The organism is Bradyrhizobium sp. CCBAU 11361, from assembly GCF_028128935.1.
GTDB lineage: Bacteria > Pseudomonadota > Alphaproteobacteria > Rhizobiales > Xanthobacteraceae > Bradyrhizobium > Bradyrhizobium niftali.
In genome coordinates this window covers 1-55475 of sequence record NZ_LBJZ01000190.1, presented here as the reverse complement: position 1 = coordinate 55475, position 55475 = coordinate 1, and the positions used below count along the sequence as shown (strand labels likewise).

The window sequence follows — 55475 nt, the reverse complement described above, 5'->3', positions numbered from 1 at the left end:
CGGCCTTGGCGCCCAACAAAGCCTGCTTGATGGTCTTCAGAGGCACGGCGCCGTACATCGAATATTCCGTCATCGGGAAGGCTTCGACATAGAGCGGCTGCGCGCCCGCCAGCACCATCCCGTAGTGATGCGATTTGTGGCAATTGCGATCGACGATGGCGATATCGCCCGGCGCGAGCAGCGCCTGCACCGCCATCTTGTTCGACGTCGAGGTGCCGTTGGTCACGAAGAACACGCGATCGGCGCCAAGCGCACGTGCGGCCTTGTCCTGCGCCTTCTTGATGTTGCCGGTCGGCTCCAGCAGGCTGTCCAGGCCGCCAGTGGTCGCGCTGCTTTCGGCCAGGAACAGGTTCAGGCCGTAGAACTCGCCCATGTCGCGGATCCAGTCCGACTTGAAGACGGACTTGCCGCGCGCGATCGGCAACGCGTGGAACGTTCCGATCGGACGTTGTGCATATTTCTTGAGATTGTCGAAGAACGGCGTGTCGTAGCGATCCTGCACCCCTTCAAGGATCGAGAGATGCAGCTCGAGCAGCTCCTCGACCGAATAGAAGATCCGGCGGATGACATCGGCCTCGGGATTTCCGGCCATCTCCTCGACGTCGCGATTGGACATCAGGTAGAGGTCGAGCTCGGGGCGGACCCGCTTGATGATATGGGCGAGCCGCAGCGCCGAGGCATCGGACTCGTTGTTCAATCCGGCCGACGCTGTCATCGAGCGGAGCACGGGCGCGTCATGGCGCGAGCGTAGCGCAAAGCCTTCGTTGATGACGACCGCTGCAAGATTGGGGTTCAGCATAGCGGCGCAAAAAGCGTCTTCGAGGCTGCCGACGATAACCGGCTCATAGACGAACTGATCGACCGGACGCCGCAGCTTGCGCCATTCGCCGGCGAGCGCAGGCCAATGGCTGGACGAGAGTCCGGTGACGATCAACGTCTCGAAATAGGGACGGCGCGCCGCATGCTGAGCGAACATCTGCGGCACCAGATCGGGCGCCTCGCCGTTGCCTTCGTCATTCGTATTCCAGTCACCCGCATGCTGACGGAAGGATCTCGTCGTCAGCGCCTGCGCCAACCGCGTCGCGAGCGCGAGCGAGGTTGCCGCATCGCCGGCCGCGGCCGCCTCCCGCAAGGCTGCCATCAGCTGCGGGCCAGGATAGCCGTGAAATTCCTCCGTCACGGAGAGATCGGCCAGCGCAGCATCATACTTCGCACGATCTCCGCCGCGGGACCATGCTTTGGCCGCCTCAACCAGATCGCGCCAATTGTCTGCCCGTCCGCCGGGCCCGGAGAAGAACTGATCGATGCGCTGCTGCGCAGGCTTGGCGTCCTTGGGCATGTCTTTCCCCATCCTTGGAGGCTCTTGAGGCGAAGGTGATGACGGATCGTGGGTATCGCGGGAGCGGGCTCCATTGATCCAAGTCAACGGTCCGTATGAAATCAGCCGGCCTGCGAGGGGCCTGCACGCTTCGCGATGCAACACGGACGCGCAACTGAACGAAAGTCGCACCGGAGATCGGCAAATGTCCCGGACACTACCTGGCCTGGTTGTCGCCGAGCACGCTGTCGAGCGACCGCAACCATTGCCCGCTGTCGGTCCTCTCGGCGAGCCCCTCGGCGCGCAGCAAATCGCGCAATTGCGCATGCGCGCCGACGATGCAGAACGCGACATGGCGTGAGGCAAGTTCGTCGTAGAGATTCCGCAGCATATGCGCGCCGGCCAGATCGATGTAAGGCGACGCCGAGAGGTCGCAGGCAACGAGCCTGACGTCCGACGACCTCTGGAGCGCATTCAGCACGGCCTCCAGGATCGTCTCGGCATTGATATAGAGCAGCGAGGCTTCGGGGCGGAACGCGATGATCCCGACCAGCGGCTCCACGTTCTCATGCCTGGCCCTGTCGGAATACCGGCCGCTGCCCGGGAGCTTGCCGAGGAACGCCACATTCGGCTGTGACGCGCGCGCCAGCAGCAGGAAGATGGAGGCGATCGACGCCAGCAGGACACCCTGCAGGATTCCGAGCAGCAGGACGGATACCAATGCAATGGCCGCCGCGTAGAAATCGATGCGGCTGACGCGCCACATCCGCACCAACGTGCGGATGTCGACGAGCCGGTAGACGGCGGCAAAAACGATGGCGGCCAGCACCGCCTTGGGCAGGTTGGTCAATAGCCCTGTGAAGAACAACAGGCACAGCGCCAGCGTCACCGAGCAAATGACCAGCGCCAACGGCGTGCGAGCGCCCGCGCTGTCGTTGACGGCGGATTGCGACAATCCGCCTGCCACGGGATAGCCGTGACCGAAGGCCGCGGCGAGATTGGCCGCACCGAGGCCCAGGAACTCCTGCCTGACGTCAAGGCTGTCACCATGCTTGGCGGCGAAGCTCCGAGCCGCCGAAACACCCTCTATGTAGGCGAGCAGCACGCATCCGGCGGCAAGCGGAAAGAGATCGTCGAACTCCAGCAGGCCGAACGTGGGCAAGCCAGGCACCGGCAGCCCCTGGGGGATCTTTCCCGTCACAAGCACGCCGAGGGCCGGCAGGCCGAGCGCGGTTGCCACCACGACCGCCAGCGCCACAACCGCGATCCCGACCGGCCTACCGGGGAGGAGCCGCTCGCCGGTCAGCAGAAGCAGGAGTGCCACCAGACCGACGACGAGGATCAGCGGATTCACGTCGCCGAGCTGCCCGGCAAGCTTGATGCCGCGTTCGAAGAAGTTGTGGCCGCCACCGGCAACACCGAACAGGCTTGGCAACTGGCTCATGATGATGGTGAGCCCGGCGCCAGCCTTGAAGCCGACGAGAATGCTGTCGCTGACCAGACGCACGAGGACGCTGAGCTTGCACAGCCAGGCGATGAGGCACAACACTGCGACCGCGCAGGCAGCAAGACTTGCAATTTGCCCGTAGCGCACCGGATCGCCGGCGGCGAGCGGCCCGACCGTGCCCGCGATCATCAGCGAGATTGCCGACGTCGGGCCGACCGCGAGCTGGCGCGACGAGCCCAGCAAGGCGTAACCGATGCCGCCGAGCATGTAGCCGTAGATCCCCACCTGCGGCGGCAGCCCGGCCAAAGCGGCGTAGGCCAGCGATACTGGAATTGCGTAAGCGGCAAGCGTGACGCCGGCAACCGCATCCGATGGCAGCCACGACCTGCGATAGGTCGCAAGCCAGCTCGCCGGCGGAAAGAACCGCAACCAGCTCCCCAGCGGCCCGGACGGAGCGTTCATGCGCGGGCCTCGCTGCGCTTCACCTCGCAGCGCAGCAACACGATCAGCAAGGTGATCACGGGTATGCCGAGCGCCAGGTTCGGGAAGGACTTCGTCGCGAAGGCCCCGACGGCCGCTCCCACGCCGAACATGACGCACAACGCTGCAAACATGCCCGAGCGGCGAAGCGGCCCCGGCTGACCCCCGCCGACGACCGCTGCAAACGCCCCCTCGATCGCTTGACGCATGTTGCCGGTGATCATCACCGAACTGTAGACCACGCCTTCGACCTTGGTGAAAACTGCGGCCTGCATCGCCGCGACGAAGGAAATGCCCAGCGTGCCCGCAAGATCGGGCAGCCGGTTGTGCAGAATTCCGATTGCGATCAGAAGCACGATCTCGACCAGCGTGCTGATGACGCTGGCCCGATCGCCCGTCGCGTGGCGCAGCCATGCCGCAACCAGGACACCAATCGCAAATGACAGGATCGGCGGCACGAAATGAAGCGCCGCGGCCCAATTGCCCACCGAACCATAGACCCAGAGCAGGACCAGATTGGCGGTCTGGGCGTTCGCCATGACGCCATGGATCATCCAGGTGTAGGCGTCGAGATAGCCGCCGGCGAAGGCGAGCAGCAACGCGACCTCAAGCGTCTCATCGCGCCGCAACGATGCGCTCGCAGCTAGATCCAGAGTGCTCATGGTGCGGATTTCGGATGTCGCAGACGCTGCATCATGCAAAAGACGCCGCAGCGATGACCGCTTGGGATTGATCTAAATCAAGCAGTTGCCCGGTTCCCGGGAGCGAATTCGACGTCAATCATTGCGCCCGGGGATTTGCGATCATGGACACTGTCAGGTGGATCATTTCCACCGCTCCGGAGATCTTCCTGCTGCTCGCGGTTGCCATCGGCACCTTGCTTGGGCGCCTCAAGATCCACGGCTTCGCGATCGGCACCACAGCCTGCATCCTGATCGCGTCCGTCCTGATCGGACAACTCGGCACCTTTACGTTCCCCGCGCTGCTGAGGATCGTGCTGTTCAGTCTTTTCGTATTCACGATCGGTTACAAGTCCGGACCAGAGTTCTTCGCCTCGTTGAGTGTTCGCACCCTGGCCCAGGTTGCCATGGCGCTCGTGCTCGGCGGGACCGGTCTCGTGATCGTGCTGGCCTTTGCGTTCGCCTTCAAGCTCGATCCCGGCACGGCATCCGGGCTTGCGGCTGGCGCGCTGACGCAGTCCTCCGTGATCGGCACGGCATCGGGCGCGCTGGCTCAGCTTGGATTGCCGAAGACCGTGCTGGAGCAACAGGAAGCGAATATCGCAGCGGGATATGCCGTCACCTACGTGCTCGGCTACATTCTGACATTGCTCTTCGTCCCCTTCGCGGCGCCGAAACTGATGGGGGTCAATCTCAAGGACGAGGCGAAAAAGCTGGAGACCGAGCTTTCAGGCGGCGCGCCGCCGAAGACCGAGAACCTATCTTATCGCAAGTTCCAGGCTCGCGCCTACCGCGTCGCGGCTGCGGCCGGCCGAACCGTCAAGGCGATCGAGGAGGATATCGGCAGCCGCACGGTGATCGAGCGAATCGTGCGCCAGGGCGCCGATATCGAGCCGCGCCTGGACACCGTGCTCGAGGCCGGCGACGACATCGTCATCGCCGGTCGAACTGCTGCCATTGTCGCCGCCAAGCCGATCATCGGCACCGAGATCGATGCCGACGAGATCCTGAAGGCGATCCCCGGCAATGTGCTTGATGTGCTGGTCGACAACCGCAACCTCCACGGCCGATCCATCCGGGATGTGGCCGATCGCATCGGCGGCGATGCACGCGGTGTGTTTTTGCGCGCCCTGACGCGGCATGGGCGCGAAGCACCGCTGAGCGCGGATACGCGCATCTATGTCGGCGACGTCATGACGCTGGTCGGCAGCACCCACAACATCGAGCGCGCGGCGAAACAGGTCGGGCAGATCGTGCGCTCCGGCGACCGTACTGACATTGCCTTCCTTGCGGCGGGCATTGCCGCCGGGCTGCTGGCCGGGCTCGTCAGCTTCAAGGTTGGCGGCATCGCGCTGACGCTCGGCGGCGGCGGCGGCGCACTGATCGCGGGCCTCCTCTGTGGCTGGCTGCGCTCGCGCCGGCCGACGATGGGCGCAATGCCGCCGGCCGCGCAGCAGACGCTGAGCGATCTCGGCCTCGGTGGATTCATCGCGGCGATCGGCCTCGCCAACGGTCACGCCGCCTGGGTCGCGATCCAGGCGCACGGCCTGTTGCTGGTCGGCATGGGCCTCGCGGTCACACTGGTGCCGCTGATCGTCGCGACGCTGTTTGCCTATCACGTCCTGCGCATGAACCCGGTCATCACCTGTGGAGCCCTCGCCGGCGCCATGACGGTCGATGCGGCCGTGACCGGGGCTTGCGAGATCGCCGAGAGCCAGACGCCGGTGCTCGGCGTCGCCGTGCCTTACGCCGTCGGCAATGTGGTTCTGACCGTGCTCGGGCCGATCATCGTGGCCTGCACCTTCGTAGGTTGAGGGAGGAAGGAATGCGGCCCCGGGCATGGATCCAGCGGCTACTGGTGGTCGTGCAGCTGCTTGCGTCTTGCTTGATTGCACCGTCACTGGCCGACGATCAGACCTCCGCGCGCCGCATCCAGGAGGAAGTCTGGGCGTTGCCGCTGGCGTTGCCGATGTTCGCCTATGTGGTCCGGCCCCTTGGCGATGGCCCGTTCCCGCTCGCAATCATGAACCACGGCGTGTCGCTCGACCCGACACAGCGCAGCTTCTTTCCACTCGTCGAGTTCCGCGACGCGGCGAAATGGTTCGCAAGGCGCGGCTACTTCGTGGTCGCGCCTGTCGGCACCGGTTACGGCGCCTCCGCCATCGATATTCCCGAGCGTGGGCTCTATGGACCGTTCTTTTCCAAGGTCGGCAAGTGCTCCAATCCCAATTTCCGTGACGCCGGCCTCGCGGTGGCACAGGTCGACCTCTGGATCATCGATTTCCTGGCCGCCGAAAAACGCATCACGCCGAAGGATGTCGTCGTTGTCGGTCAGTCTGCGGGCGCCTGGGCATCCATCGCGCTTTCCAGTCTGAACCCGCCGCAGGTCGGAGCGATCATCGTCTTCGCCGGCGGCCGCGGTGGGCGTGTCGGCGGCAAGCCGAACAACAATTGCGCCCCGGACAAACTGGTCGAGGCGACGATGGATTTCGGTCGCACCTCGCGGGTGCCGATGCTGTGGATCTATATCGAAAATGACACGTTCTTCGGCCCCGCGCTGTCGAAGCGGATGCATGAGGCCTTCACCTCGGCCGGGGGCAAGGCGGAATACCATCTGGTACCGCCGTTTGGCGATGAAGGGCATTTCTTCATCGGCTCGCCGGATGCCGTTCCGATCTGGTCCCCGCTCGTGAGCAGATTTCTCGACGAACTCAAATAGACGACGCAATCGATTTCTGGAGGCGACACAATGGCACGCCCACATCGCCAATCCATCCGGGTAACGAGCAATCACGCGACCGCACTTTTCGCGCTTCTGCTGCTCGTCGCCACCGCCACCAGGCCGGCCCCCGCCGAGATTTCACCGCGGGGGCAGCGCATGGCGAGCGACATCAAATATGGCGACTGGCGAAAACTGTGCTTCAAGCCGGGCGGCGCCAAGGCCGTGTGCCGGACGTCGATCACCGGCACGTTCGACACGGGGCAGACGGCAGTTCGGCTGGACTTGATCGAACGTGAGGGCGACCACACGGCACGGCTGCAGATGTTCGTTCCGGTCGGCATGTTTGTCCAGGTGCCCGTCAAACTCAGGGTCGACCAAGGCAACACCTATGCCGTGCCGTACACATGGTGCCTGAACAACGCCTGCATTGCGGCCGATGTGGCAAAACCCGGCCTGATAAGGGAGATGGAAGCGGGCAAGACGCTCGCGCTGGAGGTTGTCGACCCCAATCTGCTGTCGGTTACCGCCTCAGTGCCGCTTGCTCAGTTCGCCCTTGCTCACAAGGGGCCGCCGGCCCAAACGTTCGACCAGCAAATCGACGAATAGCCCGCAACCAATTTGTCCAACCTAGCGACCACGGGCTCTTTCCACACTCTCAATGAGCGAGGCCGCGGCAAAGGGCTTGGTCAAATAGGCGATGCATCCCGATGCGATCGCTGCCGCGCGGCTTTCATGATTGTCGTTGCCGGTGACAAAGACAACCGGCACCTGGACCTTCTGCTCCGCAAGCCGGCGTCGCAGATCAATTCCAGATTCACCGTCCAGATCGATATCCAGGATGATGCACAATGCCTGCTGAAAGTTGCCATGATTTAGCAGCGCATCGGCGGATTCGAACAGCTTTGCCTCGAAACCATGCTCCTGCAGCAGCCGCTTCATGCTCCTGCGCATGGACGGGTCATCATCCACAACGAAGATGGACTTGCGGTGCGACAAGTGGCCCAACTCCATACACGGAAAGCTCGGCAGAACACGATGGACTTGCGTGAACGCGTCGGGCGCTTCGAGGTTTCTTCGTCTGCCGGTGCGTCAAACACTTCGGCTTGTTGAAATACCCCTCTCGGGAGGATTTCCATTGACCTTTGGTGCAAGTCACAGAGGGGAACCTGGAATTAATCATCGCCTAGCCGTGTGAGCCGCTCTCTGGATCCAGCATACCAAGCAGCTGCGCTGTAGAAACCAGTTCCGCGAGCGAGCTCACCTGCATCTTCTCCATCACCTGGTGTCGGTGTGCTTTGACCGTGCGTTCGGTCGTTCCCAATTCATACGCGATCTGCTTGTTGATCTTCCCGCGTACGATCAGGTCAAACACCTGCCGTTCGCGCGGCGTCAGCGACGCGACAAGAGCGCGACGCGAATCGAGCCGACTACGCTGCCCACGCGCGATCTGCTGTTGTGACAAGGCGCGCTCGATCGCCTCAATCAGCTGCGCCGACGAAACCGGCTTGGTCAAGAAATCCTCGGCACCGGCCTTGATGGTCCGCACCGTCGTCGCGGTATCGGCATGCCCGGTCAGAAACACGATCGGCACGGTCGATCCAAGCTCAAAAAGACGCGTCTGTAGATCCGGTCCGCTCAGGCCCGGCATCTGCACGTCGAGGAGGATGCAGCTCGGCAGCTCTCCGCGGGGCAGACGATCGAGCAGGTCCTGCGAGGAGGCATAGGTCGCGACGTCGTAGCCCGCAAGTTTAAGCCGACGCTCGATCGCCGTTCGGAACGAGGCATCGTCGTCGACTACGTGAACAAGGCCAGGCAATGGGCCCTCTCTGTCTCTTGCAACTGCTTTAACGGCTTACCTAGCACAGGGATGGGCCAGAGCGATCTAGCGATCCCGTTAATGCAGAAGTTTTCGCAAGTCAGAGTTTGTGACGCGAAGCTCGATCGGACGCAGGAGCCGCTCTTCTCGTTCCGCGCACCATCCTACCGACCTGTCCCTTGGTACAATGAACCATGTGACAATGGTGAAGAATACGGCGTTAGTCGTAAATCGACCCCGAGCGGGATTGCGACGTCGGCGGCACATTTCCCGTGGCGAAATATCAGTCTAGCAGACCAATTCAGCGATCAGTTGAGGAGTTGGCCTATGTTTGTCCGCATCACGACAGAGGTGTCTCCCCGCCCCAATTCGCTCAAAGACCTCGGCATGGCGAGCGAGTCAAATCCAATCGTCAGTTTAAACGAATTTACATATAAAAAGGGCACGGAGATCTACGGCGAGAAGGAACCCGCGGATTACGTCTATCAGGTCAGGTCTGGTGCAGTGCGAAGCTATAAACTCCTGTCGGACGGTCGCCGCCAGATTGGCGCTTTCCACCTCGCCGGAGACATTTTCGGACTTGAAAACGGCAAGGAGCATCGGTTCACCGCCGAGGCGATCGTGGATACCACCGTCCGGCTGATCAAGTGGCAAAGCCTGGAGCTGGTGGCGGAGAGCGACGCGATGGTCGCGCGCAACCTGCTCAGCATGACGACGACCAACTTGCAGCACGCCGAGGATCACATGCTCCTGCTCGGCCGGAAGACGTCGCTGGAGCGCGTCGCCGCTTTCCTGCTCGAAATGGACAAGCGGCTCTCCGGGGTCGATGTCATGGCACTTCCGATGTCCCGGCGCGATATCGCCGATTACCTCGGCTTGACGCTGGAGACCGTCTCGCGGGCGATATCGCACCTTCATGATCTCGGTGTCCTCGGCTTCATCGGCAATACCCAGCGCCAGATCGTGCTGCTGGACCGGCAGCAGCTCGCCAGTCTCGACCTGCAAAACTGAGCGCGACTGCCATTCGTCAACGTGAGATCACCTGGCGTCCGGCAGTTTGGTCACTCCGAGATCGTCGAGCGTCTTGCGCAAAACCTCGAACAGGACCGCGGTCGACCAGCCGAACATCAAGATGCCGTTCATCGCGGTCATCGGACCCGTCAGCCGCCATGCCTGTATGGGCGTGATGTCGCCGTAACCCAGCGTGGTGTAGTTGACGAAGGCGAAATAGATCAGGTCGCTGCCGGCAGGCGCGGCACCGACCATGGCATAGGCCAGCGCCCAGACCAGAACCTCCATCGTGTGCGCCACCATCAGCGCCGACGCTGTTGCGACCATGACGGCCATCAGATGCAACCGCGGCCACGCGGCATGTCCCAGCCCGGCGGTGCGGGCGATGCCGATGGCTCCCACTGTCACCAGGGCGTGGATCATGATGTTGATGACGCTGACGATCGCGCCGACAAGGAATTGACCCGCCATTGTGCTCGCATGGGCATGGCGCAAGGCTGTTCATCGCCTCACGCCGGGTTTCAGGCCATTCAGTTTTTGGGCGTGAACGCGCCCGTCGCCGCCTTCATCGCCGACTCGCCCATGCTCCTGGCCTGATCGGTCAAGGCCTGCATCTGCCCCTGAAAGAATTCAGATTGAAGCTGGAGCGCATCCTGAACGTCCTTGGCCTGAACGAGTTTGTCGCCAAAGTCGAACGTCGCGCTGGCGTTGCGCTGCATGAAACTGCAAAACTGCTTGGCCTGGTCCGCGATCGGTAGCGGCGAGGAACTGAGCCCCCTCTCCAGCAGCTCAAAATACTCCGCATTGGCCTTTCGCAACCGCGCAAGCGCTTCGGTGAGCATTCCGCGGATGTTCTCGGCGGATGGATTGATCTCTGCCATGACAATACTCCCTGTGATTATGCCGCGAGCCCCCCGAACCAGGCGCCGAAATAGCCGGCGTAGAGGGCCGGCACTTCCAGGTTCATCGAATGTCCGATGTTTGGGACGACCACGAGCCGGCAATCCGGCATCGCCTCGGCCATGGCGCGCAGGTCGGTAGGCGGGATCCAACCATCCCGTTCGCCCCACAGCACCAGATGCGGATGCCGGATCTCCGACATGCGGCGCTCCAATTCCCTGCTCTCCCGCTCCCGGGTGAGATTGACCGGCGTTCCGATCCAGATACCTTCGGAGACGCCAAAGGTCTGCTCGATGATCCGGTCGAACAGCGCCTGGATTTCGCCGAGCCCTTCACGGAACCGCGGGATCGCGTTCGCGGCCATGCTGTCCGGCTCGAACAGCGAGGACGCGGCGGTCGCCATCACGGTCCGCGTCAACTCCTTGCTCGCCATCATCGCCCGGAAGAGACCGATCTGGTCGGCATTGAAGGACATGCCAAGCGGCGTCACCGGATCGAGCGCGAACACCCGCCCGAACCGTTGCGGCTGCATCAAGAGCATACGGGCGGCGATGATGCCACCGGTCGAGTGGGTTGCCAGATGGCAAAATCCGATGTCCAGCGCATCGAGCGCCGTCAGCATGTCGTGCGCATGCTGCTGCATCGAATAGTTGGAATAGTCGGCGGCGGGCTTTGGCCGGTCGCTTTCGCCGCAGCCGCGCCAGTCGATCCCGATCACCCGCAGCCCGCTCGGAAACATTGGTGCGGCGAGCTCGATCCAGTCCTTGCTGGCGAGATTGCCGTGGATGAAGACGACGGTGACGTCGCCTCGTCCCCACTGCCGCCAGCCCAGCTCGATCTCACCTGCCCGCACCCTCGGCATGAACTCACCCTATTTGTTGAGGCCAGCTGTCGGCGCCGCACCTGGCGGCGTCGGGGCGACCGGGATCGCCGATGCCACGGCGCCCTTGATCATGCGATCGGTGCCGAGAGGCGATGAGGTGTCGACCGTTCCCTTGGTGACGAAGTCCACGACGTCAGCGGAGTATTCCACCGGATTGTCCGTATGGATGAAGTGTCCGGTCTCCGGATAGATCTTGAGCATGGGCCGGTTGCCGGCGTTGGTCATACGCGTCATGAACGGCGTGATGACGTCGCGTCCGAGATCCGTCAGCCCGTTGAATGCGGGCGTCGGGATAAACGGCTCCTTGTCGCCGAACGCAAGGAAGATCGGCTGCTTGATCTCGGTGAGCCGCTCGTAAAGGTTCTTTGGATCGTCCTGCTGCAACTCCGCTCCGATTGTGTAGATATCGTAGATAAAGACGTTGCACCACTGCTCCAGCTCCTTCGGATTGCCCTTGGTGAGCCCGACGCGCTGCTCGGTGTGGAAGCGGGCGTACTCGCTGTCGCTGAAGAAATAGCCGCTCTTGGCCGCCGACACCGCACCGGTCTCCGGGTCACGCTTCTTGAAGTAGAAGAAATCGCGGATGTTCTGCTCATCACGCGACTTCTCGGCGGCCAGGATTCCGGTCTGGTCCCAGGTCAGCTTCCACTTGTCGAAATCGTGGCCGAAGGCTTCATCGAACAGACGCACCTTCTTGTCCTTGGCGATCGTGATATCGCGCGGATACTCCTCGAGACCGGACGGCGCTTCAAGCGCGAGGGCCTGCACCGCATCCGGCCAGGTCAGGGCATAGCCCGTCACAAACTGGCCGCCGAGCGAGTGGCCGAGATAGACCGCCTTCTTGACGTCGAGCTGGTTCACCACGAGGTCATAGATGGCCTCGCGCATGTCCTGCATGGTCCGCGCCGGGGTCTTGTTGAGATTGCCGGGCCCGGACATACCGTAGTGCGGCAGATCAGGCACGATCACGCGCAAGCCGCTGCGCAAGGCATATTGCATGATATTGCCATAGTGACCGCCGAACGCGCCCTTGCCATGGATGATGACAAGCACCTTCGGATTCCTGTCCGTGCCGGCATATTCGTCCATATAGCCGATCTGCCAGGACATGCCGCTCTTGTCCTTCGTGGTCGCGTATTTGACCGGATAGGGATACGTCACGGCGTCCTTCCAGAAGGATTTGTTCGGATCGATTTTTTCTGCAACGCCAGGCACGCGATAGTTCTTGTCGACGAATTTTTGCGCACGATCGAGCGCCGCGACGTCGTCCATGAAGGCGACGAACTTCGGATCGTTCTTGCGCTGGTTGATGATCGGGAACACCCCGTAGTGCGCGACCGGACTCTCCTGGGCGATCAGGTCCGCGCCGGGCACGCGATCGACCGCCTTCTGGGCCAGCTTGAAGTTCAGCCAGAGATCGTTGGTGATGTGCATCACCAGCGTGCGCGCCTGGATGCGGCCGAGGTAGGGATTGATGTTGTGGGTCTCGCCGACCCGGTTGCGCCAGACGAGGTCGACGGCGTCATAGAGCTTGGCGCGATTGGTGACGTTCAAACCGGCCTTCTCGTTCGGGGAATCCCAGTAGAAGATCTCAGGCTGCACTGCGGCCCAGTTCTGGGTCGTGCGATAGGAAAAGTCGTAGCCCGTCATGCCCAGAATCGACCAGCCGAAGGCAACGCCCGGCACCGGATGCTTCTCCTTGGGCTGCTTGTAGTAGTCGCCCTTGGTCGCCTGCCAGACGGGATCGGACTCGATCGCGGCCGTCATCATCTGGAACGTCCAGTTGCCGACGGGGTCATCGCCGTCCGACTGCGTGGTGCCGCCGATCGGCATCAAGGCGCTCACATATTCCGGATGCATCACGCCCCAGACATAGGTCTGCGTTCCGCCCATGGAGACGCCGGCGACAAGTGCCACACGCGCAACCTTCAGCCCGTCGCGCAGCAGGCGGTAGTTGGCCTGGACCATGTCGTAGTAGCTGTACTGCGGAAACTTGATGCCGAGGCCGTCCGACGGCTTGCTGGCACCCCAAGTGCCCAGCGGATCGACCATGATGACGTAGTACTTGTCGGTATCGATTGGCCGGCTCGGACCGATGATCGGCACGCTGCCGGACAGCGGAGCACCGACGACCCACTGCTCGTACATGTCGGTGGAATCACCAGAATAGTAGGAATTGATCACGACGGCGTTGGTGATCTCGCCGGCGGCGTTGCGCCGCGCATTGCCGATCGCGATATAGGCGGTACGCAGCTTGCCGGCACCGAGCGATTCCAGGGTGACCCCGCCCTCCCCGCCATTCTCCCATTTGGAGGGATTGTCGAGGTCGTACTTGCCGCCGAGACGGAAGTTGGCGATCTCGTACGTCTTTTTCAACTCGTCATGCTTCACTTGCGAGGAGCGGCGAGTGAAGGGTTGTGCAACTGCGAGAGCCGTGCCGACCAGCAATACGATCAGGCTGACGAAGCAACGCTTCAAGATCTCGGTCCCGATCATGACGAACTCCTCCCTGGGCAATTCTAGAAAACGCTAGAAAGGAGGACACCGGGAGCATTGATCTAACTCAATGGAATCCGATCGCCGAGGTTGAGGATCGCAGGCATCAGAACGCCGGTAGTTTTGCGCGATGCCTTTCCTCAGCCACGGCTCATATCGGATGCGCTATGAGCTCGACGGGCCCGCTGGTGCGCCGGTCTATGTGCTGGTCAACGGGCTCACGCAATATGCCGAGCTTTGGAATGCCTATCGTGAGGCCTTGGTGGCGCGCCGCTTCCGCGTCGCGACATTCGATCTGCTCGGCCAGGGCGCCTCCGACAAGCCGGCCCTTTTCATCAGCCAGGACGACCAGGTAACCGCGCTCCACCTGTTGATCGCCGAGCTGGGCGACGGTCCCATTTTCCTCAGCGGCATCAGCTTTGGCGGGCTGATCGCACTGCGCTATGCCATCGAACATGGCGATCGCATCTCCGGCCTCGTGCCAATGAGCTGCTTCGCCGAGCTGACGCCGCAGCTCCTTCTGCTCGGCAATGCGCTCCGGACCGGGCTGATCCTCGGCGGCACCGGCTATCTTCAGGATCTCCTGCTGCCGATGAACCTGTCCGATCACTGGCTGAAGCCGCTGCTCGACAAGCTCGACAGCGTCAAGCGGCAGGGCTGGCTGGTCAACGACCTGTACGCGCTTCAGAACCTGATGGAATCGTTCCTCGATTTCCAGCCCCTCACCCCGCGCCTGTCCGCGATCTCCGTCCCGACGATGATCCTCAACGGCGAGTTCGACTTCCTGACTCCGCGTCATCTGCACGAAACCCTGCGCGTCGAAATCCCCAACAGCTCGCTCGTGATCGTTCCGAACGCCTATCATGCCTTCACGCTCGAGAAGGGCCCGCTCACCGCCGACCTGCTGGCGCGCTTTGCGGACGACGTGCTGGCCGGACGCTGGCAAGGCAACAAAGCCGTCTGGATCGCGCCGGAGGAAGCCGGCGGCGAGCTCACGCCATTTCCCGCCGGCTATGATCATTTGCGGGCCATCCCCGTTCGGGCAGCGCCGCCATGAGCAGATTTCTCGGACCGCTCGATTCCGAAGGCCGCGTGCCGCCGCACCAGCAGACACGCGTAGCTGCGTTCCTGATCTCGGCGCACGGCGCCTTGGCGCGGCAATTCGCAATGGCCTTGCCCCTGCGTATCGAGGCTGCCTGGCAGACCGAGTTGAACGCGCAATTCTATCGGGAGTCCGAGATCGTCTCGCTCTTGCAGCGCACGGCCTCCTGGGTGCCCGACATGGCCTTGGGCTACATGGCGGCCTCCTGGGAAACGGCCTGGTTTCCCAAGCCGATCGAGGGGATAACCAATCTACCCTTGGCCCTGCCGATCGATCTTGCGACGCTGGCCCACGCCGTTCACGCCGGAATCCGCCCGGCGGCCCTGCTGCCGCTAGGCGCGAATGCCAACGATCCCTTCGTGTTCGCATTGCGCCGTATTGAATTCGAGAGCGGCCGGCTCTTGCAGGCGCAAATTCTCTTCCTGAAAGGCGAGAGCCTCGTGCCGTTTCGCGACACCGTCAACGCGGCGCTTGAGCAGCGCCACGCGGAAGTCCGAAGACTATGGGCGGAAGCCCTTGAGAGCGCCGGCGTCACCACGTGACGTGGGATTGATGACAAGCCTTGACGCAGATCAAAGGAGTGCGCCGACCGCTCGCCAACATCGTCTCATCGTCGCCTTTCTTTGATCGCCTCTGCTGACTGGAGTTCCCATCATGAGGGCCGTTTCCGTCGAAGAAGCCGTTGCGATGATCCCGTCCGGTGCGAGCATCATGGTCGGCGGTTTCATGGGCGTCGGAACGCCGGAGCGCCTGCTCGACGAAGTCGTACGACAAAACAAGACCGGTCTCTCGGTCATCAGCAACGACGCGGCGACGCCCGGAAAAGGTGTCGGCAAGTTGTTCGATGCCGCCCTCGTCTCGCGCCTCACTGCGACCCATATCGGCCTCAATCCGAAGGCCCAGCAGCAAATGCTGGCCAACCTGATCGCCGTCGATCTCATACCGCAGGGCACCTTCGCCGAGCGCATTCGCGCCGGCGGGTGCGGTCTCGGCGGCGTGCTCACACCGACAGGTGTGGGCACCCTGGTCGCCGAAGGCAAGCGCCAGATCGAGATCGACGGCAGGCCATTCCTGCTCGAGACCGCGCTGCGGGCGGAGTTCGCCCTGGTCCACGCCTTTCTCGCCGACTATCTCGGCAACCTCTCCTATGCGCTCACCGCACGCAACTTCAATCCGGTCATGGCGATGGCGGCCGACACCGTGATCGTGACAGCGGAGCACATCGTGCCCGTCGGCGTCATCGCGCCAGACCACGTGCTGACACCGGCGCCGCTCGTCGACTATCTCATTACGAACCCGAACGGGTGATACATGGACGCACAGGAGATCATCGCCCGGCGTGTCGCGCAGGAACTTCATTCCGGCGACCTCGTGAATCTTGGGATCGGCATCCCGACGCTGGTCGCCAATTACGTTTCGTCTGACCTCAAGGTATTCTTTCAGTCGGAAAACGGTTTGATCGGCACCGGACCGATCCCCGAGCAGGGGTTGAGCCATCCGCTGCTGACGGACGCGGGTGGACGCCCGATCAGCGCGCTGCCTGGTGCCAGCACGTTCGACAGTGCGATGTCGTTCGGGTTGATCCGCGGCGGCCATGTCGACGTCACCGTCCTTGGCGGCCTGCAAGTCGATGCGCAGGGCCATCTCGCCAACTGGATGATCCCCGGCAAGATGGTGCCGGGCATGGGCGGGGCCATGGATCTCGTCAGCGGGGCCAGGCGGGTCATCGTCGCCATGCAGCACGCGGCGAAGGGAAAATCCAAGATCGTCGCCAAATGCTCTCTGCCCCTGACATCGGCGCGACCGGTGCATCTGGTCGTGACCGACATGGCGGTGATCGCATTTCCCGACGGCAGGGCCACCCTGCTGGAGACCGCGCCCGGCATCAGTGTCGGCGAGGTCATGGCGGTGACGGACGCCGAACTCGTCGTTCCCGACAACGTCCCGGAAATGAAGATCTGAGCAGGTGACCGACATGCGGACATTCAGCGACTTCGGCGAAATCAAATCCGCCGTGGGCACCGAGATCGGCGTCAGCGACTGGGTCGAGGTGACGCAGGATCGTATCAACCAGTTTGCCGAGGCGACCTGCGACCAGCAGTGGATCCATGTCGATCAGGAGCGCGCCAGGAAGGAATCGCCCGGCGGCACCACCATCGCCCACGGCCTGTTGTCGCTTGCACTTGCACCGCTCTTCATTCGATCGGTGATGGGTCTTAAGGGCTTGCGCAACACCCTGAACTACGGCGCGGACAGGATACGATACCTGGCGCCCGTGCCGGCGGGCTCGAAGCTGCGCGGCCGTGTCACCGTCGCCGAGGCGGAGGACGTGCCGCCCGACGGCTTGCGCGTGAACTACCATCTCGTGATCGAGATCGAAGGTGGCAAGAAGCCGGCCTGCGTCGCCGAGTTGATCGCGCTCCACTATCGCTGAGCGGCGCGGAAGACGCGCGCCGGTCTCGTTCAGTCGATGATGTGATAGCCACCGTCGATATAGAGAACGCCGCCGGTGATCAGCTTGGCTCCGTCGAGCGCCAGAAACGCCGTGGCATTGCCGACATCGTCGATGCTGACGAGGCTGCGCGCCGGCGCCTTCGATTGCGCCTTGTCCATCAGCTCGTCGAACTCCGGGATACCCGACGCCGCGCGCGTGGCGAGCGGCCCCGGCGAGATCGCATGCACGCGGATGCCCTTCGGACCCAGCTCAGCGGCAGCGTAGCGGACGGCTGCTTCAAGCGCTGCTTTTGCCACGCCCATGATGTTGTAGTTCTCCACGACCATCTGGCTGCCATAGTACGTCATGGTGAACATCGTCCCGCCGTTCTTCATCAGCGGCTCGGCGAGATGGGCCATGCGAAGGAACGACCAGCAGGAGACGTCCATCGTCTTCAGGAAGCCGTCGCGGCCGACGTCCACGACGCGTCCGTGCAGCGCCTCTTTCGGCGAGAAGGCGATCGAGTGCAGCAGAAAATCGAGCTGCCCCCATTCCTTCGCGATCCGCTCGAACACCGTTTCGGTTTGCCCCTCCACCATGACGTCGAGCGGCATGAAGATCGGCGCCTCCAGCGCCTGCGCCAGCGGCTCGACATGCTTCTTTGCACGGTCGTTCAGGTAGGTGACCGCGAGCTCGGCGCCGAGCGCGCGAAACGCCCTTGCGCATCCCCAGGCGATGGACTGGTCGTTGGCGATGCCGACGACCAGGCCCTTTTTCCCCTTCAGGGCAACCTTGGTATCGGGAAATACGGGAATCATGGCACCCTCTCTTGTCTGGGGTTGGTCGATGGCGTGTTGACCAGCAGCGCCAGCGTGTGCTGGGCGATCATCAGTTCCTCGTCGGTCGGCACGACGTAGACGGGGATCAGACTCTCGGAACGCGATATCAGCTGCGAATTGCGGGAATTCTCGGCCGGGTCGAGGCTGACACCGAGCCATCCGAGCTGCCCGACCACGCGCGCGCGAATGGTCGCGGAGTTCTCGCCGATGCCGGCCGTGAAGACGAAGGCGTCGAGGCCCTGCAAGGCGGCCGCGAGCATGCCGGCATTGAGGCCGATCCGGTACACGAAATAGTCGATCGCCAGCTTCGCCCGGGCATCTGCGCTGGCCTCGAGCTCACGCATGTCGTTGCTGACGCCCGAGAGCCCCTTCAGTCCGCAATCGCGATAGAGGAAGTTCTGCACGTTCGACGCCGACATGCCCTTTTCGGAAATGAGATAGAGCACCACACCGGGATCGAGCTGGCCCGGGCGCGTTCCCATCGGCAATCCGTCCAGCGCCGTGAAGCCCATGGTGCTTTCGACGCTCTGTCCAGCCTTCAGCGCGCACATCGAGGCTCCGCTGCCGAGATGGGCAACGATGACCCGGCGTTTCGCAACGTCCGGCGCGATGTGCGGCAGGGTCTTCGCAATGTATTCGTAGGACAACCCGTGAAAGCCATAGCGCCGCACGCCCTCGGCGTGAAGCTGATGCGGGATTGCGTAATGGTCGGCGACCGCACTGTGCGTGCGATGAAAGGCGGTATCGAAGCATGCCACCTGCGGCAGCGTCGGGAAGCCGGCAAGGATCGAGCGGATCGGCGCAAGATTATGCGGTTGATGCAGCGGTGCAAGGCTGACGAACCGTTCCAGCCGGGCGACGACGCCATGATCGATCCGCACCGGCCGATCATAGTCCGGACCGCCATGCACGACGCGGTGCCCAACCGCGATCGGGTCGATGCGAAGCTCGTCACGCAACCAGCTCCCCGCGATCGCCATCGCGGCCGGAACGTCCGCGACCGCCTCGATCGGGTAGGCGCGGTCGGCCAGCGTATCGCCATTCGCGCCGCTCGCCCGCAATCGCGGACGGCTGCCAATGCCGTCCATCTGGCCCTTGAGCTGCCGCCGCAGCCTCCCCTCTCCCTCGATCGAAAAGACCTGGAACTTGACGCTCGAGGAGCCCGCATTGACGACGAGAATCGTATCCATGATGGTCACGCGGCAACTGTCGGTGCGTGTTGACGCCGGGCATTGGCATAGAGCGACGCCACCGCGCAGGATGCCATGCGCGCCCGCGGCGAGTCCGCCCGTGACGTCAGCACGACGGGCACCCGGGCGCCGAGCACGATGCCGGCGCCGTCGGCCTTGGCAAAGTAGGCCAGGTTTTTCGCCAGCATGTTGCCCGATTCGAGATCGGGAACGACGAGGATCTGGGCCCGGCCGGCGACCTCGGACTTGATGCCCTTGATGCGCGCGGCCTCGGGATCGATGGCATTGTCGAACGCGAGCGGGCCGTCGAGCACGCCGCCGGTGATCTGCCCGCGATCAGCCATCTTGCAGAGCGCAGCCGCCTCGATCGTCGAGGGAATCTTGGACGTCACGGTTTCCACCGCCGAAAGGATTGCCACCCGCGGCGTCTTGCCGAATCCGGCCTCATTGTAGAGATCGATGGCGTTCTGGATGATGTCGCGCTTGGCATCGAGATCGGGAAAGATGTTGATCGCGGCATCCGTCACCAACAGGGTTTCGGCATAGGCCGGCACGTCCATCACGAACACATGGCTGATGCGCCGGTCGGTGCGCAGACCGCCAACCTTCGCGGTCACTGCGCGCATCAACTCATCGGTGTGAAGGCTGCCCTTCATGAGCATTTCGCCCTTGGCTGCGTGGATCAGCTCGACACCTTTGGCGGCGGCCTCCTCGCTATGCGCGGCGTTGACGATCTCGAAGCCGGAGATGTCGAGGCCGGAGCTGCGCGCGATATCGCTGATTCTGTTCGCGGGCCCGACCAGGATCGGCCGGATGATGCCGGCCTGCGCGCTGTCGACCGCGCCGCGCAGTGAGGTTTCGTCGCAGGGATGCACGACGATTGTCGGAACCGGCGGCGCGGCCTTGGCTGCCGCGATCAATCGGTCATACTTGCTGGGAGACTGCGTTTGCCTTGCTTCGGTTGCCATGATGTCGCTCCCAATCCTTGCAGACAGCCTTACGACGCCTTCGCCTTTGGATCGAAAGGGGCGACGTTCGATTCTCCTTCACTTGTATCGACGCCGAACAACGCGGCGACGCGCCGGAGGCGACTTGCGCGTTCGCCCGTAATCTCGCCGCTTGCGGAGAGCACCTCGCGTATCGCCGCGAAGGCCGCACGCCGCTGGTTGACATCCTCGGGCAACAGCTTCTGAATGGCCGCCAAAGCACCTTCCCGATCGATCAGCAGCATGAAGAACTGCTCGCGGACCAGCATCTTGAACTCCGGAAGCGTCATTCGCTGTCCACTGTAGTCGCGTCGGATCTGGCGCAGCGCCTCAATGCTGCGCTCGTCGACCATTCCCCGCGCCGACCCGATGTAAAGCAGGCTTCGAATGGCCGCCTCGCGCAGGCCGCCCTCGCCGATCCCGGATTTCAGCTGCGCAACCCGCTTGTCCAGCATAGCGCGATGCTCGGCTGACATTTCGCGCCGGCGCGACGGCTCGGATTTCGGATCGATCCCGAGCGCGGCCTGCACAGCCGGCGAACCATAGAGGTTGAGGAAAATCGTTTCGCTCAATGCCTCCTGTGCGTCACGCCAGCTGTCGAGTGCGTGAACGATCTGCTTGGACACCTGCTCCTGAAATGCGAGGAACGGATTGTCCTTGGCGACCGGCTTGCGGTTGTCCTCGATCTCCTCAGCGGCCGACTTTACCGCCGTCATCAACGGATTTTGGCTGCTGAGCGCCTCATACTGAAGCCGCAGCGGGTGCAGGTGGCGCATCGTCTCTGCCATCTGCGGCGTGACCAGCTTCTTGATCCAGGGCTGGACGAACTTCTGGTAGGCGGCGAGGTTGAGTTCCGAGACGCGTTTGGCGGCAGCGAAGCGCCGCTCGTCCTCGGGCGAATTGCCGCCCATGGCGCGGATGTCGTCGAGCGTCCGCGCCTCGCACCGCATCACCCACTGGCCGACCACGAGGTCGGAGCTCGTTGTCTCCTCGCCCTTGGCTTCGAACGTGGCTTCATAGAGACCGGGCGGCAGCACGTCGATCAGATCGATGTTGCTCGAGAACTCCGCGTGTTCCTTCTTGGCGACGCCGCCGGACACGAAGATACCGAGATGCCCAATGCTCTTGTGAACGGTGTAGACGATCGTCTGCCCATAGGCCCTGATCTCGTCGACGTCGGCGTAGCAATCGAGGATCCAGTCCAGCGCCTGTTGCGGCGGCGTGACGTTGTCGCCCTCGGAGCAGAACACCACGATCGGCGACCTGATGTTGCGCAGGTCCACCTTCTGGCCGTCGGACATCTCGATCTTGCCGGCAGCGAGATTGTTGCCGATGAAGAGCTCATCAACGATGAACTGGATCTCCTCGGCATTCAGGTTGACATGGCCGCCCCACCATCGCTCGAATTCGAGATAGCGGTTCGCCTCGGTATCGACCTTGGAATAGACGTTGTACTGCTTGGTCCACAGGGTGTTCGATGGATTCTGGTTCTCGAAGTTCTGCACCAGCCAGGCGCCGTCGAACTTTCCGGCGCCGAGATCGCTGGTCAGCGCGGTGAGCCAACTTCCACCCAAAAGGCCGCCGGAATAGCGCATCGGATACTTGCCGTGCACGCCGGCCCAATAGGCGAGCGGCGCACCCGCGATGATCAGCGGCCCGAACAGTTCCGGCCGCAATGACGCCAGGATCATGACGGCCCAGCCGGCCTGGCAATTGCCGATCACGCAAGGCTTTCCGTCGGCGTCCGGATGACGGCTGATGACCTTTTCGATGAAAATGGCTTCGGCACGCGCGATGCGTTCGATAGTCTGACCGGGCATCGGCTCCGGCAGGAAGCCGATGAAGTAACAGGGATGCCCGGCCTTCATCGCGACGCCGATCTCGCTATCGGCCTTGAAACCGCCGATGCCGGGGCCATGGCCCGCGCGCGGATCGATCACGACAAACGGCCGTCGCTTGAGATCAATCTCCACGTCCTTCGGCGGGATGATACGGACCAGCGCATAGTTGACCGGCTCGTCCAGCTGACGGCCATCCATAATCAGTTCGGCGGCATACTGCAGGACATGCGGCGCCGTCTGTGCGACGTGCTCCCGGTATTGATCGCCGCGCTGACGCATGATGTCCAGGAACAGCACACTCCGCTGGCTCGCGTCGACCATGTATTCCACGGCCGAAGCGACAAGTCCGGACAAGGGGCCGCCTGGCAGGTTTGGCTTTTCCATCGACATACTCCGCCTCGTCGTCGCGCGACTTCATCCAAGGCGCTCCGAGGCGTCCGACATTGATTTAGGTCAACGGTCGATGGTCGCTTGCGGCGCCGCGCCGGCGCGATCGGTCCTGATCCAGGCCACGGCGAGCTCCCAGGCCACCGACAGGATGATGGGTCCGATGAAAAGGCCGAGGATTCCGTGGCCGATCGTGCCGCCGATCACGCCGATCAGGATGACGAGCGTCGGGGTTGTCAGGCCGCGTCCCATCACCAGCGGTTTCAGTATATTGTCGAGAATGCTGACGATTCCGAGGAACAACGTCAGCATTAATGCGGTAGTGACGTCCTTGTCGGTCCAGATCCAGATCATCACGGGGAGCATGATGATGGCTCCGCCGATCTGCACGATGGAGAGCAACAGCACCAGGAGCGCGAGCAAGCCGGCGATCGGAATGCCCGCCAACTTGAAGCCAATACCGGCCAGCAGCGCCTGAATGACAGCGATGCCGATCACACCTTGGGCTACCGCGCGGATGGTCGCGCCCGCGAGATCCAGGAAGTGCTCGCTCTGCTCGGGCACGATCCGCGACAGGAAGCTCCTGCCCGCCGTCACGAGCTGCGGTCCATAGGGAAACAGGCAGCCGGCGACGACGACCGACAGCAGGAATTTGATGGTGCCCACGCCGGCATCGCCCGCGATGCCGAGGAGCGTACCGGCGAACGGCTTCAGATAAGGCGCAATCCGTTGCAGGACCGAGCGGAGATTGGTCGAGGCCTGATCCCAGAACTCGTAAAGCGGTGCGCCGATCAGCGGCCAGGTCTTGATCACGGCGGGCGGCGAAGGAATCGCCAGATCGCCTGCGGCCAGCTCGTCGGCAAAGTCCTTGATCCCGTCCACCGCACCCAAGCCGAGCCAAGCCGCCGGCCCAATGACAATGGCGAGGTTAACGGCCGTGAGAAGCACCGCGGCAAGCTTCGTCCGGCCGCCGAGAATTTTGGCGAGGAGGACGAAAGCCGGATTGAGCGCGACAGCAAGCACGAGCGCCCAGACCAGAATCGTCACAAACGGGCGGATCAGATAGAAGGTCCAGACAATCAACAGAGCCAGCAATCCGAGTCGGATCACGAGCTGGATCACGTCCTCTCCGGTGAGAAGCTGGCGAAGTGTCTTCAAGGCCGCGTCCAGATCTGGTCTAAAGGGAGCTAGCCGGCGCGTTGACGTTGCGATCTTGATCTGGATCAAGCACCCGAGCGGATACGGCGACCTTATCGGCTGACGCCGGGCATGATCAGAGCCCAACCTGCCTGCACGGGAGGCCGCGATGTCCGAGGTCGCCAGCTGCAGTGCGTCGGCCTGACAGTTCGGCCTGCATTATTGAAGCTTGACCCCAAGTCGGAAAAACCCCTGCCGGGCCTTCCCGGCAGGGGGCTGTCTTGCGCACCACGGTGGCCTCGGACGCGCAGCCATGCACCGTCCGAGCGCCACCGACCGATACGTCCCGCGAAAGATGCAGAACGGCTACTGCGACCGATCCGACGTCCACCCCTTGTACTCGGCGACATTGTCCCGGGTCACAAGCTTCGACGGCAGGAGCTCGACGGTCGAGGCCGGCTTCTGGCCACTGAGAATGCCGACACCGACTTGCACGGCGCGCCGCGCCATGAAGAACGGGTCCTGTGACGCGGAAGCCTGGATCTGCGGCGATGCGGGATCCTTCAGCGCGGCCTCGATGTCGGGCGCACCGTCCACCGCGGTGATGACGATGCCGGTGCGATTTTGCTGACGCGCCGCGAGGTCGGTGCCGATCGCCTGCGGATCGTTGATGGCGAAGATCGCGTCGATCTTCGGGAAGCGGGTCAGATAGCCTTGCGCGACGGTGAGGCCGCCTTCGCGCGAGCCCTTGCCGTCCTGGTCGCTGGACAACACCTTGATGCCGGGATTCTTCGAGAGGACGTTCTTGCAGCCGACGACGCGGTCGATCACGGCGGAGACCTGCGGCCCGTTCTCGATGACGACGTCCCCCTTGCCGCCCAGCTTGTCCACGATGTACTGGCAGGAAATCTCACCCGCCTGGACGTTGTTCGTGGTCACGGTGGCATCGGCGCCTTCGGCCGCGGTGTCGACCGCGACGACGACGATGCCCGCCGCCTGCGCCTTCTTGATCGCTGGCCCGATCGCCTTGGGGTCGCCGGGGTTCAACAGGATCAGGTCGACGCCGGCGGCGATGAAATTGTCGATCTGGGTGACCTGCTTGCCGAGGTCGTATTCGAACCCAACCGTGGTGACCTTCACATTGGGATTGGCCTTCTTGGCCTCGAACTCGGCGCCCTTCGACAGTGCGACGAAGAACGGGTTGCCCAGCGAGCCGAGCGAGACACCGATCGACTTGAGCTCCTTGGCGAAGGACGGCGCGGTGCTTAGGGCAAGCGCCGTCGCGGCGCCGGCGAGCGTGATCGTCTTCAACATTGGCTTCCTCCCTGGTCTGTCTTCATCTCCGGCACGGCTGACCAGTTACCGCACCGGAATCTCACATCCAACCGCCCGCGCTCGGGTGCGCGCGGAGCCTTTCAAGTTCTTGCGGAGCCTTGCAGCCGGTAGCGGTCCAGCGCTACGGCGCCGATGATCACCAGGCCCTTGATCACATATTGCCAAATGTCAGAGACGCCGGTGAGGATAAGGCCGTTCGACAGGACCGCGATGATCAGCGCGCCGACCAGCGTGCCCCAGATCGAGCCGATACCGCCGACGAAGGAGGTGCCGCCGAGGATCACCGCGGTGATGGCGTCGAGTTCATAGGACTGGCCGAGTTGAAGACCGTTGGCCGCATAAAGCCGCGCCGCCTGCATGGCGCCGCCGAGCCCGGCCAGCAGCCCGGACACGCCGTAGACGAAGATCAGCACGGCCCAGACCTTGATGCCGGCAAGCCGCGCCGCGCTCTCGTTGCCGCCCACCGCGTAGATGTGCACACCGAGCACGGTCCGGCGCAGCACCAGCCACGAGGCGAGGATGACGAGCAACGCGATCACCGAGAGCCACGGGATCGAAGCGACGCCGGGAACGAGCGTCAGCGAGCCGTTGCCGATGAAGGCGTAGGGAATGGAAGGATTGAACACCGTGGTGTCGGCGCCGAGCAGCCGCGCCAGACCACGCACGGCGGTGAGCGAGCCCAGCGTGACGATGAATGGCGGCAGGCGCAAGAGCGCGATCAGCGCGCCATTGACGACACCGAAGCCGAGACCGGTGAGAACGGCGGCCGACAGCCACAGCGCTCCGAGCTCCGGCAGTTTCGACATCGTCAGGCCGGCCATCGCGGACGCCGCCAGGATCGAGCCGACCGAGAGATCGATGCCGCCGGTCAGGATGACGAAGGTCATGCCCGCGGCAAGCACGGTGTTGACAGCAGCCTGCTGCAAGACGATGCCGAGATTCTGCCCGGTGAAGAAACGGCCATCCGACAGGTAGTGAAAGCCGGCGCACAGCAGCAGCAGCACCGGCAGCATGCCGGCGGCGCGGATCAGCAGCCTGATGCGCTGACGCCTGGTCTCCTGGGCGGCGGCGAGGCCGTTTGCCGTGGCGGCCTTCGCCTGCGTCGATCCGTTATCAGGCATCGAGATGCTCCATCCCCGTGGCAAGTGCCATGATATCCTCCTGATTGAGCGGCGCCGTCTCGGTTCGGTTGACCTCGCCCGCGATGTGTCCCGATCGCATCACGATGACGCGGTCGCAGATGCCGATGATCTCAGGCAGATCGGACGAGATGACCAGGATCGCGGTGCCGGCCTTGGCGAGATTGTCGATGATCGAATAGATCTCCGACTTGGCGCCGACATCGACGCCCCGCGTCGGCTCGTCGAGGATCAGGATCTTTGGCGCGATGGCGAGAAGCCGCGACAAGAGCACCTTCTGCTGGTTGCCGCCGGACAGGCCCCCGGCCGGCACGCCGGCATTGGCGGCGCGGATGCTGAGCCCCGCAAAGGCCCTGTCGGCACGCTCGCGCGCCTTGTCACCATCCAGGAACCAGCCAAGCTTCGCATCGCGCCCGAGCACCGCGAGATTGATGTTGTCCAGGCATGACATGTCGAGAAACAGGCCGAGCGCCTTCCTGTCCTCGGTCAGATAGGCGATGCCGGCCTCGAGGGCCTCGCCGGGCGTGCGGATATCGATCGGCTGGCCTTCGAGTTCGAGACGGCCCGACGTTTTTGCCGCCGCGCCGATGATGAGATGCGCAAGCTCGGTGCGGCCGGCACCGATCAGGCCGGCAAGCCCGACCACCTCGCCCGCATGCACGGTGAGCGAGCAGCCCTTGACGCGCAAGCCGTCGGACATGTCGATCGCACTGAGCACGGGGTGTCCCCGCCCCGCCTCCGGGTCATGGTCCTTCTTGTAGAAAGAGGAGACGTCGCGCCCCACCATCAGCCGCACGATGGTATCGGCCCTGATCTCCGGCTTGTCGAGCGAGCCGACCAGCCGGCCATCGCGCAGGACGGTGACGCGGTCGCCGAGCGCATAGACTTCGTCCATGCGGTGCGAGATGTAGATGATGGCAAGCCCCTCGGCGCGAAGCTGACGGATCAGCATGAACAGCCGCTCGCTCTCGCCGGCCGACAGCGCGGTGGTCGGTTCGTCCATGATCAGGATTTTCGACCTCGCGTGCAGCGCACGCGCGATCTCGACGAGCTGGCGCTGGCCCATCGACAGATGCGCCACCAATGTCGATGGCTGGAAGTCCGCGCCCAGCCGTTCCAGGATGGGGCCAACGCCCTGGCGCATGGCGCCACGCGCCAGCAAGCCCGAGCGCGATATCTCGCGGCCGAGATAAATATTCTCCGCGACACTGAGATTGGGAGCCAAAGACAGCTCCTGATAGATGATGGAGATGCCCGCGGCGCGGCCGCCGAGCGGGCCTTCGATCCGCACCGGCTTGCCCTCGATGCGGATCTCTCCGCCCGGATCGGGCCGGTAGGCGCCGGACAATATCTTCATCAGCGTCGATTTGCCGGCGCCATTCTCACCCATCAGGGCATGGATTTCGCCGGGATAGACGGTGAGATCGACGGCACGCAGCGCCTTGATGCCGAAGAAGCTTTTCGAGACCCCGCGCATCTCGAGGATCGGATCGTTCATCGTGCCTCCCGACGCACAATGCGTTTCCCACCCGCGTCTCTTTTTGTCAGCGCGGTTCGCGCATTAAACAAAACGCCGCGGCACAGGGCAATACCGAACAGACGGGAAAGCGAAATCGAAACGGCGCTATTGGCGTGGCCGATACAGTTCGCGCCAGGCGGGAAGCCGATCGGCATAGGCATCGACCAGCACGCGGTCGGGTTCGAATGTCTCGATGCGTCGCGGCGGCGTGCAGACGGTGTCGATTGCCTCGCCCGTGACAGCAAGACGCCCTAATCTCGCCGCACCGAACGCCGCTCCCGTTTCACCTTCGGCAAAGCGATGGATCGGAACATTCAGAACGCTTGCCAGCACCGCCAGCCAGAACCGGGACCGTGAACCGCCTCCGATGGCATCGGCTTCCGCGATCCTGATGCCGGCATCCGCGAGCACGTCCCGGCAATCCGCGAGCGCAAAGGCGACCCCCTCGAGCACGGCCTGCACGATCGCCTCGCGATCGGTGCCGTGGCTCAAGCCGTCGAGCATGCCGCGCACGACGGGGTCGTCATGCGGGGTCCGCTCGCCCGCCAGATAGGGCAAGAAGCTCACCGGCGAGGGCAGCTGCGGGCGCGACCCAAGCGGTGCCAGCAATTCCGCCTCGGCAATGCCGAACAAGCGTGAGATCCAGGCAAGACAGGAGGCCGCGGAAAGGATCGCGCCGGCCTGAATCCACATGGCTGGGATGGCATGGCAGAATGTATGCACCCCGCGATCCGGGTTGGCGGCCATCCTGTTCGTCGGCACTAGCAAGGCGCCCGAGGTTCCCAGCGAAATGAATGCGGTTCCCGCCCTGATCGCGCCAATGCCGACGGCACCCGCCGGATTGTCACCGGCACCGCCCGCGAAAATCGGCCGCCTGATCATGCCCCAGCGTTGCGCGAGCTCGCTGCGCAACGTTGCCGCGGGCGCGCAGCCCTCGACCAGACGTGGCATGTGATCGCGCGACAGGCCGGTCGCGGCCAGCGCTGCATCCGACCAATCCCTGCGCGCGGCGTCGAGCCACAGCGAGCCCGATGCGTCCGAGACATCCTCGACGGCCTCGCCCGTCAGGACCAGGCGCAAATAAGCCTTCGGAAGCAGGACGAGCTTCGTCGCTGCAAAAACCTCAGGCTCGTGCATCGCAATCCAGAGCAGCTTCGGCGCCGTGAATCCCGGCATCGCCTTGTTGCCCGTCGTCGCACGCAAGGCGGGCCAGCGTTGCTCCAGGATACGGCACTCAGCGACAGACCGTCCGTCGTTCCAGAGGATGCAGGGCCGCAACGGCCTTGCGCTCGCATCAAGCAGCGTGGCGCCATGCATCTGGCCGGACAGTCCGATGCCTTCGACCACGGCCAACGCGCTGGCATGCGTCGCTTTCAAGGCATCCAGCGTGGCAAAGGTCGCATCGACCCACTGCGCGGGATCCTGCTCGGAATAGCCTGATAGCGGCGAGGCGGTGGTCAACGGCCGGCTTTCGCTCGCAATCACCCGCTGCGCGGAGTCGACGAGAACGGTCTTGACCGCCGAGGTGCCGAGATCGATGCCGAGATACATGGACACATACAATTGCCGACGTCGGATGGCCGACGGCGTGGCGAGGTCGGATGGCCCAATCAATCCAAGAAGCCTGATCGCGTCAAGGCAAGCCCTGCCATTCGTTGGTCTACGGGCACCCTGCTTACCTGCGAGGTAATCGAATTCGGCATCGCCGCGGCGCATCTTCCCGAGCACAGGAGATGACCATGATCGCGCTGCTGCTCTACAGAACCGTCGCAGACCACCTTCTTCCCTGGGCCATGGCGCTCGCAACCCGCATGCTGGCGCGCAGCCTCAACATGCCCGAGCCGCTGGTGCATTCGACCGGCGACTACGTGGTCGCGCAGGTACTCGCCTTCGAGCACGGCGTCGGCAGGAGCCTCTGCCCGTTCCGCATCGCCCGCCTGCTCCGCGCCTGGTGGCGCGGAATGCGCTGACTTCCACCCCAGGATTTCACCCCCAAGCCCAACCCCAGCAAGGAGACCTCCGATGATTGACGCATCCACCTTCCTGCGCCGCGCCCTGCTCGCCGACGCGATCTTCAGCGGCGTGGCCGCCCTCGGCTTCACTTTCGGCGCAGGCGCCTTCGCAACGCTGTTCAACCTACCCGAGGCGCTGCTGCGCGAGACCGGCCTGTTCCTGATCGCCTACACCGCGCTGGTCGGCTGGCTTGCCGCGCGCGCCGCGGTGCCGAAGCCGCTCGTGCTGCTGGTCGTGATCGGCAACGCGGCCTGGACCGTCGGCAGCATCGCGCTGCTGCTCTCGGGCGCGGTCTCGCCGAACATCGCCGGCGAGCTCATGGTCGTGGCCCAGGCGATCGCCACCGGCGTGTTCGCCGAGCTGCAATATGTGGGATTGCGGAAGAGCGGGCGTGTTGTGGCGGCGTGAGGCGCAACTCACCGTCATTCCGGGCTGGTGCGTCAGCACCAGACCCGGAATCTCGAGATTCTCAGGTGCGCAAGGCGCACCGTAGTTCGATGCTGCGCATCGCCCCGGAATGACACTTGACGATTGCGCCCGCCTTCGCGGGGACAGTTGAGCTAGAGGCGTACGAGTAGGCTACGCCCGCGCGCTACCGTTCGCCTTGCCGACGGCGTGACCGTTGAGCTTCTTCTTGGCGCTCTTGGGGCCTGCCTTCTTGGCCGCCTTGGCTTCCATGCGCGCCTTCACCTTGGCGCGTTCGGCCCGTTCCTCGGCGCGCAGCTTCTTGCGCTTGGTCTCGCAGGAGGCGCATTTGCAGCCGATCGGCTTCAAATAGGCTTTGAAATAGTCGGTGCCGTAGTCGTAGTTGATCTCGTCGCCCGGCTCGATGTTCCGGATAGCGCGGATAAAGACCTTGCGCTCGCGCGGGCGAACGTCGGACTCGGCGTTAGGCCGGCAGGAATGGTTGATGTAGCGCGCGAGGTTCTTGCGCACCGAGCCGTCGATGGTCCAGCGGCCGTTGAGCTCGAACAGATATTTGTTCTCGATCTCGTCGTGCGCAGGAATCCGGGAGTCCAGGATCGGTCCGAAATAACGGATAATCCGGGTTCCCTTCTTGATCGGTTTGGTGGCGAAGAGGCCGAGCCCGGTCTTGGAGCGGCCGACGCGATAAGGTTTGTTCGACGATGTGGCTGGCATGATCTGGAGAACGAGGACGCGAACGAGGCCGGACGGGCCCAAGCGAAGCCGCTCTTCTAGAACGATTCCGCGCCCCTGTCAGGTCTTCGCTGCGCCTGTTTGAACCTTGCCCACAATCAAGACGTCTGATGGTACGGAGTTCCCGATGCATCAAGGCCTCATGATGACCCGCATCACCACAACGTGCCTCGCCATGTTGCTGATGTGCGCCGTCCTCGATGGCGCGAACGCCCAATCCGTGGGCAGCATCTACACTTCGACGGCGCCCAAGGACTGCCGCCAGGTCGGAAAGCCCAGCGCGCTCGACGGCAGCACGACGCGCATCTGTCCCGGCAAAGAGGGCCTGATGGTGCTGATCGCCGAGGACGATCTTCGCGAGGTCGTCTCGGTCGGGCGCAATCGCAAGGAAGCGGCCGAGGAACCGGCGGCCAAGATCTGGTTCGCGCCGTTCAATTCATCCGAGACCACCGTCGAGTGGCGCGCCGCCGGCCCAAAACCGTTTGCGATCATCCAGCGCTGGCACATCGCCGACGGCAGCGATCCCGACAAGGAGGGACGGCCGAACACCAAGGCCATGCTGGTCGTGACGCGGCTGCCGCCGGGCCCGGTCTGCCATGTCGCCTATGTCGACGCGATCGCCAACCCCACCGCCAATGAACTTGCGCGCAAAGGCGCGGATGACTTTGCCCGCAGCTTCACTTGCGGCAAGGACGAGGTGAAGATCATCGGCACGCGCGGCCGCGCCGTCGAACTCGCGACGATGCGCTAGGTGCTGCACCCGATCGAAGGCACTATGCCGGCAGCTTCGCCGTAATCGGCGCCGTCAGCATCGCCTCGAGCAGCCGCTCGGTCGTCGTGCCCTCGGGCAGCCGCTCGAGGATGTCCGAGAGCCGCCCGTCGAGCAGCAGCGTGGTGAAGCCGTGCACCATCGACCAGGCCCGCGCGATCGCGGCGCCCTGGTCGAGCGTCAGCGCATCGCCGCTGATCTGCTCCTGCCGCATCGCGCCGATGGCATTGGCAAGCCCGGCGAAGGAAGCCTCGGCCGCCTCGTGCAGCGAGGGCCGGGAATAGTCGAGCCGCTCGGTGCGGAACATGATGCCGTACATGCCGGGATGGGCCTGCGCATAGGCCACATAGGCTTTCGGCCGCGCCAATGCCCGCGCGAGCGGCGTGGTGGCGGTGTCGCAGGCCGACGCCATCGCCGCGTTGAACTGGCGGAAGCCGACCGCCGCAAGCTCGCTGAGAAGGCCGGTGAGATCGCCGAAATGATGGGTCGGTGCGGCATGCGAAACGCCCGCCTCGCGCGCCACCGCGCGCAATGTCAGGCCGGCAAGCCCGTCGCGCTCCAGCACCCGTTCGGCGGCCTGGAGCAGCGCTTCGCGCAGCGCGCCGTGATGATACGGCGTCTCCGTCTTCGCACTGGCCGAACGGCGTGCAGGACGCCCGCTCGTTGCCGACGATGTCTTCCTCGGGGCGCGCACGATGCGCGCCGCTTCGGACCTGGTTTCGCTCTTCGGATCGCTCTTGCCCATGAGCCAACCTATATGACGCAATATTGACAGTGTAAAGATTTCGCTTGACCGGCGCGACGATCGGCTCTATCTGATCTTTACGATGTAAAGATAAAGGGAGGGATACGCCGTGCAGCAGGACGCCTTCACCGAGCGCCGCAACAATCTCAGGCCGATTCCGTTCGAGGCCGACGCGCCCTTCCTCAAGATCGTCGGCGAATTGCCGCGCGAGCTGAACGGCACGCTCTATCGCAACGGCCCCAACCCGCAGTTCGATGCGCCAGGCGCGCACTGGTTCGTCGGCGACGGCATGCTGCACGCCTTTCACCTCGAGAATGGCCGCGCCAGCTACCGCAACCGCTGGGTCCGCACGCCGAAATGGCTCGCCGAGCACGACGCCGGCCGCGCCCTGTTCGGCGGCTTCGGCCGCAAGCTGCCGGATGCGCCGCAGAACCTCACCGACGGCGGCGTCGCCAATACCAACATCATCTTCCATGCCGGCAAGCTGCTGGCGCTGGAAGAAGCGCATCTGCCGACCGAGATCGAGCCGGGCACGCTGGCCACGCGCGGCTATCACAACTATCAGGGCCGCGTCGCCGGCAGTTTTACCGCGCATCCGAAGGTCGATCCCGTCACTGGCGAGATGCTGTTCTTCGGCTACAACGCCGCGGGGCCGCTGACGCCTGCCCTCTCCTTCGGATCGATCGATGCATCCGGCAAGGCGACGCGCTTCGAACGTTTCGAGGCGCCCTATGCCAGCATGGTGCATGACTTCATCGTCACCGCGAACCATGTGCTGTTTCCGATCCTGCCCATCACCGGCAGCATGGAGCGCGCGATGAGCGGACGGCCGCCCTATGCCTGGGAGCCGGACAAGGGCGCCTATGTCGGCGTGATGAAGCGCAACGGCACGGCGAAAGACATCGTCTGGTTCCGTGCTGAGGCCTGCTACGTCTTCCATGTCATGAATGCGTGGGAGGACGATAACCGCATCATCGCCGACGTCATGCAGTTCGAGGAGGCGCCGCTGTTTCCGCATCCCGACGGCCGGCCGACCGATCCGGAGAAATCGCGCGCCCGCCATTGCCGCTGGACGTTCGATCTCTCAGGCAACACCGATCGTTTCCAGCAGACGTACCTGGACGATCTCACCGGCGAATTCCCGCGCATCGACGATCGTCGCGCCGGGCTGAAGAGCCGTCACGGCTGGTACGCCTGCGCCAATCCAAGACTGCCGATGTTCGGCGCACTCTCCGGCATCGTCCATGTCGACGGCAACGGCAAGCGGCTCGGCCATTATCTGCTACCCGCCGGCGACACCATCTCCGAGCCGGTCTTCGTCGAGCGATCGAGCGATGCAGCCGAAGGTGACGGCTGGCTGCTCGCCGTGGTCTGGCGCGCGCGCGAGAACCGCAGCGACCTCGCCGTGTTCAATGCCACCGACATCGAGGCAGGCCCCGCCGCACTGGTGCAGCTCGGCCACCGCGTGCCGGACGGCTTTCACGGCAACTGGGTGGGAGCGGCGTAGCTCTCGTCATTCCGGGGCGCGCCACTTAGCGCGAACCCGGAATCCATTTCGCTCCACGTGTTGCTGCCCGATAGATTCTCAGATGCGCAATTGCGCATCGTAGCTCGCGCTGACGTGCGCCTCGGAATGACGAAAGAGGAGTTTTCCATGGACATACCCTCGATCACCGGAGAGTGCCTCGCCGTCCTCGCCCTGGCCTGCGCCGCGCTCGCAGTCCAGACGATCCGGCTGCGGCGGAGCCGCCATACCGTCTTCAACGGCGGCATCCTGCTCTGCCTCGGCCTTGTGATCGCCTCCGCGCTGCCGATCCTGTCACGCCTGCCTTGGGCGGAATTGACCGAGGAGGCATCTGACCAAGTCGTTGCAGGCCTTCACCTTTTGGAGGTCGCATACGTCATTTTGACACTGTAAAGATTTTGCTTGACCGGCACCGACCCCTGAAGTAGAAATCTTTCCAGTGTAAAGATTAGCCTGACCGAGGCGGTCCATGACGATTTTCCTGATCCTCGCGCCCTACGGCGCCTTCACGTTCCTGATGCTGGTGACGTCGACCACGGTCAGCGTGTTCGCGGCTTCCGCGATCTGCCTCGCCACCATCGCGATCGATGTCGCGCAGGGCCGGTCGGTGAAGATCCTGGCTGCGGGCTCGGCGATCGTGTTCGCCGCAATCGGCATCTACCTCGCGCTGCGCGACCCCGCGCTGGGCACGCTCGGCGTCAAGCTGTCGGTCGATGTCGGCATCTTCGTCATCTCGCTCGGCTCGATGCTGCTCCGCCGTCCCTTCACGTTGCAATATGCGGTTGAATCGGTCCCGGCCGAGACCGCGGCGATGCCCGGCTTTCTCTATGCCAATTACGTCATCACCGGCGCATGGACCGCGGCCGCGCTGCTGATGGCGGCCGCCAATCTCGTGCTGCTCTACGTCCCCGGCCTTCCCCTCTGGTCGAGCCTTGCGGTCGCCTTCGCCGCCCGCAACAGCGCGATCTACTTCACAAAATGGTATCCCGAGTATCGCCAGATCAAGTACGGTACGCCGGCCGCCGCACTTCCCAACGCTCGTTGAACAGGATCGACGATGAAGGACGTATTCGCCCGCCTCGCCTCCGACTTCCTCTCCGCCATCGTCTTCCTGGTCGTCTATCTCATCACCGACAACGTCGTCCTGGCAACGTCGGTGGCGATTGCCGGTGCGATCGCGCAGGTGATCTACGCTCGCGTCAAGGGGCAGCAGCTCAACTACATGACCTATGCGAGCCTCGCGCTCGTCATCGTGCTGGGCACCGTCACGCTGCTGACCAATGATCCCCGCTTCATGCTGGCAAAGCCCTCGATCGCGCATTTCGCGATCGGCGCCATCATGCTCAAGCGCGGCTGGATGCTGCGCTACATGCCGCCGACCGTCGCCGAGACCGTTCCGGAATATGTCACCGCTGCGGGCTATGCCTGGGCGGTGCTGATGTTCGTGATCGGCGCCGGCATGATCGCGGTCGCCTCCACAGGCGATCTGAAGCTGTGGGCGTTCTACATCACGGTGGTCGCGGGCGGCGCCAAGATCCTCGCCTTTGCCGTGCAGTATGTCGTTCTGCGGCTCATCGTCACCAGCCGCCGGCGCGCCGCCGCCCGCGCCTGAAGCGCGATGCAATCGCGCTTCAGGTTGTTGTTTGAGCATGATCCTTATCGGAAAACCGCTACACACTTTTCCGGATCATGCGCTATGCCTCCAAGGCAGCGTTAGGCAGGCGCGCCGAGTTGGGTTATAGGCTCGCTCTGGACTGGCCGCGGATCGTCGCGGCCCGCCGGGATTTGTTCGGGAGACGGGAATGGCCGTAGACGGCAACTGGAATCTGACCATGACGACGCCGATGGGCGAGCGCAACGCGACGCTGAGCCTGAAGGCCGCCGGCGGCGCGCTCACGGGCACGCAAGGCGCGGAAGGAAATACCGCCGAGATCTTCGACGGCACCGTCAGCGGCGACGCCGTCAACTGGAAAGTCTCGATCACCAATCCGATGCCGTTGACGCTCGAGTTCATCGGAACGGTGTCCGGCGACAGCATGAGCGGCGAGATGGGCATCGGCCCGATGGGCAGTTTTCCGTTCACGGGCGTGCGGGCGTAAGGCCGCGTTGCGAACCGTGCGCGTGCTCCGTCTCATCGCGGCATCGATCCTGTGCATCGCGACACAAGCGGCGCGCGCGGATGACACCGAACCGGCGTGGCGCGCAAGCGCGCTCGCCATGGTGCCGGCGGGCTATGTCGCCGGCACGGCCTACCGGACCGAAGGATCGACCGGCTATCTCGCCGTTTATCCGGCGACGTCGAATGATCCGAAGACACCCGCAAGCGTGTTCGCCGCGCGCCAGGCGCTCGTGGTCACGCTGACGCCGGATGCGACGCGCGCCGTCTCAGCCGAGCTGAAGCCGCGCACCGGGCCGGATCCTGACAACGACGACACTGACTTCGCAAAGCTGCACGCCGATCTTACCGCCAAGCGCGCAACGCTGCCTGACGGCACCGAGCCCTGCGATCTCGGCGCCTGGTCGATCGACAAGGATCCGAGCGGTCTCAACGTGCGCGCCGAGCCGTCCGTGAAGGCACGCGTGCTCGGCACGCTGCCGCCGCCCTACCGTCTGAAGCTTGGCGGCGCCGAGAACACGCCCGACGGCGGCTGGCTGACCGAATTCCGCATCATCGGCTTCAAGGACGGCTGGTTTCTGATCGAAGGCGCCAAGCCGCCGGGCAAGGACTACGAGGACGACAAGAAATATCCGCGCAACGCGCCAAAGCCCTATGCCGGACGCGGCTGGGTCGCCACCAACAAGGTCGGCGCGAATTACGCCAATGGCTACACACGCGCGGGCGGGCTGTTCCAGGCGCCATTCGTCGATGCCGAATGGATGCCGGCCCAGCGCGAGCTTGGCGGCCCGATCGATGGCGACGGCGGGCCGAAGCGCATCTTTGCCTGCAGCGGCCTGTGGGGCCTCGTCGAGAGCCACGACGGCGTCCGCGGCTGGTGGCGCGCGCTGTGCTCCAACCAGGTCACGAATTGCAGTTAGTGCGGGTCGAGGCTTCGCCGATAACTCACTTCGTCATACGCGGGCTTGACCCGCGTATCCATCTTCCTTGAAGAGCGATGGATGGCCGGGTCAAGCCCGGCCATGACATCTCAGCCCAAATTCAACTCCTTGAAGAAGTCGTTGCCCTTGTCGTCGATGATGATGAAGGCGGGGAAGTCGACGACTTCGATGCGCCAGATCGCTTCCATGCCGAGCTCGGGATATTCGAGCACCTCGACCTTCTTGATGCAGTGTTCGGCGAGGTTCGCCGCTGCGCCGCCGATCGAGCCGAGATAGAAGCCGCCATACTTCTTGCAAGCCTCGCGTACGGCCGGCGCGCGGTTGCCCTTGGCCACCATCACCATCGAGCCGCCGGCCGCCTGGAACTGGTCGACGAAGGAATCCATGCGGCCCGCGGTGGTCGGACCGAACGCCCCGGAGGCGTAGCCTTCCGGCGTCTTGGCGGGGCCGGCGTAGTAGACCGGGTGGTTCTTGAAATAATCCGGCAGCGGCTCGCCCTTCTCCAGTCGCTCGCGCAGCTTGGCATGGGCGCTATCGCGCGCGACGATCATGGTGCCGGTCATCGAGACCCGGGTCTTGATCGGGTATTTCGAGAACGTCGCCAAAATGTCCTTCATCGGCTGGTTGAGGCCGATCTTGACGACCTCGCCGCCGAGCGACTGCTCGACCTGCGGCAGATACTGCGCCGGGTTGTGCTCGAGCTCCTCGAGATAGATGCCGTCCTTCGTGATCTTGCCGAGCACCTGGCGGTCGGCCGAGCAGGACACGCCAAGGCCAATGGGGAGCGATGCGCCGTGACGCGGCATGCGGATCACGCGCACGTCGTGGCAGAAATATTTGCCGCCGAACTGCGCGCCGACGCCGAGCGACTGCGTCATCTTGTGGATTTCCTTCTCCATCTCGACGTCGCGGAAGGCGTTGCCGTCCGGCGAGCCGTGGGTCGGCAGCGCGTCGAGATAGCGGGCGGAGGCGAGCTTCACCGTCTTCATGCAGAGCTCGGCCGAGGTGCCGCCGATCACGATGGCGAGATGATAGGGCGGGCACGCCGCGGTGCCGAGGGTGAGGATCTTCTCCTTCAGGAAGGCGAGCAGCCGGTCCTTGGTCAGCACCGAGGGCGTCGCCTGGAACAGGAAGCTCTTGTTGGCGCTGCCGCCGCCCTTCGCCATGAACATGAACTTGTAGGCGTCGTCGCCCTCGGCGTAGATCTCGCACTGCGCCGGCATGTTGTTGGCGGTGTTCTTCTCCTCGTACATCGACAAGGGCGCGACCTGCGAGTAGCGCAGGTTGCGGCGCAGGTAAGCGTCGCGCGCGCCTTCCGACAGCGCCGCCTCGTCGTCACCGTCGGTGATGACGTTGCAGCCCTTCTTGCCCATGATGATCGCGGTGCCGGTGTCCTGGCACATCGGCAGCACGCCGCCGGCGGCGATGTTGGCGTTCTTCAGGAAGTCGAGCGCGACGAACTTGTCGTTCGGGCTCGCCTCGCCGTCCTCCAGGATCGCACGGAGCTGCTTCAGATGGCCGGGCCGCAGGTAATGGTTGATGTCGCCGAAAGCCGCCTCCGACAGCGCCCGCAGCGCCTCGCGCGACACCACCAGCATGTCCTTGCCCAGGACCTTCTCGACCCTGACGCCCTCGGACGAAATCTTCTTGTAGGGCGTCTCGTCCTTGCCCAGTGGGAACAGCGGGGTGTGCTTGTAGGGCGGAACGGGCTTTGCGGGGTCGGGGAAGGCGGTGGGAGCGTTCATGGAGCGAATCTCGGGGTTTTGGAGCCCTCGCGCGGGCCCCTGGCATAGAAGCGTTCTAAGCTTTTTTGCCGTAAAGGGAAGGCGTTCCGGCGCGGTCGGGCCATCCCGATTCGACGTCATGACGGCCCTTTTTCGGTCACCGTCGGCCGGACGCAGGTGGTGATGATCGTGCCCGGCAGGCCTTGCGTCCACCCCTTGCGCTCGGCGCGCGACGAAGGTTGAATGCGCGCCCTAAGGGGCTTTTCATCATGATTTTCAAACCGAACTTCCGCGGCGCGATCCTGGTCGCCGCCGCCATCACCGGACTTGTGACCCTCGCCTCGCCCGCCCGCGCGGACCAGTGCGACGACATCGCAAAGCAGCTCGCGAGCGGCGTCGACAGGCTGAAGGTCAACTTCAAGGCCGCCAACATCATCTACCTCACCCACCCGGCGGCGAAGGAGCTGTCGCTCGGCTGCCGTGCGCAGGGACAGAACTATTCCAACGAGCTCTATGCCAAGGGCGACCGCAAGCCGACGCCGCAGTTCTATGACCTCGTCGCGTCCACCGCCGCGATCATCTTCACGGTGCCGAAGGACGACACCGCGAAGGGCGCGACGCGCTGCCTGAAGCGCATGGGCCTGCTCCGCGGCGACAAGGTGTCGATGCGCTTCAAGCGCCTCAACATGGATTGCTCGCGCACCAAGACGGAAGCGTCGATCGCGATCACGCGGCCGAAGGACGAGTAGAGGCGTCGTACCGCAGGCGCGCCCTACGCGCGTCGTAACGTCGCCCGCCACACACGCCGTCATTGCGAGCCAACGGGTCCGCGCGAAGCGCGGCCCGATGACAGGCTCCGCGAAGCAATCCAGAATCCCTCCGCGGAGACAGACTGGATTGCTTCGCTACGCTCGCAATGACGAGGAGAGATCGCGTCGTCTCTCAGACATAGTTCGATAACGCACAAGAGAGCGCAGCACACCGCACCAGATCCCTCGCATTTTAACGATTGGCTTGAAGGAAATTTCGCTCCTCGCGGGGCAAGGTCACTTGCTTCCATGTGTGAGGATTTGTGGATGAGCGTTTCTACCGTTGCGCCGCCGCCGATCGCGATCGTGGTCCCGAGCTACGACACGACCAAGCAGCAGGACGATCAGGCCAAGACCAAAGACGCCGACCCGACCTACAAGCCGCAGCCGCCGGTGCCGCTGCCGCCGGGCCAGGGCACGCGGATCGATCAGCTCGCCTGATCGATCCTTTTCCCAGTGAAGCGCCCGATCCGGTCGATCGGGTTTTTCGCGTGTCCGGCGTGTGGTGAGCGCGCATCGCCCGAAACGGCCGGTCCGGAACGGGGGCTGCCGCCGGACTCCCTCTGGGCCGGCTAATCATCGAGTTCCTTGTAGCGGCGGAAGATGCCCTGCTCGTTGAAGGCAATGCGGCGCTCGCTCGCAAGATAGGCCTTGATGTTCGGACGCGCCGCAACGCGATCGTGCAGGCCGACGAGGCCCGGGATGTCTGCCTCGAACGCCTTCATGCGCCTGGGGAACGCATAGCGCAGTCCGGCGACGATCTGGAACAGCGAGAGATCGACATAGGTCAGCCGGCGGCCGGTGACGTAAGTGCCGCCATTGCCGACGAGCAGCTGCTGGAAATAGCCGAGATATTTCGGCACGCGCTCGCTCCAGAACTCGGCCGTGCGCTTCTTCGCTGCGGGCCGCGCGTCCTCGTAATAGAGCGAGGGCCCAAGTGGATGATGGGTGTCGTGGACCTCGAGCACGAAGTCGGTGATGGTGAGCTGGAGCTGGTGCACCCAGAGCCGGCCGGCTTCCGTCTTCGGCGCAAGGGCGTGGCGGGCGCCGAGATAGAGCAGGATGTTGGCGGTCTGGCCGATGACGAGCTTGCCGGCTTTCAGGAACGGCGGCGCGAACGGCGGCGTGCCCTCATGCGCGTCCATCATCTTCATCATCGCAGCCGTGCCGCGCGGGCCGCGCGCGACGTCGACGTAAGCCGCACCCGCCTCCTCCAGCGCCAGCCGCACATATTCGCCGCGGCCCTGAATCTCGGGCCAGTAGTAGAGTTCGTATTTCATGGGAGGGGTCCGTGATTGCGTTGCGGCAAGTGTAGCACGCAACCACGAACTCCATGACGGTGGACGGTGTTCCGCGCCTCAATTCGCCGCGAAGCAATACAGCAGCCCGTCGCCACCCGTACTCTTCAAGTCGGCCTGCGAGCAGCCGCCATCGGGACCGCGCGAGGGATGCGAGCTGTTCCACGATTTCGACGGCTCGTCGTCGCGCAGGCCCCGCCGGTCGGCATGGCCGACCACCGCAGCACCTTGCGTGCTCGACGACCAGTTCTTGCAGGTCTTGTCGTCGCCGGCGGCAAATGCGGTGCCGTCGGGTTGCGTCCCCGTGAGGATGTCGTGGCGGTTCGGCGTATCGCCGGCTCCGTTGTTGACCTCGCCCTTCTCGCTGAGCGCCGTCTGCTTGGTCAGGTTGTTGGCGGGGCCATGCAGGTCGGCAACGTCCTTGGCGATGACCGCGCCCTTCGCATTCTGCCACGGCCCCTTGCCGATGCGGTCGCGCGCGTTGACGGCCGGCTTGCCGTCGGCGGCCTGGGTCGAGAGATAGGCGCGCCAAGTTTTGGCGCCGGCGCCGGCCGATTGCGCGAGCTTCTGGCAGTGGGCGTCGGCCCCTTCCAGGCCGCCAAGATCGGCGCCCTTGCCCGGCCCGCTCGAGGTCACGAAGAAGGTCATGTCGGCTGACTGCGCCCGCACCGATGGACTTGCGAAGACCGCGAGCGCAACGCCTGCTGGCACGATGACCCTGGCAATAATGCTCATCCTATCCTCCCGATTGGTCCCGCGGTTGCGTCTGGCAGGCCCGTTTTTGATCCTCTGACATGAACCCGTCACGACGGACATTATTCCGGCATTCCAGCGGCCATCCGCCGCACGCGCGTCACCTCGAGCTGCGGCGCGGGAGCGGCGCCCCGAAGGCCGTGTCGATTAATTGCTTCCCGGGACCGTAGCGCCGGGTGAGCATGCCAGCACGGGCCGATCCTCAAGCGATCGCCCAGGGGAGGACGCGGGAGGCCGTTGCGGAGCCGTTCAGGGCGGCATCCGCGATCACATCGGGGCTGCCGCCGGGCGCGGCGCGAGGGGAGATCGTCATGCACTGGAACACCGTCCGCCCAATTGCGGCAATTGCCGGCTATGCCGCGCTTTGCTGCCTTGCCATCGGTCCGGGCTGCGCCTCGGCCGCGGAATTGCTCAAAGCCCGGCTCGCGCAAAACCTCGGACCGATCTCCGGCCTTGCGATCGTCGCCAAATCGAAGGGGATTTTCGAAAAGAACGGACTGGACATCACGGTCTCGAACTTCACGTCCGGCAAGCAGTGCCTGGACACCGTGATCGGGGGCGGCGCCGACATCGCGACGACGGCGGAGGCGCCGGTCACAGCTTCAGCGATGGCAAACCAGCCCATCGCCTTCGTCGCCGGCATGGAATATTCCGACCTCAAGACGGTCGTCGCGGCCAAGGCCGGCGTCAAGACCAAGGCAGACCTGCGCGGCAAGCGAATCGGATTCACGGCCGGCACCGGCAGCGAGGTCTACACGGCGACTTTGCTGAAGTCGGCGGGATTGACTCCCAAGGATGTCACCCTCGTCAACCTGCGGCCGCAGGAGATGCTGCCGGCACTTGCAGCCGGCAGCATCGACGCAATCGACACTTGGGAACCCCACATCGCCAACGCGAAGAAGGCCCTGGGCGAAGCCGTCGCTGAGCTCGATACAACGGGCACTTACTCGGAAACGTTCAACATCGTCGTCATGAGGACCTATCTGGATGCCAACCCTGCGGTGGTCGAGAAGTTCATCGCCGCACTGATCGACGCCGAGGTCTGGATGAAGGCACACCAGGATGAAGCGATCACGGTCGTGGCGGACGCGGTCGGCATGAAGCGGGACGACCTCGCTCCCATCTGGGCCGACTATGTCTACCGGGTGCGTCTCGACGACCGGCTGATCGAGATACTCAAGACCCATTCCGCATGGCGCCTCGAGAGCGGCAACCATCCTCCGGGCGCGGCGATGCCCGACTTCAGCAAGGTCGTCGTCGCCGAGCCGCTGAAGAAGATCGACCCCGCACGCGTCACCCTCTCGTGGAAATAGGCACCCGCACAGCCATGCAGGATGGCACTTCAGCACGACAGGAGATTGCTCTCCGCACCGGCGGTCGGCGGCCGGATTCAGCCCGTCTTCGCCGCCTCAATATTCTGGTCGGGGCGCTTTCGCTTCCCCTGTTCGTCGGCCTCTGGGAACTGGTCTCTCGTTCCGGGGCCGTCAACATGGTTCTGTTTCCGCCGCCGACGGTGGTTGCTGCGGCGGTCCTTGAATGGATACGAAGCGGACAGTTCCTTGGCGATCTGCTGGCCAGCCTCTTTCGCGTCACCACGGGATTCATCGTAGGCGGCGTGCTCGGCATCCTGCTCGGTATCCTCACCGGCCAATTCCCTGTTATGTCGAGCCTGCTGTCCCCGCTATTCCATATCCTCCGGCCAATTCCGCCGATTGCTTTCGTGCCGATCGTCATCCTCTGGTTCGGCCTGTCGGAGGCGGGAAAGCTGTTCCTCGTCGTATGGGGCGTGTTCTTCACGGTTTGGCTTTCGACCCACATCGGCGTGCAGAAGGTCGACCGCGGCCTGATTCGGGCGGCGTTGATGCTCGGCACGCCCCGGCGGCAGATGCTCCAGGAGATCGTGCTGCTCGGCGCGCTTCCCTACATCGTGGTCGGGTTGCGCACCGCCGTCAGCATCTCTTTTTACACGCTTGTCGCGGCCGAACTTGCAGGCACTTTCGCCGGCATCGTCTACAGGATCGAGATTGCGCAGCAGAATTTGCAAACCGGCCAGGTCATGGGCGGGCTCGCAGCGCTCGGGTTGATTTCGTTCATCGCAGATCGGCTGTTTTCGGCTCTTGCGGAACGTACTGTCTGGTGGCGTTGATGTCGGGAGCTCGATCGATCATGAAACTGGCTCTGGCAAGTTCGCCAGCCTCGGTCGAATCGGCGCGGAAACAACCGGCCATTCAAGTCTCGAACCTGAGCATCGTTTTTGACACCAATCGCGGGCAGACCATCGCGGTGGATCGCGTTTCCTTCGACGTGGCGCCCGGCGAGTTCGTCTGCATCGTCGGGCCCTCCGGCTGCGGCAAGTCGACGGTGCTCAACACGATCGCCGGACTGGAAGTGCCGTTTGAAGGCGACATCATGGTCGAGGGCTCGCGTGTCTACAGCCCGCGACCCGATGTCGGCATGGTGTTCCAGCAGCCGCATCTTTTCCCCTGGAAGTCTGTCCGCAGGAACATCGCCCACGGCCCCAGAATGCTTGGGAAGTCCAGGACGGAAGCGAATGCCATCGCCGACGATCTGATCGCGATGATCGGTCTCAAGCGTTTCGCCGACGCCTATCCGAACACGCTGTCGGGCGGCATGCAACAGCGCGTGGCGATCGCGCGAGCGTTGGCCAATCAGCCCCGCGTGCTGCTGATGGACGAGCCCTTCGGGGCCCTCGACGCGCAGACCCGGGCGGTGATGCAAGACAATCTGCTGGAGCTGCGCGACCGGATCAAGGCGACGATCGTGTTCGTCACGCACGACATCGATGAAGCCATCGTGCTGGCCGACCGCGTTCTCATCATGAGCGCGGGCCCCGGCCGTATCCTGCGCGAAGTCGCGGTCAAGCTGCCGCGCCCGCGGTCGAGTTCTGTCATGGTCGAGCCAACCTATCTCTCCCTCAAGAAGGATTGTCTCGACGTGATCCGCGCAGAAGGGCTGCGGGCGTTCAATCAGTCGGACGCGAGCTGATCGCCCGGAACTCGGACATCGAGAAGGCCCGCAGCGCGCTGGCATGGTTCTTGAATAATCGATGCCGGGTCTCACGGTGGAGCCGGCGATGCACAGGGCGAATAGCGCGATAGCGGCAGGCGTGATGCTGGCAGAGTCGGACAATCTCGTCAGGCCGCTGCCCGGCTTGCTGGACGGTCTCAACCGGGCTGACTGCAATCGGTTGCGTGCGATCGGACGCGAGAAGGCCCTGGAAGCCGGCCAACTGGTTTGGTCTCAGGGCGACACGCAGGCCGGGATCTACCTGATCAGCGAGGGACGCATCCGCAGCTACTATGCGGCGCCGTCGGGGCGCGAGGTCACGCTCGCCTACTGGTTTCCCGGCAATTTCGTCGGCGGCCCCGACATATTCGGAACGGGCCCGCACATGTGGACATCGGTTGCGGCCGAACGCAGCCGGTTGACGTTCATGCCCGGACCGGCGCTGCGGCGGCTTGCGCTGGAATCGCCGGCGATCGCCGTCGCCCTGCTGGATGCCCTGGCATTCAAGGCGCGATGCTATTCGGCGATGGCCCAGATGCTCGGGACGCGCTCGGTGACCGAGCGGCTGCATAGCCTGTTGATCTTCCTGTCGCACGTCTACGGCGTGAAGCGCGACGGCGAGATCGTCGTCGGAATGCCGTTTACCCACGGCGATCTCGCCAATCTCATCGGATCAACCCGCCAATGGGTGACCGTACAACTCGCGCGGCTCCAGGAGGAAGGCGTGATCAGGTACGACAGATCCGTGATTTCGATCCTGGATCTTTCGACGCTCGGGCAGCAGGCGGAATAATATCCGCCCTTCAGCCGCCAGACTTCAATTCGAACGCCGCTTGGCCTGCGCTGGCCTCGAACCGCCGCGCCAGTCCGATCAGCGCGCGATCATGCCAGGCCGGCGCCAGCAGGGTCACGCCTATGGGCATGCCGTTCGGCAATGTCGCATTCGGAACCGCCACGCCGCAGAGATCGAGCAGATTGGCAAAGTACGAGTAGTAGCCGAGGCGATTGTTGAGGGTGATCGGATCGCGATCCATCTCCTCCAGTGTGAACGGCCGCGGTGCGGTCGGGACCACCAGCGCATCGATACCAGCAAAGATCGCCTCGGCGTCGCGGCGAAGTCGGTGCAACCGGTGAATGGCACCAAACGTGTCGATCGCTGAATAGCCGGCGGCTGAGCCCAGCACGGTCCTCGTGACATCGAGCAGGGAGCCGGAATCGATGTCCATCAGCGAAGCGATGGCCGAGTGCCGCTCCGCGACCCATGGTCCGCTGAACATCAACTCCCCGGCCTGGCGGAACGGGGCGAAGTCCACCTCGATCGCCGTCCCTCCGATCTGTGTGAAACGCTCGCAGGCGCGCTCATAGAGCTCGCCGCATTCCGGCATGCCGAAGCATTCGAGATCGGCGGACGCGATGCGGCCGAACCGGAACGATGGCGCCGTCCCTGTGGCGAAAGAAACGGCCCTGGGCAAGCGGCTGTAGGGATCTTCGAAATCGAACCCTTCGATGATGTCGATGATCGCCTCGCCGTCGCTGACGGTATTGCAGAACACCGAAACGCAATCGATCGTCGGGCAATTCGGCACCAGCCCGCGCGATGACACCAGCCCAACGGTCGGCTTGATTCCGACGATGTTGTTGAAGCCGGCAGGTATGCGGCCGGACCCGCCGGTATCGGTACCGAGCGCGAACGCGACGTGCCCGGCCGCCACGGCGACCGCGGACCCGGAACTGGAGCCGCCCGAAACATAGCGCGCATCGGCAACCGACGCGCAGGGGCCATAGGGCGAACGCGCGCCGGACAGGCCTGTGGCGAACTGATCGAGATTGGTCTTTCCAAGGCAAATTGCGCCGGCCGCGGTGAGGCGTTCGACGCTGTGCGCGGAATGCCAGGGCGTGTAGCTGAACGCCGGGCATGCGGCCGTGGTCGGCATTCCCTCGACATCGATATTGTCCTTCACACCGAAAGGAATGCCGAGCAGCGGAAGATTTTCGCCCGTCCGCGCGCGTGCCACCAGCTTGCGGCATTCTTCGAGCGCCTCCTCCCGCGGGCGGAGATAGATCCAGCAATTGCGGTCGCGCTCGGCCTCGATCCGGTCGTACGCCGTTTCGATCGCCTCCAGCGCCGAGGACGAATTCCTGGCGATGGTTTCGTGATTGGTCCTGCAGCGCGCGACAGACTGAGTCACCGAATATCTCCTTCTCCAACCGGCAGGCGCGAAATTGCGGGAGCTCTGCATGGGCAACAAGCAATTAAGTGCTTCGCCCAAATGGTCGGCCGTATCAGGACATATGCGGCTCAAAGAAAAAGGCGCCGTGCCAGAGGCACGACGCCCTTATTGTTCAATTCGCTCGCGATCAGTTGGTCTGCTGGATCGCCGACAATTCCCAGCCGCTGCCCGGCCGGCGTGCGAAAGTCCAGACTTCAGTGACTTCGCCCGGCTGCTCGCTGCCGGCGACGAGCGCGCCGGTGTTGCGGTCGACCGTTTTGTCGGTGAGGGCGAAGCGCAGCGCCACCGTCGCGTAGTCCGTCTCGCCTTCGCGCCAGGCTTCCGCCAGGTCGCCCTGCAACAGTTTCACGTTGGAAGTCTTGTTGACGACGTTGCGCGCGCGATTCTCGCCAAGGTCCTTCTCGAAATAGGAGACCATCTCCGGCGTCGCGAGCGTGTGCAGCTTTGCCACGTCCTCGTTCGACCAAGCGGACTGGATCTCGCCGAGCAGGCGCTCGAACGCCTCATAGTCATCCGGCTTGATTTCGAGCGGCGCGTTGTTGGCGCCGAAGCCGAAGCCACCACCGCCGAGACCGCTGCGATAGTTCGTCTGCGGTCCCGGACCGGCACCAGCATCAGCATTGGCGTAAGCCGCCTGCGGCGTGTGGCGGCGCTGCCACCATGACATCGCCAGCCGCACCACGAGCACCACGAGCGCGATCTGAATGATCAGGCCAATGATCGACGACAGGCCGCCGAGGCCGCCGAACAGGCCGCCGCCGAACAGCATGCCCAGCAGGCCTGCGCCGAGGAAGCCGGCCGCAAGGCCGCCCATGAAGCCGCCGGCACGGCCGAACAGGCCGCCGCGCGCGGGCGCGGCCGCGGCCGAATTCATGCCTGCGCCCGGCTGGGTGTAGGTACGGTTGAACTGCGAGGCCGAGCCCGGCGCGGTCGTGGTCGACGGCGGCGCCGAATAGGTGCGCGAGCCGCGCGAACCCGACGACATGCCGCCACCGACGCGCGCGTCGGCGGACGAGATCGCCAGCGCTGTCGGCAGCGCAAGCGCCAGCACGACGGCGATCGTCTTGAAGAGACTGCGGGAGCGTTGCGAGAAATTCATGTTCGTTTCCCAAATCCCCGGCATGGGGACGTGTCCCTAAGATGGGCAGCCGGCGCGAAAAGTGAAGCCGGTTTCGGAACTTGTAGCTGCGGCCCTCAGTCGCGGGGATGTGGCAAAAGCCCATATTTGGCGAGGGTTTGGCCGGACAGCGCGCGGGGGCCATGGTCGCCGGTTACCGGCGGGTTTACGAGGGCGATTCCGGTTTTTCCCCGCCATTTGGAGGCGCGGCTCTCTCCACCGTCATTGCGAGCGCAGCGAAGCAATCCAGAATCTTTCCGCGGAGACAGTCTGGATTGCTTCGCTACGCTCGCAATGACGGAGAATGCGGAAGCGGCGTGCCGCAGCTCACCCCTGCTTCGTCATCGTCTCCTTCACCGCCGCCACGAGCTGGCTGAGCGTGAACGGCTTTGGCAGGAAGTCGAACTGCTGGCCTTCGGGCAGGCTCTTCTCGAACGCGTCCTCGGCGTAGCCGGAGACGAAGATGAACTTGATGTCGGGGTTCTTCTCGCGCATCGCCTTCAGCAGCGTCGGGCCGTCCATCTCCGGCATCACCACGTCGGAGACGACGAGATCGATCGCGCCGCTCTGCTCCTCCAGCATCTCCATGGCCTCGACGCCGTTCTCGGCCTCGACCACCGTGTAGCCGCGCGAGCGCAGGCCACGTGCGTTGAGCGCGCGCAGGCCCTCCTCGTCCTCGACCAGCAGGATGGTGCCCTGTCCCGTCAGATCGGTGCGCGGCTTCGCTTCGGCCGCCGCGGGCGCGGCTTCCTTCGCAGCACCATTGGCCGCGCTGACCACTGCCGCGGGCTGCTCGACCTGCACCTCCGGCTCGGCGTGATGGCGCGGCAGGAAGATGTGGAACGAGGTGCCCTGCCCCGGCTCGGAATCGACATAGATGAAGCCGCCGGTCTGCTTGACGATGCCGTAGACGGTGGAGAGGCCGAGGCCGGTGCCCTTGCCGACTTCCTTGGTCGAGAAGAACGGCTCGAAAATCTTGTCGCGGATGTCGGCGGGGATGCCGGTGCCGGTGTCGGCGACCTCGATGCGCACATAGTCCGCCGCCGGCATGCCCTTGTAGGCGAGCTTGCCCGCATCCTCGGTGGCGACATTGGCGGTGCGGATGATCAGCTTGCCGCCATCGGGCATGGCGTCGCGCGCGTTCACCGCGAGATTGACGATCACCTGCTCGAACTGGGAGACGTCGACCTTCACCGGCCAGAGGTCGCGGCCGTGGATCAGGTCGAGCTTGACCTTCTCGCCGATCAGCCGGCGCAGCAGCATGGTGAGGTCGCTCAAGGCATCGCCGAGATCGAGCACCTGCGGCCGCAGCGTTTGCCGCCGCGAGAACGCCAGCAACTGCCGCACCAGCGTCGCGGCGCGCGTCGCGTTCTGCTTGATCTGCATGATGTCCTGGAACGACGGATCGGTCGGCTTGTGCGCGTTCAGCAGGAAGTCGTTCGCCATCATGATGGCGGAGAGCACGTTGTTGAAGTCGTGGGCGATGCCGCCGGCGAGCTGGCCGACCGTCTCCATCTTCTGCGACTGGTTGATCTGGTTCTCCAGCGCGCGCCGCTCGGTGGTCTCGAGCATGTGCACGATGGCGGCTTCCGCGTCGTTCTCGGCCGCGTCGACCGGCGTGACGAAGAACTGGCCCCAGCGCTCCTTGGTCCCTTCCAGCGCCACCTCGACCGGCGCGATGTCGGCCTTGCCTTCGGCGGCCTGGTTGATGGCCGTGATCACCAAGTGGCGGTCACGTGAATTGATGGCGCGGAAGATCGACTTGCCGGCGCTGTCGAGACCGAGGCCCTGCGCAAGCTTGGCGTAGCGCGCGTTTGCGCGCACGACGTTGCCGCCGCGGTCGACGGTGGCGATCGCCATCGGCGTGTGGTCGAAGAAGCGCATGAAACGCACTTCGGCGGCGCGGTCCGGATCGCTGCGCTCGTCGCGGGCGCGGCTGATCACGAGCGTGCGCGACGGCCCCGGCGCGCCGTCGGCGCCGAAGGCGAGCTTGTGGTAGAGCCGCACCGGCATGGTCTTGCCGGTGCGCATGCGCAGGTCGATGTCGAAGACCTCGGTCTTCACCTCGCCCGGCACCGCCACGATCGAGCTGAGCAGCGAGGCGCCGTCGCCGGAGACGATGTCAGCGAGCTTCAGCCCGCCCGAGCCGATCTCGGCGAGGTCGTAGTCGAGCCAGTTCGCCAGCGTCGCGTTGACGTAGGCGAGCTCGCCGGCCGGATTGACCGAGAAGAAGCCGCAAGGCGCGTGATCGAGATATTCGATCGCATGCTGGAGCTCCTGGAACACGTCCTCCTGGCGCTCGCGGTCGCGGGTGATGTCGGCGATCGACCACACCGCGTATTTCGCCTCGCGCTTTCCGGTGCCGAGCGGCCGCACCCGCATGCGCAGCCAGCGGCCCTGGCTGCCGTCATGGCCGGAGATGCGCACCTCTTCCTGCTGCCGCTTGCCTTCGCGGGCGGCTTTCAGCAGCCGGAACACGGCTTCGGAGACGTCGGGATTGCCGATGAAGACGCGCTCGACGGGGCGCACGTCCTGCGGGCCGGTGGCACCGGTCAAGGTCAGATAGGCCGCATTGGAATAGACCACATGGCCGCGCGGATCGGTGACCGCCAGGCCGTCGAAGGCGTGATCGGCGATCCGTCCCATCACGGGGTCGTCGAGACTACGGTCGACGAAGCGGATGATGCCGGCGGCGAAGGCGAACAGGTTGAACAGGCCGACCATCGCCAGCACGGCGAGGACGCCGAGGATATAAGGCTGCGCCTGCGCGCGCCCGAGCGTCATCAGCCCGACGGCGACGGCGACGAGGCCGGCGGCCACCAGCAGCACCAGCGCAATGCTGCCCGAGCGCGGCGACGGCTCGTGCGCCGCAACGGGCTCGCGTGTGAGGTCGTGGTCGGTCTCGGCGGTCATTTCAAGCTGGCACAGCCTGTCGGCAGAGAATCAACGCGCTACGGGGCGCGTGGGGTCCTCCCTGCCTGAATCGGACCCGCAGGCGCAAGGGCAGCAAGGGCGAAAGGTACGCTGATTCCCAGATTACGGCCATTTCCGGTACTTTTCGGGCATTTTATCCTCGCCCGGCGCCGAATCCGTGCTTCAGGCGCATGACGTAGCCGATGACCTCCGCGACCGCATGGTAGTGCTCGGTCGGGATTTCCTGGTCGATGTCGACGGTGGCGTAGAGCGCGCGGGCCAGCGGCACGTTCTCGACGATGGGGATGTCGTGCTCGCGCGCGATCTCCCTGATCTTGAAGGCGAGATTGTCGACGCCCTTGGCGACGCAGATCGGCGCCTGCATGCCGCGCTCGTAGGACAGCGCCACCGAATAGTGGGTCGGGTTGGTGATGATCACGGAGGCCTTGGGAACCGCCGCCATCATGCGCTTCTTGGCGCGCTGCTGCCGCAGCTGCCTGATCTTGCCCTTGATGTGCGGGTCGCCTTCGGACTGCTTGAATTCTTCCTTGATCTCCTGGAGCGACATCTTCTGCCGCTGGAACCAGCTTCGGTACTGGAAGAAGTAGTCGCCTATGGCGATGATCGCGAGCGCCGCGACCACCGCGCCGAGCAGATGAATGGTCAAGCTGGTGGTGGCGCCAAGCATGGCGGCCGGATCGAGCCTGACCATCGCCTCCATGCGATGCCGCTCCGGCCACAGGATCGTGGCCATGACCGCGCCGAGCACGATCAGCTTGCCGAGGCCCTTCAGGAAGTTCGCGGCCGCCTGCTTGCCGAAGATGCGCTTGAAGCCGGCTGCGGGCGAGAGCTTGCTGAATTTGGGCTTGAGGGATTCGGCCGACCAGACCAGGCGGTGCTGGAGCATGTTGCCGGCGATGGCCGCCAGCACCAGCATCAGCAGGGGCACGCCGACCGCCGCGAGCACGGCGAATTCGATCTGCTGCATCAGCGCGAGCAGGGCCCGGCCGTCGGTCTTGATCATCCAGGAATTGGCGAGCAGGTTGCGCATCGGCGTCACTAGGCCGCTGCCCACCGAGCCCGAGAAGGTCGAGACCACGAGCGTGCCGCCCGCGATCATGAACCAGGTGTTGATCTCCTGGCTCTTGGCGACGTCGCCGCGTTCGAGCGCCTCGTCGAGGCGTTTTTGCGTCGGGTCTTCTGTTTGACTGTCTGGATCGTTGTCTTCCGCCATCGATCCCCCGTTACCTGAGCGGCATCATCTGGTGCATGACACCGATGAAGTAATCCAGGAATGTGCCCATCATCGCCGTGAGCACCACGGCGAGCACCAGGAAGCCCACGAAGATCGACAGCGGCACGCCGACGAAATAGACCTGCATCTGCGGCATCAGCCGCGCCAGCACGCCGAGCCCGATGTTGAAGACGAGGCCGAACACCAGGAACGGTCCGGAGAGCTGCAAGCCGAGGCGGAACGCGGCGGCGAAGGCGCGTGTCGCCAGCGAGGCGACATCGCCGCTCGACACGGTCTCGCCCGGCGAGAAGATCGCATAGCTGTCGTTCAGCGCCGCGATCACCAGATGATGGCTGTCGGTGGCGAACAGCAGCGTCACCCCGAGCATGGTCAGGAAGTTGCCGACCAGCACGCCCTGCTGTCCCTGCGTCGGATCGACCGAGGTGACGAAGCCGAGCCCCATCTGCTGCGCGATCACGGAACCCGCGACCTGGAGCGCCGACAACGTCACGCGGGCGGTTGCCCCCAGCACGATGCCGATCGCGATTTCATGCAGCATCAGCACCAGCAGCGGCGCCAGCGAGCCCATGTCGACCTGATAGGCGCTGCGATGCAGCGGCAGGATGATCAGCGTGAGCAGCAGCGCGATCGACAGCTTTATCCGCGTCGGGATGTTGGTCTCGCCCAGGCCCGGCAGCAGCATCACCATCGCGCCGACCCGGGCGAAGACGAGCATGAAGGCCGCCGCAAGCGCCGGCAGCAGCGAGACGTCGATGCGCATAATCGAATGCCTCGGCTCCAACATTCGCACGCCATCGCGGCAGGCACTTTTGCGAATGTTGGAGCCAAAGAGGCATTCGCAAATATCAATAGTCGTGCGGCTATTGGATTTGACATTCGCCAACGCGACTCGCGGAGCCCCCAGGGCGAATGTCAAATCCACCGCACGACGCATCTTGCCTCAGCCGCCGATGATTCGCGACGAGATCCGCAGCATGTGGGCGTGGAGCGCGTCGGCCATGAACGGCAGCGCCAACAGCATTGTGGCGAAGATGGCCAGAATCTTCGGCACGTAGATCAGCGTCTGCTCCTGGATCTGCGTCAGCGCCTGGAACAGCGACACGATCACGCCGACCACGAGGCCGACCACCATCAGGGGCGACGACACGATCACGATCGTCCAGATCGCATCGCGCGCGACGTCAAGGGTCTCGGGTCCGGTCATTGCAGAATTCCTTGTTCAAGCTTCATCCCCGCCACCGCGACGAGGAACCGATGCCCTCTCCCCCGTCATTGCGAGCGAAGCGAAGCAATCCAGACTGCCGTGGCGGAAAGTTTCTGGATTGCTTCGCTACGCTCGCAATGACGATCGGGAGCGAGCAGGGCCGAAAATCAGATCGGCATCTTCATGATGTCTTCATACGCCGAGATCACGCGGTCGCGGACCGAGACCAGCGTGGAGACGGCAACGTCGGTGTCGGCGACCGCCGTCACCACGTCCATCACGTTGGCCTTGCCGGCGGCCATCGCCACCGTCTGCGCGTCGGACTTGCGGCCGGACTCCATGACGCTGCCGACGGCGTCTTTCAGGAGCGAGGCGAAGGACTGCCCGCTCGCTTCGCTGCCCTTGCCGGCGCCGCTGTTCTCCAGCACCCGGGCGAGGTTGGCATAGGCGTTGGCTGCGATTGTCGGTGATGCCATGGCTCAAATGTCCTGTTCAGCTCTTGAGGATGTCGAGCGTGCGCTGGATCATCCGGCGCGTCGCACTGATGATGTTGAGATTGGCCTCGTAGGACCGCTGCGCATCGCGCATGTCGGTCATCTCGACCACCGAGTTCACGTTGGGATATTTGACGTTGCCGGTGGCATCCGCCGCCGGATTGTTCGGTTCGTATTTGGTGCGGAAGTTGGACTGGTCCGGCTTGATCCTGCCGAGGGTGACGACCTGCGCGTCGAGCGTGCGGTCGAGCGCGGAGGAGAAGGTCGGCACCTTGCGCCGGTAGGGATCGCCGCCTGATGTCTGCGAGGTCGAATCCGCGTTCGCGATGTTCTCCGAGATCACCCGCATGCGTCCGGCCTGCGCGCGCAGGCCGGAGGTCGCGATCGCCATCGAGCGGGCAAAGTCGCTGCTGTCATTCGCCATGATGCGCCTCCTCTAGCTCTTCCGTTCCGGGATCATGCTCTAGCCCTTGCCGATCGCGGTCTTGAGCAGATGCAGGCTCTTCGAATAGAGCGAGGTCGCCGCCGCGTAGTCCATCTGGTTGCTGGCGGCCTTCATCATCTCCTCTTCGAGATTGACGGCGTTGCCCGCAGGGCGTGTCTCGAAGCCCGCATTCTTGTTCTGGTCGAAACCCGAGGCCGCCCCCGATGGCGTCATGTGAGACGCGCTGGTGACGGTCATTGCCAGCGGGCCCATCGACCCCGTGACCGCGCCAGCCTTGTCGAGCTTCGGCTCGACCAGGTCGCGCGGCCGGAATTTGGGCGTGTCGGAATTGGAGACGTTCTCGGACAGGACGCGCTGGCGTTCCTGATGCCACTGCATCTTGGTGCGAAGCGCCGACAGCACCGGGAGGTCGTTGATGGACATCGTCGCGGCTCCTTCCGCCTCCTCCGGATCCAGGTCCGAAGCTAGGCAGAATTTGCCGCCTGTATGGTTAACAGGTGGTTAAGGATGCCACAGATGCATGTCCCGCACCGGGACAGGAATTCGTTCCCCCGTGATTCTACGCCTCCAAAAGTGGCATTAACCCAATCGCTTGGCGGTACATGCTCAGCCCAAGAAGTCATTTTGGATCGAGCGATTCATAGGTTATTAAGAGTTGGGGACGGCAAAACTTGCCGTGGGACGTTAAGAAATCGCAGTTTGGGGCATCGTAGGCCGGTGGTTGGCGCGTCTGACCATGGGCACGAGAAGAGCGCCATTTCTCGGGGACAAGTATGCAAGGCAGCCCTATCACCTTCATCGTCGCGTTCATCGTCGTTCTGGCGTTGATCGGCGTCGCTGCATGGCTGGTTCGCCGATTCGCCAGCAGCCGGCTCGGCGCCAACACCCAGCGCGGCCGGATGCCCCGGCTCGCCGTGATCGATGCCGCCGCCGTCGACGGCCGGCGCCGCCTGGTGCTGGTCCGGCGCGACAATGTCGAACATCTCCTGATGATCGGCGGCCCGACCGACATCGTCGTCGAGCCCAACATCGTGCGCGCCGCGCCCGGCCGCGACCAGCTTCCGCAGCGTTCCAACTCCGCCGAACCGCCGCGCCTCGCCCCAACGCCGGATGCCGGCGGCTGGGCCGACGAGACGCCGCGGCCCGAAATGCTCGATCACCCCGAGCCGCAAATGCCCGAGCCGCCGCCGCGGCCCGCGCGCCCGTCCTTCGCCGACGAAGTACGCCGGCCCGCGCCCGCACTGGCCGAACGCCGCAGTGAGCCGCCACTGGCCGG

57 protein-coding genes (1 of these 57 running past the window's edge) are annotated in these 55475 nt (G+C 64.2%); 25 read left to right on the top strand and 32 right to left on the bottom strand.

Annotation, left to right across the window (positions count from 1 at the left end; translation table 11 throughout):
* The 3 genes from XI08_RS30240 to XI08_RS30230 form a co-directional block, all read right to left on the bottom strand.
* On the bottom strand, positions 1 to 1339 hold the 5' end (the start) of the coding sequence (locus XI08_RS30240) for a decarboxylase (RefSeq protein WP_271577186.1). The gene continues 1415 nt to the left of window position 1, outside the view; the window shows 1339 of its 2754 coding nt (coding positions 1-1339); the start codon lies at positions 1337 to 1339; the stop codon falls past the left edge of the window.
* Between the two features lie 196 nt (positions 1340 to 1535).
* Positions 1536 to 3227 carry a SulP family inorganic anion transporter gene (locus XI08_RS30235; protein WP_271577185.1) on the bottom strand — a complete coding sequence of 564 codons (1692 nt, stop codon included), beginning with the start codon at positions 3225 to 3227 and terminating at the stop codon, positions 1536 to 1538.
* Positions 3224 to 3907, bottom strand: coding sequence for a YoaK family protein (locus tag XI08_RS30230; RefSeq protein WP_271577184.1), 684 nt, complete (start codon positions 3905 to 3907; stop codon positions 3224 to 3226). Before XI08_RS30230 ends, XI08_RS30235 begins: the two co-directional genes overlap by 4 nt.
* A gap of 143 nt (positions 3908 to 4050) precedes the next feature.
* On the opposite strand from XI08_RS30230, the gene XI08_RS30225 reads away from it, so the two are divergent.
* From XI08_RS30225 to XI08_RS30215, 3 genes are read left to right on the top strand one after another with little or no spacing between them, the layout of a single operon-like run.
* Positions 4051 to 5739 carry an aspartate:alanine exchanger family transporter gene (locus tag XI08_RS30225; protein ID WP_271577183.1) on the top strand — a complete coding sequence of 563 codons (1689 nt, stop codon included), beginning with the start codon at positions 4051 to 4053 and terminating at the stop codon, positions 5737 to 5739.
* Between the two features lie 11 nt (positions 5740 to 5750).
* Positions 5751 to 6644: an alpha/beta hydrolase family protein gene (locus XI08_RS30220; protein WP_271577182.1), complete on the top strand. Its 894-nt coding sequence runs from the start codon at positions 5751 to 5753 to the stop codon at positions 6642 to 6644.
* Positions 6645 to 6674: 30 nt separating this feature from the next.
* Positions 6675 to 7253 (top strand): invasion associated locus B family protein, encoded by a 579-nt coding sequence (locus XI08_RS30215; protein WP_271577181.1) that lies wholly within the window; start codon positions 6675 to 6677, stop codon positions 7251 to 7253.
* Positions 7254 to 7274: 21 nt separating this feature from the next.
* Here the strand turns inward: XI08_RS30215 and XI08_RS30210 are convergent, their stop codons facing one another.
* Positions 7275 to 7643 carry a response regulator transcription factor gene (locus XI08_RS30210; protein ID WP_271577180.1) on the bottom strand — a complete coding sequence of 123 codons (369 nt, stop codon included), beginning with the start codon at positions 7641 to 7643 and terminating at the stop codon, positions 7275 to 7277.
* Between the two features lie 187 nt (positions 7644 to 7830).
* Positions 7831 to 8463 (bottom strand): response regulator transcription factor, encoded by a 633-nt coding sequence (locus tag XI08_RS30205; RefSeq protein WP_271577179.1) that lies wholly within the window; start codon positions 8461 to 8463, stop codon positions 7831 to 7833.
* Positions 8464 to 8790: 327 nt separating this feature from the next.
* Between XI08_RS30205 and XI08_RS30200 the strand changes: the two genes are divergently transcribed.
* Complete coding sequence (locus XI08_RS30200; protein ID WP_271577178.1) at positions 8791 to 9474, top strand: helix-turn-helix domain-containing protein; 684 nt, start codon at positions 8791 to 8793, stop codon at positions 9472 to 9474.
* 27 nt (positions 9475 to 9501) lie between these two features.
* On the opposite strand, the gene XI08_RS30195 is transcribed toward XI08_RS30200, so the two are convergent.
* The 4 genes from XI08_RS30195 to XI08_RS30180 are packed head-to-tail and all read right to left on the bottom strand — an operon-like array spanning position 9502 to position 13753.
* The gene (locus tag XI08_RS30195; RefSeq protein WP_271577177.1) at positions 9502 to 9945 is read right to left on the bottom strand and encodes a potassium channel family protein; all 444 of its coding nucleotides are present in this window, start codon (positions 9943 to 9945) and stop codon (positions 9502 to 9504) included.
* Between the two features lie 59 nt (positions 9946 to 10004).
* Positions 10005 to 10355 (bottom strand): phasin, encoded by a 351-nt coding sequence (locus XI08_RS30190; protein ID WP_027548568.1) that lies wholly within the window; start codon positions 10353 to 10355, stop codon positions 10005 to 10007.
* Positions 10356 to 10372: 17 nt separating this feature from the next.
* Positions 10373 to 11236, bottom strand: a complete 864-nt coding sequence (locus tag XI08_RS30185) for an alpha/beta fold hydrolase (protein ID WP_271577176.1) — start codon at positions 11234 to 11236, stop codon at positions 10373 to 10375.
* A 9-nt stretch (positions 11237 to 11245) separates the two neighbouring features.
* On the bottom strand, positions 11246 to 13753 hold the full coding sequence (locus tag XI08_RS30180; RefSeq protein WP_271577175.1) for an alpha/beta hydrolase: 2508 nt from the start codon (positions 13751 to 13753) through the stop codon (positions 11246 to 11248).
* A 160-nt stretch (positions 13754 to 13913) separates the two neighbouring features.
* Here XI08_RS30180 and XI08_RS30175 point away from each other — a divergent pair, with 160 nt between their 5' ends.
* From XI08_RS30175 to XI08_RS30155, 5 genes are all read left to right on the top strand, one after another.
* The gene (locus XI08_RS30175; protein ID WP_271577174.1) at positions 13914 to 14810 is read left to right on the top strand and encodes an alpha/beta fold hydrolase; all 897 of its coding nucleotides are present in this window, start codon (positions 13914 to 13916) and stop codon (positions 14808 to 14810) included.
* Positions 14807 to 15397, top strand: a complete 591-nt coding sequence (locus XI08_RS30170; RefSeq protein ID WP_271577173.1) for a hypothetical protein — start codon at positions 14807 to 14809, stop codon at positions 15395 to 15397. Before XI08_RS30175 ends, XI08_RS30170 begins: the two co-directional genes overlap by 4 nt.
* A 112-nt stretch (positions 15398 to 15509) precedes the next feature.
* Entirely contained in the window at positions 15510 to 16163 is a 654-nt protein-coding gene (locus XI08_RS30165; protein WP_027548563.1) for a CoA transferase subunit A, read from the top strand.
* Between the two features lie 3 nt (positions 16164 to 16166).
* Positions 16167 to 16817: a 3-oxoacid CoA-transferase subunit B gene (locus XI08_RS30160; protein ID WP_271577172.1), complete on the top strand. Its 651-nt coding sequence runs from the start codon at positions 16167 to 16169 to the stop codon at positions 16815 to 16817.
* 13 nt (positions 16818 to 16830) lie between these two features.
* Complete coding sequence (locus tag XI08_RS30155; protein WP_271577171.1) at positions 16831 to 17289, top strand: MaoC family dehydratase; 459 nt, start codon at positions 16831 to 16833, stop codon at positions 17287 to 17289.
* A 29-nt stretch (positions 17290 to 17318) separates the two neighbouring features.
* Here the strand turns inward: XI08_RS30155 and fabI are convergent, their stop codons facing one another.
* The 9 genes from fabI to xylB form a co-directional block, all read right to left on the bottom strand.
* Positions 17319 to 18107, bottom strand: coding sequence for an enoyl-ACP reductase FabI (gene fabI, locus XI08_RS30150; protein ID WP_027548560.1), 789 nt, complete (start codon positions 18105 to 18107; stop codon positions 17319 to 17321).
* The gene (locus XI08_RS30145) at positions 18104 to 19318 is read right to left on the bottom strand and encodes an acetate/propionate family kinase (RefSeq protein WP_271577170.1); all 1215 of its coding nucleotides are present in this window, start codon (positions 19316 to 19318) and stop codon (positions 18104 to 18106) included. Before XI08_RS30145 ends, fabI begins: the two co-directional genes overlap by 4 nt.
* Before the next feature lie 5 nt (positions 19319 to 19323).
* Positions 19324 to 20286, bottom strand: a complete 963-nt coding sequence (locus XI08_RS30140) for a phosphate acetyltransferase (protein ID WP_271577169.1) — start codon at positions 20284 to 20286, stop codon at positions 19324 to 19326.
* Between the two features lie 29 nt (positions 20287 to 20315).
* A complete protein-coding gene (locus XI08_RS30135; protein ID WP_271577168.1) occupies positions 20316 to 22535 on the bottom strand; it encodes a TerB family tellurite resistance protein in 2220 nt (739 codons plus the stop codon).
* Positions 22536 to 22598: 63 nt separating this feature from the next.
* Entirely contained in the window at positions 22599 to 23690 is a 1092-nt protein-coding gene (locus XI08_RS30130) for an AI-2E family transporter (RefSeq protein WP_271577167.1), read from the bottom strand.
* A gap of 345 nt (positions 23691 to 24035) precedes the next feature.
* A complete protein-coding gene (locus XI08_RS30125; RefSeq protein WP_027548555.1) occupies positions 24036 to 24983 on the bottom strand; it encodes an ABC transporter substrate-binding protein in 948 nt (315 codons plus the stop codon).
* Between the two features lie 101 nt (positions 24984 to 25084).
* Positions 25085 to 26125, bottom strand: coding sequence for an ABC transporter permease subunit (locus XI08_RS30120; protein ID WP_271577166.1), 1041 nt, complete (start codon positions 26123 to 26125; stop codon positions 25085 to 25087).
* Positions 26118 to 27641, bottom strand: a complete 1524-nt coding sequence (locus XI08_RS30115) for a sugar ABC transporter ATP-binding protein (protein ID WP_271577165.1) — start codon at positions 27639 to 27641, stop codon at positions 26118 to 26120. Before XI08_RS30115 ends, XI08_RS30120 begins: the two co-directional genes overlap by 8 nt.
* A gap of 126 nt (positions 27642 to 27767) precedes the next feature.
* The gene (gene xylB, locus XI08_RS30110; protein WP_271577282.1) at positions 27768 to 29213 is read right to left on the bottom strand and encodes a xylulokinase; all 1446 of its coding nucleotides are present in this window, start codon (positions 29211 to 29213) and stop codon (positions 27768 to 27770) included.
* Between the two features lie 188 nt (positions 29214 to 29401).
* Between xylB and XI08_RS30105 the strand changes: the two genes are divergently transcribed.
* Positions 29402 to 29632, top strand: coding sequence for a hypothetical protein (locus tag XI08_RS30105; protein ID WP_271577281.1), 231 nt, complete (start codon positions 29402 to 29404; stop codon positions 29630 to 29632).
* A gap of 52 nt (positions 29633 to 29684) precedes the next feature.
* Positions 29685 to 30083: a hypothetical protein gene (locus XI08_RS30100; RefSeq protein WP_271577164.1), complete on the top strand. Its 399-nt coding sequence runs from the start codon at positions 29685 to 29687 to the stop codon at positions 30081 to 30083.
* Positions 30084 to 30254: 171 nt separating this feature from the next.
* Here the strand turns inward: XI08_RS30100 and XI08_RS30095 are convergent, their stop codons facing one another.
* Positions 30255 to 30815: an SET domain-containing protein gene (locus XI08_RS30095; protein ID WP_271577163.1), complete on the bottom strand. Its 561-nt coding sequence runs from the start codon at positions 30813 to 30815 to the stop codon at positions 30255 to 30257.
* Between the two features lie 163 nt (positions 30816 to 30978).
* Between XI08_RS30095 and XI08_RS30090 the strand changes: the two genes are divergently transcribed.
* Positions 30979 to 31584, top strand: a complete 606-nt coding sequence (locus XI08_RS30090) for a hypothetical protein (RefSeq protein ID WP_442869875.1) — start codon at positions 30979 to 30981, stop codon at positions 31582 to 31584.
* 22 nt (positions 31585 to 31606) lie between these two features.
* Here the strand turns inward: XI08_RS30090 and XI08_RS30085 are convergent, their stop codons facing one another.
* On the bottom strand, positions 31607 to 32347 hold the full coding sequence (locus XI08_RS30085; RefSeq protein WP_271577161.1) for a TetR/AcrR family transcriptional regulator: 741 nt from the start codon (positions 32345 to 32347) through the stop codon (positions 31607 to 31609).
* A 109-nt stretch (positions 32348 to 32456) separates the two neighbouring features.
* On the opposite strand from XI08_RS30085, the gene XI08_RS30080 reads away from it, so the two are divergent.
* The 6 genes from XI08_RS30080 to XI08_RS30055 all read left to right on the top strand — a co-directional run bounded on the left by XI08_RS30080 (position 32457) and on the right by XI08_RS30055 (position 36908).
* Entirely contained in the window at positions 32457 to 33854 is a 1398-nt protein-coding gene (locus XI08_RS30080) for a carotenoid oxygenase family protein (protein ID WP_271577160.1), read from the top strand.
* A gap of 147 nt (positions 33855 to 34001) precedes the next feature.
* On the top strand, positions 34002 to 34265 hold the full coding sequence (locus XI08_RS30075) for a hypothetical protein (RefSeq protein ID WP_271577159.1): 264 nt from the start codon (positions 34002 to 34004) through the stop codon (positions 34263 to 34265).
* A 76-nt stretch (positions 34266 to 34341) separates the two neighbouring features.
* Positions 34342 to 34917: a hypothetical protein gene (locus tag XI08_RS30070; RefSeq protein ID WP_271577158.1), complete on the top strand. Its 576-nt coding sequence runs from the start codon at positions 34342 to 34344 to the stop codon at positions 34915 to 34917.
* A 12-nt stretch (positions 34918 to 34929) separates the two neighbouring features.
* Positions 34930 to 35484 (top strand): inner membrane-spanning protein YciB, encoded by a 555-nt coding sequence (locus XI08_RS30065; protein WP_271577157.1) that lies wholly within the window; start codon positions 34930 to 34932, stop codon positions 35482 to 35484.
* A gap of 190 nt (positions 35485 to 35674) precedes the next feature.
* Positions 35675 to 35971, top strand: coding sequence for a hypothetical protein (locus tag XI08_RS30060; RefSeq protein WP_027548542.1), 297 nt, complete (start codon positions 35675 to 35677; stop codon positions 35969 to 35971).
* A 16-nt stretch (positions 35972 to 35987) separates the two neighbouring features.
* Positions 35988 to 36908 carry an SH3 domain-containing protein gene (locus XI08_RS30055; protein ID WP_333928530.1) on the top strand — a complete coding sequence of 307 codons (921 nt, stop codon included), beginning with the start codon at positions 35988 to 35990 and terminating at the stop codon, positions 36906 to 36908.
* Between the two features lie 110 nt (positions 36909 to 37018).
* Here XI08_RS30055 and XI08_RS30050 read toward each other — a convergent pair whose 3' ends face one another.
* Positions 37019 to 38674 carry a fumarate hydratase gene (locus XI08_RS30050; RefSeq protein WP_271577155.1) on the bottom strand — a complete coding sequence of 552 codons (1656 nt, stop codon included), beginning with the start codon at positions 38672 to 38674 and terminating at the stop codon, positions 37019 to 37021.
* Positions 38675 to 38922: 248 nt separating this feature from the next.
* Between XI08_RS30050 and XI08_RS30045 the strand changes: the two genes are divergently transcribed.
* Both XI08_RS30045 and XI08_RS30040 read left to right on the top strand, forming a co-directional pair.
* Positions 38923 to 39402 (top strand): hypothetical protein, encoded by a 480-nt coding sequence (locus XI08_RS30045; RefSeq protein ID WP_271577154.1) that lies wholly within the window; start codon positions 38923 to 38925, stop codon positions 39400 to 39402.
* A gap of 327 nt (positions 39403 to 39729) precedes the next feature.
* Positions 39730 to 39903 (top strand): hypothetical protein, encoded by a 174-nt coding sequence (locus tag XI08_RS30040; protein WP_198033894.1) that lies wholly within the window; start codon positions 39730 to 39732, stop codon positions 39901 to 39903.
* Positions 39904 to 40034: 131 nt separating this feature from the next.
* Here XI08_RS30040 and XI08_RS30035 read toward each other — a convergent pair whose 3' ends face one another.
* Positions 40035 to 40742: a glutathione S-transferase gene (locus XI08_RS30035; RefSeq protein ID WP_271577153.1), complete on the bottom strand. Its 708-nt coding sequence runs from the start codon at positions 40740 to 40742 to the stop codon at positions 40035 to 40037.
* Between the two features lie 78 nt (positions 40743 to 40820).
* Positions 40821 to 41495, bottom strand: coding sequence for a lectin (locus XI08_RS30030; protein ID WP_271577152.1), 675 nt, complete (start codon positions 41493 to 41495; stop codon positions 40821 to 40823).
* A 329-nt stretch (positions 41496 to 41824) separates the two neighbouring features.
* Between XI08_RS30030 and XI08_RS30025 the strand changes: the two genes are divergently transcribed.
* From XI08_RS30025 to XI08_RS30010, 4 genes are all read left to right on the top strand, one after another.
* Positions 41825 to 42826 carry an NrtA/SsuA/CpmA family ABC transporter substrate-binding protein gene (locus tag XI08_RS30025; RefSeq protein ID WP_271577151.1) on the top strand — a complete coding sequence of 334 codons (1002 nt, stop codon included), beginning with the start codon at positions 41825 to 41827 and terminating at the stop codon, positions 42824 to 42826.
* 14 nt (positions 42827 to 42840) lie between these two features.
* Positions 42841 to 43659 (top strand): ABC transporter permease, encoded by an 819-nt coding sequence (locus XI08_RS30020; RefSeq protein WP_271577280.1) that lies wholly within the window; start codon positions 42841 to 42843, stop codon positions 43657 to 43659.
* A 20-nt stretch (positions 43660 to 43679) separates the two neighbouring features.
* Positions 43680 to 44519: an ABC transporter ATP-binding protein gene (locus tag XI08_RS30015; RefSeq protein ID WP_271577150.1), complete on the top strand. Its 840-nt coding sequence runs from the start codon at positions 43680 to 43682 to the stop codon at positions 44517 to 44519.
* 88 nt (positions 44520 to 44607) lie between these two features.
* Positions 44608 to 45333: a Crp/Fnr family transcriptional regulator gene (locus XI08_RS30010; protein WP_271577149.1), complete on the top strand. Its 726-nt coding sequence runs from the start codon at positions 44608 to 44610 to the stop codon at positions 45331 to 45333.
* A 10-nt stretch (positions 45334 to 45343) separates the two neighbouring features.
* On the opposite strand, the gene atzF is transcribed toward XI08_RS30010, so the two are convergent.
* The 9 genes from atzF to flgB all read right to left on the bottom strand — a co-directional run bounded on the left by atzF (position 45344) and on the right by flgB (position 54622).
* A complete protein-coding gene (gene atzF, locus XI08_RS30005) occupies positions 45344 to 46729 on the bottom strand; it encodes an allophanate hydrolase (RefSeq protein ID WP_271577148.1) in 1386 nt (461 codons plus the stop codon).
* A 169-nt stretch (positions 46730 to 46898) separates the two neighbouring features.
* Entirely contained in the window at positions 46899 to 47894 is a 996-nt protein-coding gene (locus XI08_RS30000; RefSeq protein ID WP_092191892.1) for a Tim44 domain-containing protein, read from the bottom strand.
* A 321-nt stretch (positions 47895 to 48215) separates the two neighbouring features.
* The gene (gene cckA, locus XI08_RS29995) at positions 48216 to 50801 is read right to left on the bottom strand and encodes a cell cycle histidine kinase CckA (RefSeq protein ID WP_027548530.1); all 2586 of its coding nucleotides are present in this window, start codon (positions 50799 to 50801) and stop codon (positions 48216 to 48218) included.
* A 154-nt stretch (positions 50802 to 50955) separates the two neighbouring features.
* Positions 50956 to 52035 (bottom strand): flagellar biosynthesis protein FlhB, encoded by a 1080-nt coding sequence (gene flhB / locus XI08_RS29990; protein ID WP_271577147.1) that lies wholly within the window; start codon positions 52033 to 52035, stop codon positions 50956 to 50958.
* A 10-nt stretch (positions 52036 to 52045) separates the two neighbouring features.
* Positions 52046 to 52816: a flagellar biosynthetic protein FliR gene (gene fliR, locus XI08_RS29985; protein WP_027548528.1), complete on the bottom strand. Its 771-nt coding sequence runs from the start codon at positions 52814 to 52816 to the stop codon at positions 52046 to 52048.
* A 180-nt stretch (positions 52817 to 52996) separates the two neighbouring features.
* Positions 52997 to 53260: a flagellar biosynthesis protein FliQ gene (fliQ, locus tag XI08_RS29980; protein WP_018321865.1), complete on the bottom strand. Its 264-nt coding sequence runs from the start codon at positions 53258 to 53260 to the stop codon at positions 52997 to 52999.
* Between the two features lie 167 nt (positions 53261 to 53427).
* Positions 53428 to 53736, bottom strand: a complete 309-nt coding sequence (fliE, locus tag XI08_RS29975) for a flagellar hook-basal body complex protein FliE (protein WP_011088556.1) — start codon at positions 53734 to 53736, stop codon at positions 53428 to 53430.
* A 16-nt stretch (positions 53737 to 53752) separates the two neighbouring features.
* A complete protein-coding gene (flgC, locus tag XI08_RS29970) occupies positions 53753 to 54178 on the bottom strand; it encodes a flagellar basal body rod protein FlgC (RefSeq protein ID WP_014494020.1) in 426 nt (141 codons plus the stop codon).
* 39 nt (positions 54179 to 54217) lie between these two features.
* Positions 54218 to 54622: a flagellar basal body rod protein FlgB gene (gene flgB / locus XI08_RS29965; RefSeq protein WP_027548526.1), complete on the bottom strand. Its 405-nt coding sequence runs from the start codon at positions 54620 to 54622 to the stop codon at positions 54218 to 54220.
* A 350-nt stretch (positions 54623 to 54972) separates the two neighbouring features.
* Here flgB and XI08_RS29960 point away from each other — a divergent pair.
* On the top strand, positions 54973 to 55475 hold a 503-nt coding region (locus XI08_RS29960; RefSeq protein WP_271577146.1), incomplete at its 3' end, for a flagellar biosynthetic protein FliO.

What these genes read in the sequence shown, in the direction of transcription:
- XI08_RS30025 (WP_271577151.1), top strand. Translation starts at nt 41,825, where the DNA reads ATGCACTGGAACACCGTCCGCCCAATTGCGGCAATTGCCGGCTATGCC.
- XI08_RS30050 (WP_271577155.1), bottom strand. Translation starts at nt 38,674, where the DNA reads ATGAACGCTCCCACCGCCTTCCCCGACCCCGCAAAGCCCGTTCCGCCC.
- XI08_RS30100 (WP_271577164.1), top strand. Translation starts at nt 29,685, where the DNA reads ATGATTGACGCATCCACCTTCCTGCGCCGCGCCCTGCTCGCCGACGCG.
- XI08_RS30085 (WP_271577161.1), bottom strand. Translation starts at nt 32,347, where the DNA reads ATGGGCAAGAGCGATCCGAAGAGCGAAACCAGGTCCGAAGCGGCGCGC.
- XI08_RS30045 (WP_271577154.1), top strand. Translation starts at nt 38,923, where the DNA reads ATGATTTTCAAACCGAACTTCCGCGGCGCGATCCTGGTCGCCGCCGCC.
- flgC (WP_014494020.1), bottom strand. Translation starts at nt 54,178, where the DNA reads ATGGCGAATGACAGCAGCGACTTTGCCCGCTCGATGGCGATCGCGACC.
- XI08_RS30000 (WP_092191892.1), bottom strand. Translation starts at nt 47,894, where the DNA reads ATGCCGGGGATTTGGGAAACGAACATGAATTTCTCGCAACGCTCCCGC.
- XI08_RS30095 (WP_271577163.1), bottom strand. Translation starts at nt 30,815, where the DNA reads ATGCCAGCCACATCGTCGAACAAACCTTATCGCGTCGGCCGCTCCAAG.
- XI08_RS30120 (WP_271577166.1), bottom strand. Translation starts at nt 26,125, where the DNA reads ATGCCTGATAACGGATCGACGCAGGCGAAGGCCGCCACGGCAAACGGC.
- XI08_RS30160 (WP_271577172.1), top strand. Translation starts at nt 16,167, where the DNA reads ATGGACGCACAGGAGATCATCGCCCGGCGTGTCGCGCAGGAACTTCAT.
- XI08_RS30075 (WP_271577159.1), top strand. Translation starts at nt 34,002, where the DNA reads ATGGACATACCCTCGATCACCGGAGAGTGCCTCGCCGTCCTCGCCCTG.
- XI08_RS30190 (WP_027548568.1), bottom strand. Translation starts at nt 10,355, where the DNA reads ATGGCAGAGATCAATCCATCCGCCGAGAACATCCGCGGAATGCTCACC.
- XI08_RS30175 (WP_271577174.1), top strand. Translation starts at nt 13,914, where the DNA reads ATGCGCTATGAGCTCGACGGGCCCGCTGGTGCGCCGGTCTATGTGCTG.
- flgB (WP_027548526.1), bottom strand. Translation starts at nt 54,622, where the DNA reads ATGTCCATCAACGACCTCCCGGTGCTGTCGGCGCTTCGCACCAAGATG.
- fliE (WP_011088556.1), bottom strand. Translation starts at nt 53,736, where the DNA reads ATGGCATCACCGACAATCGCAGCCAACGCCTATGCCAACCTCGCCCGG.
- XI08_RS30215 (WP_271577181.1), top strand. Translation starts at nt 6,675, where the DNA reads ATGGCACGCCCACATCGCCAATCCATCCGGGTAACGAGCAATCACGCG.
- XI08_RS30070 (WP_271577158.1), top strand. Translation starts at nt 34,342, where the DNA reads ATGACGATTTTCCTGATCCTCGCGCCCTACGGCGCCTTCACGTTCCTG.
- XI08_RS30200 (WP_271577178.1), top strand. Translation starts at nt 8,791, where the DNA reads ATGTTTGTCCGCATCACGACAGAGGTGTCTCCCCGCCCCAATTCGCTC.
- XI08_RS30180 (WP_271577175.1), bottom strand. Translation starts at nt 13,753, where the DNA reads ATGATCGGGACCGAGATCTTGAAGCGTTGCTTCGTCAGCCTGATCGTA.
- XI08_RS30185 (WP_271577176.1), bottom strand. Translation starts at nt 11,236, where the DNA reads ATGCCGAGGGTGCGGGCAGGTGAGATCGAGCTGGGCTGGCGGCAGTGG.
- XI08_RS30125 (WP_027548555.1), bottom strand. Translation starts at nt 24,983, where the DNA reads ATGTTGAAGACGATCACGCTCGCCGGCGCCGCGACGGCGCTTGCCCTA.
- XI08_RS30040 (WP_198033894.1), top strand. Translation starts at nt 39,730, where the DNA reads ATGAGCGTTTCTACCGTTGCGCCGCCGCCGATCGCGATCGTGGTCCCG.
- XI08_RS30060 (WP_027548542.1), top strand. Translation starts at nt 35,675, where the DNA reads ATGGCCGTAGACGGCAACTGGAATCTGACCATGACGACGCCGATGGGC.
- XI08_RS30035 (WP_271577153.1), bottom strand. Translation starts at nt 40,742, where the DNA reads ATGAAATACGAACTCTACTACTGGCCCGAGATTCAGGGCCGCGGCGAA.
- fliR (WP_027548528.1), bottom strand. Translation starts at nt 52,816, where the DNA reads ATGCGCATCGACGTCTCGCTGCTGCCGGCGCTTGCGGCGGCCTTCATG.
- XI08_RS30105 (WP_271577281.1), top strand. Translation starts at nt 29,402, where the DNA reads ATGATCGCGCTGCTGCTCTACAGAACCGTCGCAGACCACCTTCTTCCC.
- XI08_RS30090 (WP_442869875.1), top strand. Translation starts at nt 30,979, where the DNA reads ATGACCCGCATCACCACAACGTGCCTCGCCATGTTGCTGATGTGCGCC.
- XI08_RS30020 (WP_271577280.1), top strand. Translation starts at nt 42,841, where the DNA reads ATGCAGGATGGCACTTCAGCACGACAGGAGATTGCTCTCCGCACCGGC.
- XI08_RS30010 (WP_271577149.1), top strand. Translation starts at nt 44,608, where the DNA reads ATGCACAGGGCGAATAGCGCGATAGCGGCAGGCGTGATGCTGGCAGAG.
- fabI (WP_027548560.1), bottom strand. Translation starts at nt 18,107, where the DNA reads ATGATTCCCGTATTTCCCGATACCAAGGTTGCCCTGAAGGGGAAAAAG.
- XI08_RS30235 (WP_271577185.1), bottom strand. Translation starts at nt 3,227, where the DNA reads ATGAACGCTCCGTCCGGGCCGCTGGGGAGCTGGTTGCGGTTCTTTCCG.
- fliQ (WP_018321865.1), bottom strand. Translation starts at nt 53,260, where the DNA reads ATGACCGGACCCGAGACCCTTGACGTCGCGCGCGATGCGATCTGGACG.
- XI08_RS30140 (WP_271577169.1), bottom strand. Translation starts at nt 20,286, where the DNA reads ATGGCAACCGAAGCAAGGCAAACGCAGTCTCCCAGCAAGTATGACCGA.
- XI08_RS30135 (WP_271577168.1), bottom strand. Translation starts at nt 22,535, where the DNA reads ATGTCGATGGAAAAGCCAAACCTGCCAGGCGGCCCCTTGTCCGGACTT.
- XI08_RS30220 (WP_271577182.1), top strand. Translation starts at nt 5,751, where the DNA reads ATGCGGCCCCGGGCATGGATCCAGCGGCTACTGGTGGTCGTGCAGCTG.
- XI08_RS30195 (WP_271577177.1), bottom strand. Translation starts at nt 9,945, where the DNA reads ATGGCGGGTCAATTCCTTGTCGGCGCGATCGTCAGCGTCATCAACATC.
- xylB (WP_271577282.1), bottom strand. Translation starts at nt 29,213, where the DNA reads ATGTATCTCGGCATCGATCTCGGCACCTCGGCGGTCAAGACCGTTCTC.
- flhB (WP_271577147.1), bottom strand. Translation starts at nt 52,035, where the DNA reads ATGGCGGAAGACAACGATCCAGACAGTCAAACAGAAGACCCGACGCAA.
- XI08_RS30230 (WP_271577184.1), bottom strand. Translation starts at nt 3,907, where the DNA reads ATGAGCACTCTGGATCTAGCTGCGAGCGCATCGTTGCGGCGCGATGAG.
- XI08_RS30065 (WP_271577157.1), top strand. Translation starts at nt 34,930, where the DNA reads ATGAAGGACGTATTCGCCCGCCTCGCCTCCGACTTCCTCTCCGCCATC.
- XI08_RS30015 (WP_271577150.1), top strand. Translation starts at nt 43,680, where the DNA reads ATGAAACTGGCTCTGGCAAGTTCGCCAGCCTCGGTCGAATCGGCGCGG.
- cckA (WP_027548530.1), bottom strand. Translation starts at nt 50,801, where the DNA reads ATGACCGCCGAGACCGACCACGACCTCACACGCGAGCCCGTTGCGGCG.
- XI08_RS30030 (WP_271577152.1), bottom strand. Translation starts at nt 41,495, where the DNA reads ATGAGCATTATTGCCAGGGTCATCGTGCCAGCAGGCGTTGCGCTCGCG.
- XI08_RS30170 (WP_271577173.1), top strand. Translation starts at nt 14,807, where the DNA reads ATGAGCAGATTTCTCGGACCGCTCGATTCCGAAGGCCGCGTGCCGCCG.
- XI08_RS30225 (WP_271577183.1), top strand. Translation starts at nt 4,051, where the DNA reads ATGGACACTGTCAGGTGGATCATTTCCACCGCTCCGGAGATCTTCCTG.
- XI08_RS30145 (WP_271577170.1), bottom strand. Translation starts at nt 19,318, where the DNA reads ATGGATACGATTCTCGTCGTCAATGCGGGCTCCTCGAGCGTCAAGTTC.
- XI08_RS30165 (WP_027548563.1), top strand. Translation starts at nt 15,510, where the DNA reads ATGAGGGCCGTTTCCGTCGAAGAAGCCGTTGCGATGATCCCGTCCGGT.
- XI08_RS30155 (WP_271577171.1), top strand. Translation starts at nt 16,831, where the DNA reads ATGCGGACATTCAGCGACTTCGGCGAAATCAAATCCGCCGTGGGCACC.
- XI08_RS30115 (WP_271577165.1), bottom strand. Translation starts at nt 27,641, where the DNA reads ATGAACGATCCGATCCTCGAGATGCGCGGGGTCTCGAAAAGCTTCTTC.